This is a genomic window from Mesorhizobium sp. CA10, from assembly GCF_020165285.1.
Taxonomy (GTDB): domain Bacteria; phylum Pseudomonadota; class Alphaproteobacteria; order Rhizobiales; family Rhizobiaceae; genus Mesorhizobium.
The window spans coordinates 1-57,070 of the sequence record NZ_JAIUHV010000002.1; the positions used below are offsets into that span (position 1 = coordinate 1).

54 protein-coding genes (1 of these 54 cut by a window edge) are annotated in these 57,070 nt (G+C 63.8%); 27 read left to right on the forward strand and 27 right to left on the reverse strand.

All coding sequences use genetic code 11. From position 1 onward, the window contains the following. The first annotated feature begins 33 nt into the window (after positions 1-33). The 3 genes from LB535_RS03490 (at position 34) to LB535_RS03500 (ending at position 3,206) form a co-directional block, all read left to right on the forward strand. Positions 34-957 carry a sulfite exporter TauE/SafE family protein gene (locus tag LB535_RS03490; RefSeq protein ID WP_095765915.1) on the forward strand — a complete coding sequence of 308 codons (924 nt, stop codon included), beginning with the start codon at positions 34-36 and terminating at the stop codon, positions 955-957. Beyond that, positions 957-1,748 carry a TIGR02186 family protein gene (locus tag LB535_RS03495; protein WP_224631198.1) on the forward strand — a complete coding sequence of 264 codons (792 nt, stop codon included), beginning with the start codon at positions 957-959 and terminating at the stop codon, positions 1,746-1,748. The genes LB535_RS03490 and LB535_RS03495 overlap by 1 nt, the downstream gene beginning before the upstream one ends. Positions 1,749-1,949: 201 nt before the next feature. Beyond that, complete coding sequence (locus LB535_RS03500; protein WP_224631199.1) at positions 1,950-3,206, forward strand: Hsp70 family protein; 1,257 nt, start codon at positions 1,950-1,952, stop codon at positions 3,204-3,206. A gap of 287 nt (positions 3,207-3,493) precedes the next feature. Here LB535_RS03500 and LB535_RS03505 read toward each other — a convergent pair whose 3' ends face one another. Further along, entirely contained in the window at positions 3,494-4,381 is an 888-nt protein-coding gene (locus LB535_RS03505) for a LysR family transcriptional regulator (protein ID WP_224631200.1), read from the reverse strand. Here LB535_RS03505 and LB535_RS03510 point away from each other — a divergent pair. From LB535_RS03510 to LB535_RS03525, 4 genes are read left to right on the forward strand one after another with little or no spacing between them, the layout of a single operon-like run. Next, positions 4,331-4,663, forward strand: a complete 333-nt coding sequence (locus LB535_RS03510) for a hypothetical protein (RefSeq protein WP_181174893.1) — start codon at positions 4,331-4,333, stop codon at positions 4,661-4,663. The two genes, LB535_RS03505 and LB535_RS03510, sit on opposite strands and share 51 nt — an antisense overlap. After that, positions 4,660-7,590, forward strand: a complete 2,931-nt coding sequence (locus LB535_RS03515; protein WP_224631201.1) for a molybdopterin oxidoreductase family protein — start codon at positions 4,660-4,662, stop codon at positions 7,588-7,590. The genes LB535_RS03510 and LB535_RS03515 overlap by 4 nt, the downstream gene beginning before the upstream one ends. Further along, a complete protein-coding gene (locus LB535_RS03520; protein ID WP_224603006.1) occupies positions 7,587-8,321 on the forward strand; it encodes a 4Fe-4S dicluster domain-containing protein in 735 nt (244 codons plus the stop codon). Before LB535_RS03515 ends, LB535_RS03520 begins: the two co-directional genes overlap by 4 nt. 2 nt (positions 8,322-8,323) lie before the next feature. Next, complete coding sequence (locus LB535_RS03525) at positions 8,324-9,262, forward strand: dimethyl sulfoxide reductase anchor subunit family protein (protein ID WP_224603004.1); 939 nt, start codon at positions 8,324-8,326, stop codon at positions 9,260-9,262. A 3-nt stretch (positions 9,263-9,265) separates the two neighbouring features. Here the strand turns inward: LB535_RS03525 and pdeM are convergent, their stop codons facing one another. From pdeM to LB535_RS03550, 5 genes are all read right to left on the reverse strand, one after another. Beyond that, complete coding sequence (gene pdeM / locus LB535_RS03530; RefSeq protein ID WP_095765921.1) at positions 9,266-9,982, reverse strand: ligase-associated DNA damage response endonuclease PdeM; 717 nt, start codon at positions 9,980-9,982, stop codon at positions 9,266-9,268. An 18-nt stretch (positions 9,983-10,000) separates the two neighbouring features. After that, a complete protein-coding gene (locus LB535_RS03535) occupies positions 10,001-12,532 on the reverse strand; it encodes a ligase-associated DNA damage response DEXH box helicase (protein ID WP_224631653.1) in 2,532 nt (843 codons plus the stop codon). Between the two features lie 271 nt (positions 12,533-12,803). Next, a complete protein-coding gene (locus LB535_RS03540; RefSeq protein ID WP_224631202.1) occupies positions 12,804-13,664 on the reverse strand; it encodes an NlpC/P60 family protein in 861 nt (286 codons plus the stop codon). Between the two features lie 49 nt (positions 13,665-13,713). Beyond that, positions 13,714-14,064 (reverse strand): MarR family winged helix-turn-helix transcriptional regulator, encoded by a 351-nt coding sequence (locus LB535_RS03545; RefSeq protein WP_040985896.1) that lies wholly within the window; start codon positions 14,062-14,064, stop codon positions 13,714-13,716. Between the two features lie 68 nt (positions 14,065-14,132). Further along, positions 14,133-15,497: a leucyl aminopeptidase family protein gene (locus LB535_RS03550; RefSeq protein ID WP_224631203.1), complete on the reverse strand. Its 1,365-nt coding sequence runs from the start codon at positions 15,495-15,497 to the stop codon at positions 14,133-14,135. 125 nt (positions 15,498-15,622) lie between these two features. Between LB535_RS03550 and LB535_RS03555 the strand changes: the two genes are divergently transcribed. Further along, positions 15,623-16,450 carry a tetratricopeptide repeat protein gene (locus tag LB535_RS03555; RefSeq protein WP_224631204.1) on the forward strand — a complete coding sequence of 276 codons (828 nt, stop codon included), beginning with the start codon at positions 15,623-15,625 and terminating at the stop codon, positions 16,448-16,450. A 153-nt stretch (positions 16,451-16,603) separates the two neighbouring features. Here the strand turns inward: LB535_RS03555 and LB535_RS03560 are convergent, their stop codons facing one another. From LB535_RS03560 to LB535_RS03600, 9 genes are all read right to left on the reverse strand, one after another. Then, positions 16,604-17,620: a type II secretion system F family protein gene (locus LB535_RS03560; protein ID WP_224631205.1), complete on the reverse strand. Its 1,017-nt coding sequence runs from the start codon at positions 17,618-17,620 to the stop codon at positions 16,604-16,606. Positions 17,621-17,633: 13 nt separating this feature from the next. After that, complete coding sequence (locus LB535_RS03565) at positions 17,634-18,647, reverse strand: type II secretion system F family protein (protein WP_224631206.1); 1,014 nt, start codon at positions 18,645-18,647, stop codon at positions 17,634-17,636. 149 nt (positions 18,648-18,796) lie between these two features. Beyond that, positions 18,797-20,293 (reverse strand): CpaF family protein, encoded by a 1,497-nt coding sequence (locus LB535_RS03570; RefSeq protein ID WP_224631207.1) that lies wholly within the window; start codon positions 20,291-20,293, stop codon positions 18,797-18,799. Positions 20,294-20,323: 30 nt separating this feature from the next. Then, positions 20,324-21,607: a CpaE family protein gene (locus LB535_RS03575; RefSeq protein ID WP_224631208.1), complete on the reverse strand. Its 1,284-nt coding sequence runs from the start codon at positions 21,605-21,607 to the stop codon at positions 20,324-20,326. A gap of 45 nt (positions 21,608-21,652) precedes the next feature. Beyond that, on the reverse strand, positions 21,653-22,384 hold the full coding sequence (locus tag LB535_RS03580) for a CpaD family pilus assembly protein (RefSeq protein ID WP_224631209.1): 732 nt from the start codon (positions 22,382-22,384) through the stop codon (positions 21,653-21,655). Between the two features lie 14 nt (positions 22,385-22,398). Continuing rightward, positions 22,399-23,907: a type II and III secretion system protein family protein gene (locus LB535_RS03585; protein WP_224631210.1), complete on the reverse strand. Its 1,509-nt coding sequence runs from the start codon at positions 23,905-23,907 to the stop codon at positions 22,399-22,401. Beyond that, positions 23,904-24,716, reverse strand: coding sequence for a Flp pilus assembly protein CpaB (gene cpaB / locus LB535_RS03590; RefSeq protein WP_224631211.1), 813 nt, complete (start codon positions 24,714-24,716; stop codon positions 23,904-23,906). Before cpaB ends, LB535_RS03585 begins: the two co-directional genes overlap by 4 nt. A gap of 222 nt (positions 24,717-24,938) precedes the next feature. Next, positions 24,939-25,457: a prepilin peptidase gene (locus tag LB535_RS03595; RefSeq protein ID WP_224631212.1), complete on the reverse strand. Its 519-nt coding sequence runs from the start codon at positions 25,455-25,457 to the stop codon at positions 24,939-24,941. A 160-nt stretch (positions 25,458-25,617) separates the two neighbouring features. Further along, positions 25,618-25,797, reverse strand: a complete 180-nt coding sequence (locus LB535_RS03600; protein WP_224631213.1) for a Flp family type IVb pilin — start codon at positions 25,795-25,797, stop codon at positions 25,618-25,620. A gap of 344 nt (positions 25,798-26,141) precedes the next feature. On the opposite strand from LB535_RS03600, the gene LB535_RS03605 reads away from it, so the two are divergent. From LB535_RS03605 to LB535_RS03615, 3 genes are all read left to right on the forward strand, one after another. Continuing rightward, positions 26,142-26,564 carry a pilus assembly protein N-terminal domain-containing protein gene (locus LB535_RS03605; RefSeq protein WP_140687731.1) on the forward strand — a complete coding sequence of 141 codons (423 nt, stop codon included), beginning with the start codon at positions 26,142-26,144 and terminating at the stop codon, positions 26,562-26,564. A gap of 142 nt (positions 26,565-26,706) precedes the next feature. Then, positions 26,707-27,300: a TadE/TadG family type IV pilus assembly protein gene (locus LB535_RS03610; protein WP_411969521.1), complete on the forward strand. Its 594-nt coding sequence runs from the start codon at positions 26,707-26,709 to the stop codon at positions 27,298-27,300. 37 nt (positions 27,301-27,337) lie between these two features. Then, positions 27,338-27,955, forward strand: coding sequence for a TadE/TadG family type IV pilus assembly protein (locus LB535_RS03615; RefSeq protein WP_224523393.1), 618 nt, complete (start codon positions 27,338-27,340; stop codon positions 27,953-27,955). 3 nt (positions 27,956-27,958) lie between these two features. On the opposite strand, the gene LB535_RS03620 is transcribed toward LB535_RS03615, so the two are convergent. After that, a complete protein-coding gene (locus LB535_RS03620) occupies positions 27,959-28,897 on the reverse strand; it encodes a phosphate/phosphite/phosphonate ABC transporter substrate-binding protein (RefSeq protein WP_224631214.1) in 939 nt (312 codons plus the stop codon). A gap of 134 nt (positions 28,898-29,031) precedes the next feature. Between LB535_RS03620 and LB535_RS03625 the strand changes: the two genes are divergently transcribed. The 5 genes from LB535_RS03625 to dnaA all read left to right on the forward strand — a co-directional run bounded on the left by LB535_RS03625 (position 29,032) and on the right by dnaA (position 34,826). Then, complete coding sequence (locus tag LB535_RS03625) at positions 29,032-30,270, forward strand: phosphopentomutase (RefSeq protein ID WP_224631215.1); 1,239 nt, start codon at positions 29,032-29,034, stop codon at positions 30,268-30,270. Next, positions 30,263-31,153, forward strand: coding sequence for a bifunctional DNA-formamidopyrimidine glycosylase/DNA-(apurinic or apyrimidinic site) lyase (mutM, locus tag LB535_RS03630; protein ID WP_224631216.1), 891 nt, complete (start codon positions 30,263-30,265; stop codon positions 31,151-31,153). Before LB535_RS03625 ends, mutM begins: the two co-directional genes overlap by 8 nt. Positions 31,154-31,199: 46 nt before the next feature. Further along, positions 31,200-31,973 carry an enoyl-CoA hydratase gene (locus LB535_RS03635; protein WP_224631217.1) on the forward strand — a complete coding sequence of 258 codons (774 nt, stop codon included), beginning with the start codon at positions 31,200-31,202 and terminating at the stop codon, positions 31,971-31,973. A gap of 194 nt (positions 31,974-32,167) precedes the next feature. After that, the gene (gene rpsT, locus LB535_RS03640; RefSeq protein ID WP_095765940.1) at positions 32,168-32,434 is read left to right on the forward strand and encodes a 30S ribosomal protein S20; all 267 of its coding nucleotides are present in this window, start codon (positions 32,168-32,170) and stop codon (positions 32,432-32,434) included. An 844-nt stretch (positions 32,435-33,278) separates the two neighbouring features. Beyond that, positions 33,279-34,826, forward strand: coding sequence for a chromosomal replication initiator protein DnaA (dnaA, locus tag LB535_RS03645; protein WP_095765941.1), 1,548 nt, complete (start codon positions 33,279-33,281; stop codon positions 34,824-34,826). Here the strand turns inward: dnaA and LB535_RS03650 are convergent. Next, positions 34,810-35,028 carry a hypothetical protein gene (locus tag LB535_RS03650; RefSeq protein ID WP_224631218.1) on the reverse strand — a complete coding sequence of 73 codons (219 nt, stop codon included), beginning with the start codon at positions 35,026-35,028 and terminating at the stop codon, positions 34,810-34,812. The genes dnaA and LB535_RS03650 overlap by 17 nt on opposite strands. Here LB535_RS03650 and dnaN point away from each other — a divergent pair. The 6 genes from dnaN to LB535_RS03680 all read left to right on the forward strand — a co-directional run bounded on the left by dnaN (position 35,027) and on the right by LB535_RS03680 (position 40,389). Continuing rightward, complete coding sequence (dnaN, locus tag LB535_RS03655; RefSeq protein ID WP_095765942.1) at positions 35,027-36,145, forward strand: DNA polymerase III subunit beta; 1,119 nt, start codon at positions 35,027-35,029, stop codon at positions 36,143-36,145. The two genes, LB535_RS03650 and dnaN, sit on opposite strands and share 2 nt — an antisense overlap. 83 nt (positions 36,146-36,228) lie before the next feature. Beyond that, positions 36,229-37,389 carry a DNA replication/repair protein RecF gene (gene recF / locus LB535_RS03660; protein WP_224631219.1) on the forward strand — a complete coding sequence of 387 codons (1,161 nt, stop codon included), beginning with the start codon at positions 36,229-36,231 and terminating at the stop codon, positions 37,387-37,389. A gap of 91 nt (positions 37,390-37,480) precedes the next feature. Continuing rightward, a complete protein-coding gene (locus tag LB535_RS03665) occupies positions 37,481-38,236 on the forward strand; it encodes a molybdopterin-synthase adenylyltransferase MoeB (protein ID WP_224631220.1) in 756 nt (251 codons plus the stop codon). A gap of 4 nt (positions 38,237-38,240) precedes the next feature. Further along, on the forward strand, positions 38,241-38,729 hold the full coding sequence (locus LB535_RS03670; RefSeq protein WP_224631221.1) for a GNAT family N-acetyltransferase: 489 nt from the start codon (positions 38,241-38,243) through the stop codon (positions 38,727-38,729). Then, entirely contained in the window at positions 38,726-39,979 is a 1,254-nt protein-coding gene (locus LB535_RS03675) for an aconitase X (protein WP_224631222.1), read from the forward strand. Before LB535_RS03670 ends, LB535_RS03675 begins: the two co-directional genes overlap by 4 nt. Next, on the forward strand, positions 39,976-40,389 hold the full coding sequence (locus LB535_RS03680) for an aconitase X swivel domain-containing protein (RefSeq protein ID WP_224631223.1): 414 nt from the start codon (positions 39,976-39,978) through the stop codon (positions 40,387-40,389). Before LB535_RS03675 ends, LB535_RS03680 begins: the two co-directional genes overlap by 4 nt. A gap of 7 nt (positions 40,390-40,396) precedes the next feature. On the opposite strand, the gene LB535_RS03685 is transcribed toward LB535_RS03680, so the two are convergent. Beyond that, the gene (locus tag LB535_RS03685) at positions 40,397-41,398 is read right to left on the reverse strand and encodes a 2-hydroxyacid dehydrogenase (protein WP_095765949.1); all 1,002 of its coding nucleotides are present in this window, start codon (positions 41,396-41,398) and stop codon (positions 40,397-40,399) included. A 270-nt stretch (positions 41,399-41,668) separates the two neighbouring features. On the opposite strand from LB535_RS03685, the gene LB535_RS03690 reads away from it, so the two are divergent. Beyond that, positions 41,669-42,226: an SH3 domain-containing protein gene (locus LB535_RS03690; RefSeq protein WP_095765950.1), complete on the forward strand. Its 558-nt coding sequence runs from the start codon at positions 41,669-41,671 to the stop codon at positions 42,224-42,226. A 140-nt stretch (positions 42,227-42,366) separates the two neighbouring features. On the opposite strand, the gene LB535_RS03695 is transcribed toward LB535_RS03690, so the two are convergent. Together LB535_RS03695 and irrA are read right to left on the reverse strand one after the other, a co-directional pair. Continuing rightward, positions 42,367-42,747, reverse strand: a complete 381-nt coding sequence (locus LB535_RS03695; protein WP_224603051.1) for a DUF4260 domain-containing protein — start codon at positions 42,745-42,747, stop codon at positions 42,367-42,369. Positions 42,748-42,751: 4 nt separating this feature from the next. Beyond that, a complete protein-coding gene (gene irrA / locus LB535_RS03700) occupies positions 42,752-43,183 on the reverse strand; it encodes an iron response transcriptional regulator IrrA (RefSeq protein WP_095766194.1) in 432 nt (143 codons plus the stop codon). Between the two features lie 248 nt (positions 43,184-43,431). Between irrA and fabA the strand changes: the two genes are divergently transcribed. The 4 genes from fabA (at position 43,432) to LB535_RS03720 (ending at position 47,782) form a co-directional block, all read left to right on the forward strand. After that, positions 43,432-43,947, forward strand: a complete 516-nt coding sequence (gene fabA / locus LB535_RS03705; RefSeq protein ID WP_095765952.1) for a 3-hydroxyacyl-[acyl-carrier-protein] dehydratase FabA — start codon at positions 43,432-43,434, stop codon at positions 43,945-43,947. 115 nt (positions 43,948-44,062) lie between these two features. Next, a complete protein-coding gene (gene fabB, locus LB535_RS03710) occupies positions 44,063-45,283 on the forward strand; it encodes a beta-ketoacyl-ACP synthase I (protein WP_224630421.1) in 1,221 nt (406 codons plus the stop codon). Between the two features lie 30 nt (positions 45,284-45,313). Beyond that, positions 45,314-46,126: an enoyl-ACP reductase FabI gene (fabI, locus tag LB535_RS03715; RefSeq protein ID WP_224631224.1), complete on the forward strand. Its 813-nt coding sequence runs from the start codon at positions 45,314-45,316 to the stop codon at positions 46,124-46,126. Between the two features lie 102 nt (positions 46,127-46,228). Continuing rightward, positions 46,229-47,782 carry a putative bifunctional diguanylate cyclase/phosphodiesterase gene (locus LB535_RS03720; protein WP_140845654.1) on the forward strand — a complete coding sequence of 518 codons (1,554 nt, stop codon included), beginning with the start codon at positions 46,229-46,231 and terminating at the stop codon, positions 47,780-47,782. 88 nt (positions 47,783-47,870) lie between these two features. Here LB535_RS03720 and LB535_RS03725 read toward each other — a convergent pair whose 3' ends face one another. From LB535_RS03725 to infB, 7 genes are all read right to left on the reverse strand, one after another. Then, positions 47,871-48,881 carry a class I SAM-dependent methyltransferase gene (locus LB535_RS03725; protein ID WP_224631225.1) on the reverse strand — a complete coding sequence of 337 codons (1,011 nt, stop codon included), beginning with the start codon at positions 48,879-48,881 and terminating at the stop codon, positions 47,871-47,873. A 132-nt stretch (positions 48,882-49,013) separates the two neighbouring features. Further along, positions 49,014-51,164 carry a polyribonucleotide nucleotidyltransferase gene (gene pnp / locus LB535_RS03730; RefSeq protein WP_095765957.1) on the reverse strand — a complete coding sequence of 717 codons (2,151 nt, stop codon included), beginning with the start codon at positions 51,162-51,164 and terminating at the stop codon, positions 49,014-49,016. A 381-nt stretch (positions 51,165-51,545) separates the two neighbouring features. Continuing rightward, positions 51,546-51,815: a 30S ribosomal protein S15 gene (rpsO, locus tag LB535_RS03735; RefSeq protein ID WP_095765958.1), complete on the reverse strand. Its 270-nt coding sequence runs from the start codon at positions 51,813-51,815 to the stop codon at positions 51,546-51,548. 189 nt (positions 51,816-52,004) lie between these two features. Continuing rightward, positions 52,005-53,099 (reverse strand): magnesium/cobalt transporter CorA, encoded by a 1,095-nt coding sequence (gene corA, locus LB535_RS03740; RefSeq protein WP_224631226.1) that lies wholly within the window; start codon positions 53,097-53,099, stop codon positions 52,005-52,007. A 107-nt stretch (positions 53,100-53,206) separates the two neighbouring features. After that, positions 53,207-54,166: a tRNA pseudouridine(55) synthase TruB gene (gene truB / locus LB535_RS03745; protein WP_224631227.1), complete on the reverse strand. Its 960-nt coding sequence runs from the start codon at positions 54,164-54,166 to the stop codon at positions 53,207-53,209. Positions 54,167-54,169: 3 nt separating this feature from the next. Continuing rightward, entirely contained in the window at positions 54,170-54,586 is a 417-nt protein-coding gene (gene rbfA, locus LB535_RS03750) for a 30S ribosome-binding factor RbfA (RefSeq protein ID WP_224631228.1), read from the reverse strand. 123 nt (positions 54,587-54,709) lie between these two features. Continuing rightward, positions 54,710-57,070, reverse strand: the 3' portion of a protein-coding gene (gene infB, locus LB535_RS03755) for a translation initiation factor IF-2 (RefSeq protein WP_095765962.1). It continues 207 nt past the right edge of the window; 2,361 of the gene's 2,568 nt are visible here — the last part of the coding sequence; its start codon lies off the right edge, out of view; its stop codon occupies positions 54,710-54,712.

A 57,070-nucleotide genomic window follows, 5' to 3' on the forward strand; every position in this document is an offset into this window, starting at 1 on the left:
TGCGCCGGCAGACAAACTGATCGAGACAGACGGGTGGGCATCTATCTCCCGATCGCGGAAATTTCCGTCAACATCTTCGTGCTGCTCGCGATGGGCGCCGCGGTGGGTTTCCTGTCGGGCATGTTCGGGGTCGGCGGCGGCTTCCTGATCACGCCGCTTCTGATTTTCTACAACATCCCGCCGGCAATCGCCGTCGCCACCGGCGCAAACCAGGTCATCGCCTCCTCCTTCTCGGGCGCGCTTTCGCATTTCAAGCGCGGCACGCTCGACTTCAAGCTGGGCGGCGTGCTTTTGGCCGGCGGCATCGTCGGCTCGACGGCCGGTATCTTCGTCTTTGCGCTGTTGCGCCGGCTCGGCCAGCTGGACCTGTTCATCTCGCTGCTCTACGTCGTGCTGCTCGGCACGGTCGGCGGGCTGATGCTGTTCGAAAGCGTCAACGCGCTGCGAGCCAGCCGCAGCGGCGCCGCGCCCGTCCTCAAGAAATCCGGCCAGCACAACTGGATCCACCGGCTGCCGTTCAAGATGCGCTTCCGCGCCTCGAAGCTGTTCGTCAGCGTTATCCCTGTGCTCGGGCTCGGCGCCGGGATCGGCTTCCTGTCGTCGATCATGGGCGTCGGCGGCGGCTTCATCATGGTGCCGGCGCTGATCTATCTGCTCAAGGTGCCGACCAATGTCGTTATCGGCACCTCGCTGTTTCAGATCATCTTCACCTCAGCCTATACGACGCTGGTGCATGCCACGACCAACCAGACGGTCGACGTGATCCTGGCCTTCCTGCTGATGGCCGGCGGCGTCGCCGGCGCGCAATACGGCGCCAAGGCCGGCCAGAGGCTGCGCGGCGAACAGCTGCGCGCGCTTTTGGCGATGCTGGTGCTGGCCGTCGCCATCCGCCTTGCCGCCGATCTCTTCGTGACGCCGCCCAATCTCTATTCTCTGTCCGCCGCGGGGCTCAACTGATGGCGGCACGACGAGCATTTGCAGCCGCCGTCTCGTTGTCGATGATCCTTGCCCTTTCCCCGGCGACGGCACAGACGCCGCCCGCCGAAAGCATACAGATCGGCCTGTCGACCGACGCCATTTCCATCACGGCGGGTTTCTCGGGCGCCGACCTCACGATCTTCGGATCGCTGGAGAATCCCGACCCGCTGATCGCGCGCCAGGGGCGCTACGACGTGATCGTCGTGCTCGAAGGGCCGCCAAGGCCGGTCGTCGTCCGGCGCAAGGATCGCGTGCTCGGCGTCTGGATCAATCTGGATTCGGAGACGTTCGAGAACGTGCCGGTTTCCTATTCCGTCGCGACGACGCGACCGCTGCAGGACATCGCCGAGCCCGCCAAATACAAGCAGCTCTCGCTGGGCGCGCAGAACCTCTACATGAAGCCCGCCGACGAGACCGACAGCCCGGCGACGATCGAGGAATTCACCGCCGCGCTCCGCGACCGCAAGGCGGCGACGGGCCTCTACAGCGAGAATGTCGGCGGCGTGCAATTCCTGTCGCAGAACCTGTTTCGCGCTACCGTGCGGCTCGCGCCCAACGTGCCGGTCGGAACCCATAAGGCCCGCGCGTTTCTGTTCAAGAGCGGCATGTTCGTCAAGGAAAGCTCGGCCCAGCTCGAAATCCGCAAATCCGGCTTCGAGCAATCGGTCTTCCGCGTCGCGCATGACGATTCGTTCCTCTACGGCGTGTTTGCGATATCGCTGGCCATGCTGACCGGCTGGCTGGGCCGGCTCATCTTCCGCAAGGACTGATGCTTCGGGAAAAATCGGAAGACCCATCTTCCGGTGAAAAGAGGGTTTCCCTTTTCCCGGTTTTCCGATACATCGCCGCCTCCCAGCCCTAGGGACAGCACACACTTCTCGATTTTCGGCAGAGCGGTTCGGCTTTCCAGACGACGGCGAGTCTCGCGTCGTTGACAACCCCCTGCCCCAAGGCAACGACAGGAGGCTGCGATGCGATCGGCATTCGGCGGCATCGATTTCGGCACGTCCAATTCCACCGTGGGCGTGATCCGCGACGGCCGGGCGCGGCTGGTGGCGCTGGAGGGCGAGCAACCCACCTTGCCGAGCGCCGTGTTCTTCAATTTTGAGGACGGCTACACCTATTTCGGCCGCCGTGCGATCAGCGACTACACCGACAGCATCGAAGGCCGGCTGATGCGCTCGCTGAAGAGCGTGCTTGGCAGTTCTCTCGCCAACGAGAAGACGCGCATCAAGGCGCGCCAGATCGGCTTCATCGACATCGTCGGCCTGTTCATCGACCACCTCAAGAAGCGGCTGGAAGAAGATGCCGGTGGTCCGGTCAACAACGTCGTGCTGGGCAGGCCCGTGCAATTCGTCGACGACGACGCGGCTGCCGATGCGAAGGCGCAAGGCGAACTTGAAAAGGCCGCCCGCGCGCAGGGCTTCAAGCACATCGCCTTCCAGTTCGAGCCGATCGCGGCGGCGCTCGACTACGAGCAGAAGGTTTCCCGCGAGGAGCTGGCGCTGATCGTCGACATGGGCGGTGGCACCTCCGATTTCTCGATCGTACGAGTCTCACCGGAGCGCGCCCGCTCGACCGACCGCAAGGCCGACATATTAGCCAACCGGGGCATCCATATCGGCGGCACCGATTTCGACCGGCTGCTCAGCATCGTCCATGTCATGCCCGAGCTCGGCTATCTGACGCGGACCAAGGACCACAAGCGGAACCTGCCCGCGGCCTACTTTATCGACCTTGCGACCTGGCAGCGCATCAACCTCGTCTACACGGCCAAGGCCATGAACGACCTGCGACAGATCCGCTACGAGGCCGAGCGGGCCGACCTCGTCGACCGCTTCATCCACGTTGTCGAGCATCGCTATGGCCATGCGATGGCGGGCTTGGTCGAAAGGGCGAAGATCGCGCTCACGGACCAAGCCTCGGCCGAAGTGAAGGTGTCGCTACGCGGCGCGCGCTTCGCGGCCGAGATCACACGCGCCGGCCTGGAGGAAACGATCAGCGGCGACATCGAACGCGTGGCCGCGACGGTCAAACACACGATCGCCGACGCCGGCATCCCTGCTTCGGCCATCACCGCCGTGTTCCTCACCGGCGGTTCGACCGCCATCCCGCTGGCGAAACGGCAGATCCTGGCGCTGGTGCCGCAGGCATCGGTCATCGAAGGCGACATGTTCGGCTCGGTCGGCCTGGGACTCGCGCTCGACGCACAGCGAAAATATGCGTGAAGGCTGAAGGTTACTAGGACGCCAGTCACTTCGTCATCCACGGGGGGAGCAAGGAGCGAAGCGACGCGCGCAGACCCGAGGATCCATTCCGTGACTTTGAAGCGTTGCTCCGGTGCAGCATTCTGCTCCGCTGCATTCCACGTCGAAGGTCACGGAATGGATCCTCGGGTCTACGCTCCGCTTCGCGTCGCTCCGCCCGTGGATGACGAAGTTCGGAGGCTTTCGGCTAATCGCGAGCGTTCGCAATGATCAGCATCCAAATGACATAGTTCGGATGCCGCCTGGGCTCAACTGGCCTTTCCACCAAGATGCGCCTTCAGCGCCATCTGCGCGAGGCTCGCCTGGCGGTCGCGATGCGTGATCATGGCGAAATCGCGCTTCGGCAATTCGACCGGCACGGCCCTGAGGCTGCCCTCCGCCAAAGAGCGCGCGACCACCAGTTCCGAGATGATCGTCGCCCCTGCGCCGGCCTCGACCGCCTGACGCACGGCCTCATTGCTGGGCAGGACGAGGAAAATCTGCAACTCGGCCGGCGGGACTCCCTGGCTAAGCGCGAAATCCTCCAGCGCCTCGCGCGTGCCCGACCCGCCTTCCCTGATGATCCAGCGCAGCGCCCTGATGTCGAGGTTCCCCGCCCGCGTCATCGGGATTTCGGGATGCGCGCGCGCGACGACCAGCATCGGACGGTCTTCGTCGACCGTGGCGCGGCGCAGGACGTCGGACTCGGTGCGGCCCTCGACCAGTCCGAAATCGGCCCTGCCGTCCAGCACATTGGTCTCGACCTGCCTGGTGTTGCCGATTGTCACGCTGAGCTTCACGGCAGGATAGGCCTCGTGGAAGGACGCCAGGCGGCGCGGCAACCAGTAGCTGGCGATGGTCTGACTGGCCGCGATCGACAGGCTGCCGGCGACGGTCTGCGAGACATCCTCCAGCACGCCACGGGCCGCCACGGCGCGATCCAGAACCGCCTTCGCCTCCGGCAGGAAGCGGTGGCCGGTCTGGGCCAGCTCGATGTTGCGGCCGACCCGGTTGAACAGGCGCACGCCGTGCTGGCTTTCGAGCGCGCGAATGGCAGCCGACGCCGCCGACTGCGAGATGCCGAGCCGCTCGGCAGCCTTGGTCATATGGCCGTGCTCGGCGACAGCGACGAAGATGCGCAACTGATCGAGTGTCATGGGCTAACTAAGAAGCAAAATCGATCGGAATTACAAGAGCTGCTTGTTAGACGCATCAATAGCTTTGTTCTAAGTTTTTATCGGAAGTTGGAAAAATTAGCTGCATTTCCGTCAACGGTTGAAATGATCGAGCGCTTCAAATCCTTGTTCGCGCATTGGAACCGCCGGCTGAAGCGGCAGCTCGCCGGCGAGCGCTATCATCCCGAGCTCCACTATATGCGCGGCCCGGGTCCCAAGACGAAGGCCAAGATGGCGACCGGCAAGAGCGTTCGCGGATCATGAACCCCGGCGCGCCGCGCGGCGCCAATTCCGCCCCCTCGCAACGGCCGCTGGCGGACAGCCGAGCGCCGGAGGAGGGCGATGGCGTCGAGACCTCGCCAAGCGTCTCCGACCGCATCGCCAAGACCACCTGCTACATGTGCGCCTGCCGCTGCGGCATCGACGTCCACATCAAGGACGGCAAGGTACGCTACATCAACGGCAACAAGGACCATCCGGTGAACCGCGGCGTGATCTGCGGCAAGGGCAGCGCCGGCATCATGCAGCATTACAGCCCGGCGCGGCTGAAGAAGCCGTTGCTGCGCACAGGTCCGCGCGGCTCCGGCGAATTCCGCGAGATCGAGTGGGAGGAAGCGCTGACCATCGTCACCGAGAGGCTGTCGGCGATCCGGCGCACCGACCCGAGGAAGCTTGCCTTCTTCACCGGGCGCGACCAGTCGCAATCGCTGACCGGCTGGTGGGCGTCAAAATTCGGCACACCCAACTTCGCCGCCCATGGCGGCTTCTGTTCGGTCAACATGGCGGCCGGCGGCCTCTATACGATCGGCGGCTCGTTCTGGGAATTCGGCGAGCCCGACTGGGACAACACCAGATACTTCATGCTGTTCGGCGTCGCCGAAGACCACGATTCCAACCCGATCAAGATCGGCCTAGGCAAGCTCAAGGCACGCGGGGCCAAGGTGGTTTCGATCAATCCCTGCCGCACCGGCTACAATGCCATCGCCGACGACTGGATCGGCATTCGCCCCGGCACCGACGGCCTGTTCGTGCTGGCGCTCGTCCACGAACTGCTCAAGGCCGGACGCGTCGATCTCGACTATCTGCTGCGCTACACCAACGCGCCCGTGCTGGTCGTGCAGGAACCGGGGACCGCCGACGAGGGCCTGTTCGTGCGAGACGGCGACGGCAATCCGCTGGCTTGGGACAGAGTGGCGAAGCGCCCGGTCAATGCAGCCGACCCCGAAGCCAAGCCGGCGCTGACCGGCAGCTATGAGGCAGGCGGGCGGCGTTGCGTGCCTGTCTTCCAGCTCATCGCCGAACGCTATCTCGACGAGACCTATTCGCCGGACGCCGTGGCGGCGCGCTGCGGCGTCACCGCCGACACGATCCGGCGGATCGCGGCGGAGCTGGCGCATGTCGCCTTCGAGCAGCCGATCGAGCTGCCGATCGCCTGGACCGATTGGGCCGGCCGGCGACACGAGACGATCAAGGGACGACCCGTCTCGATGCATGCCATGCGCGGCATCTCGGCCCATTCCAACGGTTTTCACACCTGCCGCGCCATCCACCTCCTGCAGGTGCTGCTCGGCACGGTGGACGTTCCGGGCGGTTTCCGTTTCAAGCCGCCCTACCCGCGCCCGGCGCCGCCGGAGCCGAAGCCATGCGGAAAAAACGTTCGGCCGATGACGCCGCTCGACGGCATGCCGCTCGGCTTCGTCTGCGGCCCGGACGATCTTCTCGTCGACGAGGCCGGCCGGCCCACCCGCATAGACAAGGCCTATTCCTGGGAAGCACCAGTGGCCGCGCACGGGCTGATGCACTCGGTCATCCGCAATGCCTGGGCCGGCGATCCTTATCCGATCGACACACTGATGATGTACATGTCGAACATGGCGTGGAACTCGTCGATGAATACGGTCGAGACCGTTCGTATGCTGACCGACAAGGACGAGGCGGGCGCCTACAAGATCCCCTTCATCATCTATTCCGACGCCTATTATTCCGAAACGGTGGCTTTCGCCGACCTGGTGCTGCCCGACACCACCTATCTCGAGCGGCACGACTGCATCAGCCTGCTCGACCGGCCGATCAGCCATGCCGACGGTCCGGGCGACGCCATCCGCCATCCCGTGGTGCAACCGGACCGCGACGTGCGGCCGTTCCAGTCGGTGCTGATCGAGCTCGGCGCGCGGCTTGGTCTGCCGGGCTTTGTCGACGAGGACGGCTCAGCCAAATACCGCGACTATGCCGACTACATCGTCAACCACGAGCGCACGCCCGGCATCGGCCCTTTGGCCGGCTGGCGCGGCGAGAATGGCGGCTCGATCGGCAGGGGCGACGTCAACCCCAACCAGCTGCAGCGCTACATCGACAATGGCGGCTTCTGGCACCACGATTTTTCCGACGAGCAGCGCTATTACAAGATGGGCAACCGTGCCTATCTCGACTTCGCCGTAGAGATGGGTTTCATTTCCAAGGCCGAGCCTATCGTCTTCCAGCTCTACTCGGAGCCGATGCAGCGGTTCAGGCTTGCCGGGCGCGGCCATGGCGAGGTGCAGCCGCCGGACGCCGAGCGCGGCCGCATCGAGGCCTATATGGACCCGCTGCCCTTCTGGTACGCGCCCTTCGAGGACAGCACCGTCGACCTGCAAAAATATCCTCTGCATGCGCTGACGCAGCGGCCGATGCACATGTACCATTCCTGGGGATCGCAGAATGCGTGGCTGCGGCAGATCACCAGCCAGAACCGGCTGTTCGTGCATAGGCAGACCGCCACCGAGCTTGGCCTTTCCGACGACGACTGGGTGTGGATCGAAAGCGTCAACGGAAGGGTGAAAGGCCAGATCAAGCTGATCGACGGCGTGAACCCGGACACGGTGTGGACCTGGAACGCGATCGGCAAGCGGCGCGGCAGCTGGGGCCTGAAGGACGATGCGGCGGAGAGCAATCGCGGTTTCCTGCTCAACCATATCATCGGCGACCAGACGGCGGCCGATGCCAACGGCAAGCGCTATTCGAATTCCGATCCGGTCACCGGACAGGCCGCGTGGTTTGACGTGCGCGTGCGGATCGTCAAATGCGCGGCGGAGGAAGCCGGCTTCACCGAGCCGCATTTCGAGCGTTTTGCACAGCCACCGCATTTCGAGCCATCGCCTGACGTGCTTCGCTTCGGCACGGAATTCCGCATGAAGAGGGAAGCCGCCGAATGACCTGTCTTCCCGCTCGAACCGAGAAAAAACTCGGCCTCGTCATCGACCTCGACACCTGCGTCGGCTGCCAGGCCTGCGTCACCGCCTGCAAGGAGTGGAACACTGGCGGCCACATGGCGCCGCTGACGGACATCGATCCCTATGGCGGGCATGTCGACGGCGTCTGGTTCAACCGGGTGCATAGTTACGAGCACACGACCGAACAGGGCGACCGCACGGTGAACTTCCCGCGCTCCTGCCTGCATTGCGAGCAGCCGGCCTGCGTCACCGTCTGCCCGACCGGCGCCTCCTACAAGCGTGCCTCGGACGGCATCGTGCTGGTCGACGAGGACAAGTGCATCGGCTGCAAATTGTGCAGTTGGGCCTGTCCTTACGGCGCGCGTGAATTCGACACCGATGTCGGCGTGATGAAGAAATGCACGCTCTGCGTCGATCGGATCTACAACGACAATCTGGCTGAGGAGGACCGGGTGCCCGCCTGCGTCGCCGCCTGCCCGACCAGCGCCCGGCATTTCGGCGACCTCGGCGATCCGGCCTCGGCGATTTCGCAGCTTGTCGAGGAGCGTGGCGGCGTCGCGTTAATGCCGGAGCTCGGCTACAAGCCGACCAACAGATATTTGCCGCCGCGCGCCCGTAGCCAACGTGCGGCGAAGCTGGACGCGCCGGCGCTGGAGCCGATCCGGGCCGAGGGCGGCTTCCTCGGCTGGATCGACCGCATGCTTTCGAACTGATCATGCATCCCGCCTTCTCGGTCGTCTTCTTCACCACTGCCACCGGCGCCGGCTACGGCCTGCTGGCACTGCTCGGCCTGCTTGGCGGATTTGGCGTGATCCCGGCCGATTTCTGGCTTGGCCTTGTCGGCATGGGGCTGGCGCTCGGCCTGATCGCGGCCGGCCTGTTGTCCTCGACCGGCCATCTTGGCCGCCCTGAGCGAGCCTGGCGCGCTTTCTCGCAATGGCGCAGCTCGTGGCTGTCGCGCGAAGGCGTGGCCTCGGTCGCCACCTTCATTCCGGCCGGCCTGTTCGGCATCGGCTGGGTGTTGCTCGGCAGGAGCGGCGGCTGGGTAGCGATCGCCGGCCTGCTGGCGGCGGCAGGCGCGGTCGTGACAATCTGCACGACCGCCATGATCTATGCTTCGTTGAAGCCGATCGCGCAGTGGCACAGTCGCTATACTTTGCCGGCCTATCTCATCTTCGCGATGATGACCGGAAGCGTTCTCGCCAACGCCTTGCTCCAGGGGTTCAAGCTGGGTTCAACGGCGATGCCGATCTGGGCTCTGCTTGCCACGCTCGCCGGCTGGGGCTGGAAGCTTGCGACTTGGCGCTACAATGACCGGCTGGAAATCCCGACCACCGCCAACACAGCGACCGGCCTTGCCGGCGGCACGGTGCGTTCCATCGAGTGGCCGCACACGGAAGAGAACTATCTGCTGAAGGAAATGGGATTCCGCATCGCGCGCAAGCATAGCGCCAAGTTGCGGCTGATCACGCAGGCGCTGGCATTCGCAGTGCCAGCCATTCTGCTGGCGATCGCGTACTTCCTGCCAAGGCCCTTAAGCGCAATTGCGTCCATGCTTGCAGCCGTCGCGCAACTCGCCGGCATGCTGGTCGAGCGCTGGCTGTTCTTCGCCGAGGCGAAGCACACGGTCACCCTCTATTACGGCAGGGAGTAAGTTTCAGCCCGGCCTGAGCATCGAGCCGGAGATAGCAAAAATGCGTTCGGCGCCCAGCATATAGGCCATTAGCGTCTCCAGCCGGAACAGGCCGGCATAGGCGCGGTCGAGAACGTTGAGCGAGCCGGTATAGGCGCCGAAGGCCGGCATGATCATGCGGCCGCCATCGCCGGCAAAGCAGCGCCGCCTGACCGAGCGCCCGCGCTGAACGATGCGCGCGCACGGATGGAGGTGGCCTGATATCTCGCCCTCCACCCGGACCTTCGACGGCTCGTGACGGAAGAGCAGCGAGCCGATGGCGAGTTCCCGCACGGTCTCGCCCGGCAGGTCGGCTGGCGCATCCGGGTCGTGGTTGCCGGCGACCCAGAACCAGTCGCGGCCGGCCATCATCGCCTCCAGCCTTTCGCGGAAACTCAGATGCATGCGCTCGGCACCGCCGCCGTCATGGAAGGAATCGCCCAGGCTGACGACGATGCGCGGCTGATAGTCGGCGATCACCGCCTGAAGCCGCAGCAGGGTGGCCCCGGTGTCGTAAGGCGGGATCAGCGCGCCGCGCCTGGCGAAAGAAGAGCCTTTTTCGAGATGCAGATCGGAGACCGCGAGCAGCCGCAGATCGGGGAAATAGAGCACGCCGCGCCGGTCGCAGACCGCGCGCTCGCCGGCGATGCCGACAGGGTCGGCCTCGGCGATCAGCGTTGCGCGCGACAGCGAAAAATTCATCCCCTCTTAGGCCTTCTTTCAGTCCGCCATCTCCGGCCCCATGGCCTCTTCGACGAGCGTGGCGGCATCCATCAGCAGCGTCTCGTCTGCCTCGCCATTCACCGGCATCTTGCCGATTTCAAGCATGATCGGCACGGCCAACGGCGATATCTGCTCAAGGTTCTTATGCATGATTCGACCGCGGATGCGCGAGAGCATCTCGGCAAGTCTGCTGACATCGAGCAACCCGGTCGCGGCATCCGTACGGGTGGCCTGCAGCAGAATATGGTCGGGTTCATGGCTGCGCAACACGTCATAGATCAGGTCTGTCGACACGGTGACCTGGCGGCCGCTTTTTTCCTTGCCTGGGTGGCGCTTCTCGATCAATCCGGAAATCAGCGCGCAGTTGCGGAAGGTGCGCTTCAGCAGCCAGCTGTCGGCGAACCAGGCTTCGAGATCATCGCCCAGCATGTCCTGATCGAATAGCGTGGCCAGCGACGGTTTTCTGTTCTTGAACATCCAGCCCATGTCGGCCAGCGACCAGATGGCCAGCGCGTAATCGGTGGCCACGAAACCGACTGGCTTCGCGCCCGCCCGATCCAGCCGGCGGGTGAGCAGCATGCCCAGCGTCTGATGGGCAAGCCTGCCTTCGAAGGGATAGGCGACGAGGTAATAGCGGTTGCCGCGTGGAAAAGTCTCGATCAGCAGATCATCGCGTTTCGGCAAAACGGACTTGTCCGCCTGAAATCTTAACCAGTCAGCGACCTGCTCAGGCAGTTTCTTCCAGCGTTGCGGGTCGTCGAGCATGGCCCGCACCTGCTCGGCGAGATAGGTCGAAAGCGGGAATTTGCCGCCGCCATAATAGGGCACCTTCGCGTCACTGCCCGGTGCGTTCGAGACGAAGCACTCGTTCTCGCGAATGCCTTCGAAGCGCAGGATCTTGCCACCAAACATGAAGGTGTCGCCGTGGGTCAAAGTCTCCAGAAACGCTTCCTCGATCTTTCCCAGCACCCTGCCGCCGCGCGAGGCCGCCCCTCTGCTGCCGGCCTGGACGTAGCGCACATTGAGCGCCGGCACTTCGATGATGGTGCCGACATTCAGCCTGTATTGCTGGGCGACGGCCGGATTTGAAACCCGCCATAAGCCTTCCTTGGTCTGACGGATGCGGGCATAGCGCTCGTAATTTCTCAGCGCGTAGCCGCCGGTGGCGACGAAGTCGATGACCCGATCGAATGTCGGCCTGTCCAGGCTGACGTAAGGCGCGGCCGTCCGTATCTCCTCGAAGAGCACATCGGCATGGAACGGCGCGCCGCAGGCGCAGCCCAGCACATGCTGGGCCAGCACGTCGAGCCCGCCATTGACCAGCGGCGGCGTGTCCTGGGCGCCGAGATAATTGGCATCGAGCGCCGCCCGGCATTCCAGCACCTCGAAACGGTTGGCCGGGATGAGAATCGCCTTTGAGGGCTCGTCCATACGATGGTTGGCACGGCCGATGCGCTGCGCGAGCCGGCTGGCGCCTTTCGGCGCACCGACATGCACGACCAGGTCGACATCGCCCCAGTCGATGCCGAGATCCAATGTCGAGGTGGCGACGATGGCGCGCAAGGCGTTTTCGCCCATGGCCTTCTCGACGCGGCGGCGCTGGGCGACATCAAGCGATCCGTGATGAAGCGCGATCGGCAGCGTGTCTTCATTGACGCGCCATAGCTCCTGGAACAACAGCTCGGCCTGGCTGCGCGTGTTGACGAACAGCAGCGTGGTCTTGTGCCGCTTGATCTCGCGGTAGATCTCAGGCGTGGCGTAGCGGGCGGAGTGACCGGCCCAGGGCACCCGCTCTTCCGAGTCGAGGATCGATATCTCGGGCTTCGCGCCGCCGGTCACGACGATGAGCTCGGACATGGCGCCTGGAGAAGCCTGGCTTACCAGCCAGCGACGCAACTCGTCCGGCTCGGCCACGGTCGCCGACAGGCCTATGGTCTGCAACCCGGGCACAAAAGCGCGCAATCGTGCAAGGCCAAGCGCCAGCAGATGCCCGCGCTTCGAGGTGACAAGCGAATGCAATTCGTCGAGCACGACATAGCGCAGGTCCTCGAAGAAGCGCTTTGCGTCGTTTGAAGCGATCAGCAAGGCGAGTTGCTCGGGCGTGGTGAGCAATATGTCGGGCGGCGCCAGTTTCTGCCGCTGGCGTTTATGCGAAGGCGTGTCGCCGGTGCGCGTCTCGATGGTGACAGGCAGGCCGATCTCCTCGACCGGCTTGCCGAGATTGCGCTCGATGTCGACGGCCAGCGCTTTCAGCGGCGAAATGTAGAGTGTGTGGATGCCGCGGCGGGCTTCGCCCGGCTTTCGCTTGGGACGGCTGGCCAGCTCGGTCAGCGACGGCAGGAAGCCGGCCAGCGTCTTGCCGGCGCCGGTCGGCGCGATCAGCAGCACCGACTGGCCGCTTTGAGCCTTCGCCAACAGCTCGAGCTGATGGACGCGCGGCGACCAGCCCTTTTCGCCGAACCATTTGACGAATGGCTCAGGCAGCAGGACGGCGGCATTCTGCTCGGCAAGGCGCGGCTGCTCGGTCACGCGCAAGAGGTAGCGCGGCAGCAAGCAATCGCCAAGGAAAATCGGAACAAAAGGGGATCAGCGCGATTCTTCCTTCCCCCTTGTGGGGAAAGGTGGATTGCCGCGTAGCGGCAAGACGGATGAGGGGTGCTGGAAGAAACGAGACCTGACTAGATAAAGGTGCTAAAGACGCTTAGCTCTTCAACGTAGCGATCCGTCCAGCACCCCTCATCCGTCTCGGCGCTGCGCGCCGATCCACCTTCTCCCACAAGGGGAGAAGGGGAGGCTGGCGCTACGGCCTCCGAAACCCAGTCGGACCGCCATAAAGATAGCCGATGCGGTCGACAGCCTCTTTAAGGCCCTCGCGCGAGACCAGCATGGTGTGGCCGTTGGCGTGGATCATGTCTCTTTCGTCGGTCATGATCGCGACGTGGCCTTTCCAGAAGACGAGATCGCCGCGCCGGAGACCTGAATAGTCCGGACCCGGCTCCAACGGCGTGCCGATCGACGCCGCCTGCATATCGGAGTCGCGCAGCACATCCTTGCCCGTCATGCGCATTGCCAACTGCACGAGGCCGGAGCAGTCGATGCCGAAGCCCGAGACCCCGCCCCAGAGATAAGGCGTGCCGAGGAAGCTTTCGGCGACCGTGACGTAATCCTCGGCCAGCTCGGCGATCGGCCGCAGATGGCGGGCGACGATCGCCTGGCCGGAGGGCAGCAGCGCATAATGCGTGCCGCGCGTTTCGGCGGAGCCGGTCACCGTCACGGTCGACCCCATCGACAGCTGCCCGCTGATCGGAAAGCGGAGATCCGGTCCGGGATAGAGGAAGGTGCGCGGCACGGAGACGACGTGCGTGGGCGCATGTTCGCGTGCCCCAATCAGATTGTCGGCCACATAGCCGACATAACCGTCGCGCTCGGCCTGCACCCAGGCCCAGCCTTCCGCGTCCTCGAAAACGAGCACGTCGTCGCCGAACAGCGCCTGCGTGTTGACGCCCGCGTCGGGGCGCGGCGCCTTGCGCAGGTCGGCGACCGACGCCGTGATCCGCGCCGGGCGGCCGTTGACGAAGCGGTCGGCAGCGACCTCGCCCTTCAGCCTCGCATCGGCAAGGTCGGAGCGGAAGGCATGAAGGCGGGCATCTCTGGCGGTCAAATCGATAATCCAGTCAAATCAGCAATGAACTCAGATGGGGGCAATGAGGTCAGATGGGCAGCTCGTGCGCCCTGGCGACGATACCATCGCCGAAGCGCTCGACAAAGAGCGCGCCTTCCACCGTGCGCCGGATCAGCACGTTGCGCTTGTCGAGCTCGTCGCGGTGGCGCGAGACCAGCTTCAGCGCGCCCATCGTGTCCAGCGCCCGGGTGATGACCGGCTTGGTGACGTTGAGCTTGGCGGCCAGCCCGCGCACGGTATGGGGCGGCGGATCGAGATAGATGGTGAACAGGATAGCCGTCTGGCGCATGGTGAGATCGGGCTCGCCGTCGCGCACCTGGGCCAGCATCACCTGCTGCCACAGTCGCAAGGCCTGGCTCGGGCGCATCGAGATCGACATCGCCCAAGCATGCCGGCAAATTGTTTCGGTTCCGTTTCAGTGACGATCTGCCACCTTGGTCTTCCGGCTCAGGCAAATCGCTGCGTAATTATCCGCTCCAGCGCACGAATGCCTTGCGCTTCGCCGCCGGTCAGGCCGTAGGGTCGGTCGGCCGGGTTCCAGGCGAAGATGTCGAAATGCGCCCAGCTGTGGGTCTTCTCGACGAAGCGCTTGAGGAAAAGCGCGGCGGTGATCGATCCGGCAAAGCCGTCCGTCGTCACATTGTTGATGTCGGCGATCTTCGAGGAAAGCTTTGCATCGTAGGGTCGCCACAAAGGCATGCGCCACAGTGGATCCTCGACCGCGACCGACGCCGCGGCCAGGTCGGCGGCAAGCGTCTCGTCGTTGGTGTAGAAAGGCGGCAGATCGGGCCCCAGCGCGACGCGGGCGGCTCCGGTCAGCGTCGCCATGTCGACCAGCAAAGCGGGCTGCTCCTCGTCGGCCAGCGCCAGCGCATCGGCCAGGATCAACCTGCCTTCGGCGTCCGTGTTGCCGATCTCGACCGTGATGCCCTTGCGGCTCCTGAGCACGTCGCCTGGCCGGAAGGCATTGCCGGCGATCGAATTCTCGACAGCGGGGATCAGCACGCGCAGCCGGACATTCAGCCTCGCCGCCATGATCATGGCGGCGAGGCCCAGCACGTTGGCGGCGCCGCCCATGTCCTTCTTCATCAAAAGCATGCCCGACGACGGCTTGATGTCGAGGCCGCCGGTGTCGAAGCAGACGCCCTTGCCGACCAGCGTCACCTTCGGCGCGTCGCCACGTCCCCAGCTCATGTCGATCAGCCGCGGCGCGCCGGTCGAGGCCCGGCCGACGGCGTGGATCATCGGGAAATTCCGCATCAGCAGATCGTCGCCATGGATCACCGAGATATCGGCGCCGTGGGCGGTCGCCAGTTTTCGGGCGGCTTCTTCCAGTTCGACCGGACCGAGGTCGCTGGTCGGCGTGTTGACGAGGTCGCGCGTCAGGAACACGCTGTCGGCGACACTGCGGACATGCGCCACGTCGGCGCCCTCCGGAAGTGCAAAGCGCAAAGCCTTGCCGGGCTTCTTGCCGTAGCGAGTAAAGACATAGCCGCCGAGGACAAGCGCGAGCGCCGCGAGATCGGGTTGCGCCGGGCGCGACGCGAAATGCCAGTCGCCCTCCGGCAACGCCCTTGCGAGCGCGCCGAGAGCAAGAACGCTTTCGCCATCGCCTGTCCCGAACAGCGCGCCGGCAAGCCCGCCACGCTCGCCCGGCAGGACCAGCGTGCGCCCTGCCTCGCCGGAAAAACCGTTGGCTCTTGCCCAGGCGACGGCGGAGGGCGGCAGCGCCGCGGCTTCAACGGCGTCCTTCGCCACCAGATAGACAGGCAAGGCGGCTTCCGGCTTCTGCTCAACGAGTTCGACAGGCATGCGATGATCTCCGGCCGAACAGTTCGAGTCGGCGCTTCTTAACGGTCCGTTAGGGTTAACAGAATATTTCTGCCGGAGGGAAGACGGCCAGCCAATGGCCGCACAGGAATGGAGACCGGGCGCCGATGCCGACCGAAGCGTTGAACCTTGCAGCCAAGCGTCTGATCACCACGGCTTTCATGGCGGCGCTGGCGGCCAGTGTGGCCGGTTGCGGCAGCACCAGCAAGTTCACCACGGGCTCCATCTCCCGCTCCGACAGCAGGCCGCTGGAAACGATGTCGTCCGGCGAATTGCGTACCGCCACGTCCAGGCTCGGCCAGTCTTATGCCCGCAATCCGGGCGACAAGCGCATCGCGATGAATTTCGCGGCGGCGCTGCAGATGGACGGCGATGCCGACCAGTCACTGGCGGTGATGCGCAAGCTGGCGATCGCCTATCCCAAGGATCGCGAGGTGCTTGCGGCCTATGGCAAGGCGCTTGCCGCCAACGGCCAGTTCGAACCGGCGCTCGATGCCGTGCGGCGCGCGCAGACGCCCGAATATCCGGACTGGAAGCTGGTGTCGGCGGAAGCGGCCATTCTCGACCAGATGGGGCAGAAAGACGAAGCGCGGCAAGACTATCGCAAGGCGCTGGAACTGAAGCCGAACGAGCCTTCGGTGCTCTCCAATCTCGGCATGTCCTATGTGCTCGAAGGCGACCTGCGCACGGCAGAAACCTATATGCGCTCCGCCGCGCAGCAGCCCGGCGCCGACAGCAGAGTGCGGCAGAACCTCGCGCTGGTCGTCGGCCTGCAGGGCCGCTTCGACGAAGCCGAGAAGATCGCCTCGCAGGAACTGTCGCCCGAACAGGCGCAGGCCAACGTCGCCTATCTGCGCCAGATGCTTGCCCAGCAGAACGCCTGGAGCCAATTGAAGGATCAGGACAAGGACAAGGCGAAGGTCGCCACGAACTGACCGCGGACGGCATTGCCAAATCGACCACCGTTGAAACCAAAAAAAGCCGCGCGGATCCCGCGCGGCTTTTTGATTTGAAGCGAACGGCCCTATCTCTTTGTTTTTGTGCAATTCCGGAACGGAAAACCGCTCAACGCTTTTCCTGGAATTGCTTTACTGGCTCGAGGAGCTGTGCTGGTCGCCGAAGATGCCGCGCTGGCTGACCTGGATGCCGGCCGGTCCCAGAATGATGGCGAATAGAACCGGCAGGAAGAACAGGATCATCGGCACGGTAAGCTTCGGCGGAAGTGCTGCGGCCTTCTTCTCGGCGGCGTTCATGCGCATGTCGCGGCTTTCCGAGGCGAGCACGCGTAGCGCGTGCGCCACCGGCGTGCCGTAGCGTTCGGCCTGGACCAGGGCCTGGGACACCGACTTCACCGATTCCAGGCCGGTGCGGCTTGCCAGGTTCTCATAGGCGACCTTGCGGTCCTGGAGATAGGACAGCTCCGCATTGGTGAGCACGAATTCCTCGGCAAGCGCCACCGACTGCGCGCCGATCTCGTCGGCAACCCTGCGCAGGGCAGCTTCCACCGACATGCCGGATTCCACGCAGATCAGCATCAGGTCGAGCGCGTCCGGCCACGCCAGCTGGATCGACTGCTTGCGCTTGGTCGCGCGGTTGTTGACGTAAAGGATCGGCGCATAGAAGCCGCCATAGGCGACAACGACACAGACGAACAGCTTGATGAAGGCCGGCTGCTGCGGCAGGCCGCCGAGCACGAACAGATAGACGGCCGCCAAGGCAAAACCGACGAATGGCAGGACCAGGCGGAAAAAGAGGAAGCGCGTCAGCGGGTTCTGGCCGCGGAAGCCCGCGACCTTGAGCTTCTGGATCGTGCTTTCATCGGCAAGCGCGCGCCTGAGATCCAGGCGGTCGACGATGTTGCGCATGCCGATGGACTGTTCCTCCCGCAGGCCCTTGCGGCGGCGGTCGGCCTCGTTGGCCAGCCGCGCACGCTGCTCGGCGCGCATTTTGTCGCGTTCGAGCGCCACGCTTTTCATGCGCGACTTGAGCGACGTGCCGCCGAACGCCGGCATGAGCGTGAAGACGGTCGCGAACACGGCGATGCCGACCAGCATCGCGATCAGGAAAGAAGGGTCGGTGAGTGTTTTGACGACCTGCTCTGTCACCGGATCCGCGCCTCTACACTTCGAAGTTCATCATCTTGCGCATCACCAGGATGCCGATCGACATCCACACACCCGAGCAGCCGAGGATCAGGTTGCCGACGTTGGTGGTGAACAGCGGCATGATGTAGTTCGGGCTCGACAGATAGACGAGGAAGGCGACGACGAACGGCAAGGCGCCGATGATGACGGCCGATGCCTTGGCTTCCATCGACAGCGCCTGGACCTTGGCCTTCATCTTCTTGCGGTCGCGCAGGACGCGCGAAAGGTTGCCCAGCGCCTCGGACAGGTTGCCGCCGGCCTGCGACTGGATCTGGATGACGATGCCGAAGAAGCCGGCCTCGCTGCACGGCATCGTCTCGGACATGCGCATGGCGGCGTCGGGCACCGACATGCCCATCTGCTGGGAATCGACGATGCGGCGGAATTCGGACCGGACCGGTTCGGGCGATTCGTTGGCGATCAGGCGGATCGAATCGTTGAGCGGCAGACCGGACTTGACCGCGCGCACGATGATGTCGAGCGCATTCGGAAATTCTTCCAGGAAGGCCTTGACGCGGCGTGTGCGGCGAAACGACACGAACCAGCGCGGCAGGCCGAGGCCACCCACCAGCAGGGCTCCGGGCAGAGCCCATAGAGGCGCGCCGAGGAAAAAGAGAACGGCCGTCAGGATGATCCCGCAGACAGCGGAATAGATATAGAAACGCTCGATCGGGACTTGCATGCCGGCCTGGCGGATCTGAACCTTCAGCGGCGGTTTTTTGACGTTGCGATCGTTGGCCTTCTGCTTCTCGTCGAGCTGCTTCAGCGTGTCCTGGACGTTTTTTCGCCGCTTGACCGCTTCCGCGGCGCGGTCGCGCGTCGCTTTCACCACCGACCGGTCCGTTTCGGCTGTCTTGATGGTCTGAAGCCGCTTGCCGGCCTGCTTCTCGTTGTCGATGCGCGTGAACAGGAAAGCATAGGCCACCGCGCCGGCGCTGAAGCCGGCAAGCACGATGAAAGCCAGTACGGTGGTGTCAATTCCGAACATCGACCGGGGTCCCTAGGGCATTTCGCGGTTCCAAGGAAACGGCGAACCGCCCTGTCTCTTTGTCTTGACGCAATTGCGGACGGAAAGTTACGGCGCCGAACCCGACCGCATCACACTTTTCCTGGAATTGCTTCCAACCTCCAGATGCATCAGTCAGCGCGTTTCTCCATCGCCTCGAGCGCACTGGCGAGGCGCTGCTCCTCGCCATAATAGCGGGCGCGGTCCCAAAAATGCGGACGGCCGATGCCTGTCGACACATGCTCGCCAACCAGCCGGCCGCCGGCGTCTTCACCCTTGATGTTATAGAGCACAAGATCCTGGGTGATGATGACATCGCCTTCCATGCCGACCACCTCGGTAATGTGGGTGATGCGGCGTGAGCCATCGCGCAGGCGAGCCGCCTGGATGATCACGTCGATCGAGCCGACGACGATCTCGCGCACCGTCCGCTGCGGCAGGGAATAGCCGCCCATGGCGATCATCGATTCGATACGATTGAGGCATTCGCGCGGGCTGTTCGAGTGGATCGTGCCCATCGAGCCGTCGTGACCGGTATTCATCGCCTGCAGCAGGTCGAACACCTCCGGTCCGCGCACTTCGCCGACGATGATCCGCTCCGGCCGCATGCGCAGGCAGTTCTTGACCAGGTCGCGCATGGTCACCTCGCCTTCGCCCTCCAGATTGGGCGGCCGGGTTTCGAGACGGACCACATGCGGCTGCTGCAGCTGCAGTTCCGCCGAATCTTCACAGGTGATGACGCGCTCCTCGCGGTCGATATAGTTGGTCAGACAGTTGAGCAGCGTCGTCTTGCCGGAGCCCGTGCCGCCCGAGATGACGACGTTGCAGCGGACGCGGCCTATGATCTTGAGGATTTCCGCGCCTTGCGGCGAGATGGCGCCGAACTTGACCAGCTGGTCCAGCGTCAGCTTGTCCTTCTTGAACTTGCGGATGGTGAGCGCGGTGCCGTCGATCGACAGCGGCGGCGCGATGACGTTGACGCGCGAGCCGTCAGGCAGGCGCGCGTCGCAGATCGGGCTCGATTCGTCGACGCGGCGGCCGACCTGGCTGACGATGCGCTGGCAGATGTTGAGCAGCTGCTGGTTGTCGCGGAAACGGACGCCGGTCTGTTCGACCCTGCCATTGACTTCGATGTAGACGTTCCTGGAGCCGTTGACCATGATGTCGGCTATATCGTCGCGGGCAAGCAACGGCTCCAGCGGTCCATAACCCAGAACGTCGTTGCAGATGTCCTCGAGCAGTTCTTCCTGCTCGGAGATCGACATCGCGAAGTTCTTGATCGCGATGATGTCGTTGACGATGTCGCGGATTTCCTCGCGCGCGCTCTCGGGATCGAGCTTGGCGAGCTGCGACAGGTCGATCGTGTCGATGAGCGCCGAAAAAACTTGGCTCTTGGTGTCGTAATAGGTCTCGGAGCGCTCGCGCTGGACCCTTCTTGGCGGCTCCGGCGCCATGGGCGGTGCCTCGACGGGCCGGCGCGCCGGCGGCGTGGCCGGCGTGCTGGACGGCGGCGCGACCGGTCGTTCAGCCGTCATCGTTCCGGTTGGAGCGGCGGCGGGAGCGGATGCCGGCGGACGGAATTCGGGCGTTGCCCGGCTGCCGTCGTCTTTGCCTCTTTTACCAAACATGATCGACTACCCGATGCCGCTCAATCAGCGTCACTTCTTGTTGCGCGAGAGCTTGCCGAGGATCGAGCCCAGGCCTGCTTTCTTCCTTGTCTTGATTTCGCTGCGTCCGGTCAGCACATGCGCTATTTCATTGATGGTGGTCACGACCGGGCTCTTGGCGTCCATCTCGGAGAGCATGCGGCCGTTGTTGGCGGCATTGCCGAACAGCAGCGGTTCGAAGTTGATCACCGCCATCGGCGTGATGCCGAGCGGTTCGGCGAAATCGGACGCCGCGATCTCGGGCCGTTTCGGCACGCCCGCCTGGTTGATGATCAGCTTCGGCGGCGGATCGTTCGGACGCAGCCGCTTCAGCATGTCCACCATGTTCTTGGTGTTGCGAAGATTTGCGAGCTCTGGCGTGGCCGTGATGACGATCTCGTCCGCCTTGATCAGCGTGCTCTTGGTCCACCCGCTCCAGACGTGCGGGACATCGAGGACAAGCAGAGGCGCGCTGCGCTGCGCTGTCTCTATGATCTGCGCGAAGGCCTCGGACTCGAAATCGTAGACGCGCTCTAGCGTGGAGGGAGCCGCGAGCAACGACAGATGCTCGGCGCATTGCGCAAGCAGACGGTCGAGATAGACCTCGTCGACCCGCTCCGGTGAAAACACCGCCTCGGCGATGCCTTGCGCCGGATCCTGATCGAAATTGATGTTGGCGGTGCCGAAGGCGAGATCGAGATCGGCGATGACGACCTCGGACTTGAACAGGGAAGACATCGCCCAGGCGACATTGTGAGCGATGGTGGAGGAGCCGACGCCGCCCTTGGCGCCGATGAACGCGATCGAGCGGCCGATCGGCTCTGAATCCGGATCGACGAAGATCGATGACACGACGCTGACGATGTCTGTCATCGAAACCGGCGCGATGACATATTCGGAAATGCCCGAACGGATCAGCTCGCGATAGAGCCCGACATCGTTGTAGTGGCCGATAACCACCACCTTGGAGGACGGATCACAATATTCCGAGAGTTGGCCGAGCTGTTCGAGCAGCTGCTGCGGTTCGCTGCGCGATTCCAGCAGGATCAGGTTCGGTGTCGGCGCGGACTGGTAGAACTCGATCGCGGTCGGGATGCCGCCCATATGGACCTTGAGATGGGCCTTGGCCATCCGACGATCCTCGCCGGCGCGCTCGACGGGGTTAGCGACCCCCTCGGTCTCGCAGAAGGCCTGGATCGAAATGCGCGGCACGGGGCGCAGCGCCTGCATGGCGGCGATGTCCTGCTGCGAAAGGTCGCCGGTTTCCGCGGGCGTGTCGTAGGCAAGATTGCTCATCGTCATGCTCTTTCCGTGACTGCTTTCTTCGTCGTCCGGCGCAGCTTAGTAGGTCACTTCCGAATTGCCGAGGAACTCGTCCGAGATGCCCCTCTCGCGGTACTGGTCGATCACCGCGCCGCGATTTTCGGCGTCGATGTCGGACTGTTTGCGCGGCCCGATCAGATCGTTAGGATTTGCCAGCTGTGCTGCGAGGTTGTTCTGATAGGAGCAGCCGAAGTCGGCGTAGTGCTTGTTCTGCGACGTTTCCAGGATGTCCTCGGGCCAACGCCCGCATTTGTCGGTCTGGGCCCTCACCGCGACGAAGGCGACGCGCACCGGCGCTGACGCCTCCGGCACCGCCGACTGATAGGATGTCATGACGATACGGTTGCGCTTGACGCCTGCCGCAATGGCGAGCCTGGCAAAATCGCGACCGGCGGCCCGGGCGGCAAGCTCATTGGCGGACCCGGCTGGCATCGCGATCGTCAGCGCCGGCGCGGCGCTCTTGTCGTAGCCGTCAAGAAAACCGAGCAGCGTATCGCGCTGTGCACCGGTCATGCCGCGATCACCGGCGCCGACCGGCAGGTCGATCTTCTGGTTCTTCTCGGCAATGACGATCGGATGGGTCGTGCGGTAGTCGTCCGGTATCGACCCGACGGTCACGCTGTCGCGGTTGGCGCAACCTGCGAGCGACGCGGCAAGCATGACCGCCAATGCCGGGACTACCTGCCGACGGATCCTTGCGATACCGGATGCTGTCCGGACCGTCATGACCTTCGATGCTGACTTGGACATATCCGCATTCCCACTCATTTGTAGATGAAGCCCACGACGCCGTGGTAGCGGCCGGCTGGCCTGTCGGTCTGCATGGTGCCGTAGACCCGGTTGACGCGGCCGAGGAACATGCCGGCGCCGTCGCTCGCAGGATTGAAATTGTCATCCGGCTTCGCCAGCTCGTTGCGTGCAACAGGCTTGACTAGGTAAGGCGTGATGATGATGACGAGCTCGCTTTCGTTGCGCACGAAGTCACGGCTACGAAATAGGGCGCCGAGGACCGGTATCTTTGTCAGGCCAGGCATGCCGTTGAGGGCCTGGCGCACATCGTCACGAACAAGTCCGGCGATCATCATCGATCCCCCGGAGGGCAGCTCCACGGTCGTATCCGCCAAGCGCTTGCGCAGCGATATGATGTTGGTATCGCCAAATGCAACGGAGCCTTCCGTCGTCGGCTCTGACACCGCGGTTCTCACTTTCAGGCTGATACGGCCAGCCGACAGGACCACCGGTTGGAATTCCAGCCCGATGCCATAGTCGACCTTTGACGACGTCCAGGTTCTGTCGGCATTCTGATTGTCTGCCGATTTGTTGCTGGTGACGGCGGTCACTATGTTGTATTCGCCGCCGACCTTGAACGTCGCCTTCTCACCGGAGACCGCCGTTAACGTTGGCTCCGCCAGTGTCTTCATGGCACCAGACTGCTCCATGGCGTTGATGGTGCCTTGCAGGGATGAAGTGGCGAAGCTCAAGCCTGAGGAGGACAGTGGCTTGCCCAAACCCGGGAAAGTATCGCTGGTCGCACCATAGCTGATGCCATTGCTGCCACCGCGGCCAACCATGTTAACGCCGAGCTGCTTCATCACCGAGCGGCTGACTTCGGCGACGGTCACCTTAAGCGTCACCTGGTCGTCGCCGATGATCTGCAAGAGGTTGACGATCTTGGAGGTCCGGCGCTCCTGGTCGGGATTGTTGATGTCGACGCCGCCATTGACCGAGCCGCCGGCGGCGGTCTGCGAATATTGACCCGTCGTCGCTTCACCGCCAGACACGAAGATGGTTGCCAGGTCGACGGCCCGCTTGGAATCGAGCGGTGTGTCGACCATGCCCGTCAGGACGACGTTGTCGTTGAGAAGCTCGACCTTGATCTGCGAGGACGGAATGAAGCGCTTGAGATAGTCTTCCAGCCCTGCGACGTCGCGCTCGACGGCCAGATCCAGGCTGACGATCTGCTCGCCGTTGGGGCCGAAGACGAAGATGTTCGTCTCGCCGACCGTCTTGCCGAACAGGTAGATGCGCCGCGCGGTGCGCGTCACGGCATCGGCAACGGCCGGATTGGCGACGAGGATATCATAGGCGTCGCTCGGCAAGTCGATGACCACGGATTTGTTGAGGCCGAGCTTGACGCGCTGCGTGGCGACGGAAGCCGATACGCCGGCTCCCGCGGCTTTGGCTTCGACCAGTCCCGGGGCGCCGGTGCCGAGCACGAAAAAAGCGATCGCCGCGGCGGCCAGGAAGGGCAGCAGTTTACCGTTCAGCCTCATTTCCTTGCTCCCACCTCGGAAACCTCGCCGGACTTAATCAGCCGCACGGTTCCGCGTCGGCCGTTGCCGTTGACCAGATAGTCGGCTTCGTCCGTCGTCTTTTCATGGATGTCGGTGATCGGGCGCAGCGCCAGCGTCAGGCGGTCGGCCATCTGCTGCGCCACTGTGATGATCTCCGCCTGCTGCGGCGTCAGCTCCAGTGTCGCGGTCTGGCCGACCCTGGTCTTCTTGCCTTCCTCGTCTTCCTGGATGGTCTGGTCGATGGCCAGCACGCGGATGTTCTTGAGGATCGTCTCGGTGTTGAAGCCGCTGCCGCCGTTGCCGGTGTCGGCGCGGCGGGTCATGATGACGTCGACGAAGTCGTTGGGCAGGATGAAGCCGCCGGCGGACGTGTCGGCCGATATCGCGGTCGCGACGGCGCGCATGCCGGAGGGCAGGATTGAGGACATGAAGCTCTGCCCCTCGCCGACCAGCTTGGAGCGCCGCAACGGCTCGCCGGTATACATGGCGACGCGGGCGACCGACCCCTTGAGCTTTTCGATCGCGTCAGGCTCGGCGGCGCGCGTGATGAAATTGGCGTTGACGCCATCGGCCGGCCATGCTTCCCAGCCGATGTTGGTGCCGAGCTGGCTGCCCATCGACACGTCACCGGAAAGCACCAGCACATCCTGCACTGCGATCGCCGGTTGCTTGGGCGCATCGACAATGACCTGAGGCGGCGGCGCTACGACCATGTTCTTCGCCACGTAGCCCGCGCCACCCGCCGCGACCGCAGCCACGCCCAGAATAATCAATCGGGATGCTGGCATTCGTCCGAAACCCTTCGCCTCATGGCAAAACCACCTCGCCAGGCCGGACTTTGCAGCTGCAATCGTCAAAACAAGGTTAATGCAATGCTTACGATCGTGATTAATTTAAGGTTTACTCAAATTGGATTGAATGGCCCGCCGGTAACAGAAAAAGCGGCCGGGGCCGCTTCCGATCTGATAAAAGGCGGCCGCTTGGGATCGCCCACGTTGAGATCGCCGGGCCTATGTCGTGAGCCTCTGCAGCGCCCAGACCATCAGCGGCGAATCCGGGAAAGTGATCAGTCCACCGGCGCCAAGCGCGATGCCATATGGGATGCCAACGCTCTCGTCCGCGAAATGGCGCAGAAATCGGCTGTGGCCGGTGTACGTGACGAGCGGCGATTTTCGGTAGGCAAGGATTGCGAGGGTAAGCAGGCCGCCGATGAAAGCCGACGTCACCAGATATCCGATCAGGTTGATGTTGAGACCCATCCACAGAGCGGTCGCGGCCAGAAGCTTGGCGTCGCCGCCGCCCATGCCGCCGAGCGCAAAAAGGCCGAAGGTCGTGGCAAGCACTAGGGCGCCGGCGGCGAAGTGCCAGCCATAGGTTGACCAGTCCATGCCGGCGAGCGGCGCAACAAGCGCGAATGTAGCCACCAACAACACGGGAACGCGGTTGGCGATCGTCATCGACAGGGTGTCCGAGATCGCAGCGAACAGCATGCAGAAAGGAAATACGACGAAGATCACGGCTTCAAGCATGGATGCGGCGTGCCTGTGGCATGTTTTCAGCGGCATCCTAGGCGCGCTGGATTAACGATCGATGAGGCCGGACGATCAAAATCGGCCGGCTGCATGAAAAAAGGGCCACCAGCTGGCGGCCCTTTTCCTTCCTGCCGAAAAGGCGCGATACCGCAGCCTGTCACGGATTGCCGGCGCCGTTGAGGGTGGTGGCGATGTTGGCGAACTTGGCGTTCAGCGCGCTGCCGAGCTGGGTGGCGCCAACCATGATGGCAAGCGCGATGAGAGCGGCGATCAGACCGTATTCGATGGCGGTCGCGCCGGATTCGTCCTTCACGAAACGTGCGATGAGATTAGACATTCGAGAGCTCCTACTCCACGTGTTACAGCACTTCCGTCAACGTCTCTTCCGGGTTGATCGGATGGTGCAAATCTAGGGAGAAGCCGTTTCGATCGGCTTAATAAACAGCCTTACCGATTCCTTTCCGGTGGCGAACGCACTGCGTGGTTAACCGCGGCCTAAACATTGCCAGCCGGCCTGGACCCCCGGAAATCGGCGCTTGTGCAATATTCCTAAAACAGTAAGCGCCATGGACGCATGGCGCACCATGCAGGCGATCCTTAATCATGCGGGCCCGACTTAACCGTTGGTTCACCAATCTCGTTCATGTTCCGTTGAAGAATCTGCCTGCCGGGAGCGCTTCAATGACATTGTCGAGATCGCTGTTTCCAGTCGCCGCGCTGCTGGCAACTGCTGCCTTGGTCATGCCGGCCAGGGCCGGCGCCGGTATCGAAGTCACCATGAACCAGGCCAAGATCGTCAAATTGTCACGCGGGGCCGACACGGTCGTCATCGGCAACCCGGCAATCGCCGACGCCTCCGTGCAGGACGCCTCGACCATCGTTCTCACCGGCAAGGGCTTCGGTGTCACCAATCTGGTCGTGCTCGACTCGGAAGGCAGCCCGATCATCGACGAACAGGTGACCGTCGTGCGACAAGCCGCCTCCTCGGTGCGCATCTACCGACGCGCCGAAGTCCAGACCATGTCCTGCACGCCCTATTGCGAGAGCGCGTTCAAGAGCGAGGCCGAGAAAACTTCCGAAGCCGAAATGAGCGCCGGGCACTGAGCTCTGCGAGGGCGCGAACCCACGGGCATTAAAGACGGCTTAAAGCTTGCCCGACGAATTTAACGATCATCAAAACCGGAACTCAATGGGTTATCGCTAACCTTACCGCCGGTACCGCCAAGGGGATCGGCAGGAACGCAATATGAGCAAGGATGCCACATCCGGCAGCGGCCTGGACAACAAGGCGCGGGTCAAAGTCCGCCCCGGCTTCTTCAGCGACAGGCGCGGCAGCACGGCGATGGAATTCGCGATGCTCGCCATCCCGTTCGCGCTTCTCGTCTTCGCCATCCTCGAGAGCTGCATTTCGTTCGCCGGCCAGGAGGTGATGGCCAACGTCGCCGACGATGTCGCCCGCCAGCTGCGGACCGGGCAGTTGCAGAAGACGAACGTCACCGAAGCCTCCATCAAGCAGCTGATCTGCAGCAGGCTTGAGATCATGGTGGCCAAGGACTGCCCGGGATTGCTGGTGGATCTGCGCGAATATCCGAGTTTCGCCGACGCCGCCACGGCGGGCTTCAAGATCGTCAATGGCGATATCGTGCTGGTGCAAGGCACCAACTCAATGAATTTCACGGTGTCGCCCGGACTGGCGGAGTCCATCAACATGTTGCGGGTGTTTTACAAATGGCCGGTGATGACCGATTTCCTGGCCAAGTCGATGGCCAATCTGAAAGACGGCAACACACTGCATTTCGCTTCGGTGACCTGGCAGAACGAGCCGTTCGACGACAATTGAGACTGCTCGACGGCTAAGCCGCGGCGTGGAGGACGATATGCATAGTGCGGGGGCACTCCGGGGCATTTCGGCGAAGGTGAAGCAGTTTTGCCGCGATCGCCGCGGCATCGCGGCGATCGAGTTCGCGTTCATCGTGCCGGTGCTCCTGATCATGTATTTCATCACGATGGAGGCCTCGCAGGCCATCGAGACCGGCAAGAAGGTCAGCCGCATCGGCAGCATGGTCGCGGACCTCGTCACGCAGCAGCAGGCCGTCGTGAAGGCTAACCTCGATGCAATGATGAAGATCGGCATATCGACGCTTCGGCCCTACAATCGCTCGGATCCGACGATCATCATCACCGGCATACAGATATCCGACGAGGCATCGCCGACAGTGAAGGTGGCGTGGTCGCGCAAGCTGGTGGGCAACACCTACAGCGTCGATGCCAGTCCCGGCGACACCACGACCGTCCCTTCGACGCTGAAAATCCGCAACACTTTCCTGGTCCGCGTGGAAAGCGACCTCGGCTATGTGCCCGTCATCGCCTGGAGCGAGAACAACAACCAGCAGAAGGCGCTTGGACTGTTGTCGACCTTCAGCCACATAAACATGAGCGAGACCTACTATCTCCGGCCTCGCCGGAGCCCAACGATCCCCTGCAGCGATTGCTGACGGTCAGTCTCGGCCGTCGGATGCGTGCCGCACAATGGCCGTGGCCATAGCGTAATCCTTGGACGCCGCCGGCACGAAGCCACCGGAATGCGCCGCCTCCAGCAGATCGTATATGTCGGGCGTCTGGAACTTGAGATTGGTTAGGAAGACCGTCAGCCGGCGCTTTGCCTCGGGATCGAGATCGTTGCGGACGGCGTGCGGGCCGTAGCGCAAGAGGCCCGAGGTCCACAACACCCGAAGCGACGCCTGGGGGATGCCGGCAGCCTCCAGCCGCGCGACGGTGCCCTCGGAACGGGTGGACCGGCCATCGGTATCGGCCGGTTCCCAGCCGAATAGGGCGTCCGCTTCGCCGCCGGCGAGCATTGTCTCGGCCGTTGTGGCCGAAGCGGCGCGCTGCAGGAAGGGCGAGTCCCGCGCGATCTTGACGCCTTCGGCCCGCAGCGCCGCCAGCGGCAGCAGCGCGCCGCCGACGTTTTCGGCTGGCGCTATCGCGATCCGGTGCGAAGCCATGGCGGCAAGGTCCGCAAGCCGGCCGTCGCGCGTCACCAGGACGGAACGGATGCCGACGGCGCCGTCGGTATCGACCGGCGCCACCAGCGGCTCGACGCAGCCGCAGCGCTCCGAGGCCGTGGCATAGGCGAGAGCGGAATAGATCGCATATTGCACGCGCCCGCTCGCCTGCGCCTCGATCAGCGCCGCGTAGTCGCGCGCAACGACGAACTCGACCGTCATGCCGAGCGCATTGGCATAGGCGTCGGTCAGGCGCGCGAGCCCCGGGACGGTGTTGCCGCCGCCTGGTTCGGCAACGATGCCGATGCGGAACGTGCCGATGTCGCCACGCCAGTCGGCGCGTGCCGGCGAGGAGGCGGCACCTAAGGCCGCGAGAGCGGCCGCGCACATCTTCACGGCTTGCCTTGTCGCGGTTTTGCCGCGCCTTGCCATACCTGCCACGCTCCCGCCCCGCATCCGCGCCTCGCCGCAACTATGGCGCCAAGCCGTTGCGGTTTGGTTTCCGATTTGCCAACGCCGCCGGGGAACCTTATGTCTGGCGATCAAGGCTCACAATAAAGATACCCATGGCGCGCGCGTTCCTGTTCGTTCTCGATTCTTTCGGCATCGGCGGCGCGGCCGACGCCGAACGCTATGGCGATACCGGCGCCGACACGTTCAGGCATATTTTTCAGGCTTGCGCCGATGGTCGTGCCGATCGGCAAGGTTTGCGCAAAGGGCCGCTCGCCGTGCCCAACATGATGTCGCTCGGACTTGGCCGGGCGGCGCAAACCGCGACGGGACTGAAAACCGGTATCGACGCGCCGCCGGTCGCCTCGGTCTTTCATGGAGCCGCACAGGAAGTGTCGAGCGGCAAGGACACGCCCTCCGGCCACTGGGAGATCGCCGGCCTGCCGGTACGTTTCGATTGGGGCTATTTCCCCGATACGGTGCCCGCCTTTCCGGCCGACCTGACCGACGCCATCATCCGCGAGGGCAAGCTGCCGGGTATCCTAGGCAACTGCCATGCACCCGGAACCGAGATCATCGAGCGGCTCGGCGAAGAGCATATCCGCACCGGCAAGCCGATCTGCTACACGTCGGTCGATTCCGTGCTGCAGATCGCCGCGCATGAGACGCATTTCGGCCTGGAGCGGCTTTATGAGCTTTGCCTCACGGTGCGTCGGCTGGTCGAGCCGCTCAAGATCGGGCGGGTGATCGCTCGGCCATTCGTGGGCGAGACGCCGGCCACGTTCCAGCGCACCCACAATCGCCGCGATTATGCGGTGCCGCCGCCGGAGCCGACCCTGCTCGACCGGCTGACCGGGCGCGGCAACAAGGTCATCGCCGTCGGCAAGATCGGCGATATCTTCGCTCATCGCGGCATTTCGGAAGTGCGCAAGGCCGGCGGCAACATGGCAATGTTCGACAAGGCGCTCAGCGCGATGGACGATGCCGGCGACGGCGACCTGGTTTTTGCCAATTTTGTCGATTTCGATACCGAGTTCGGTCACCGGCGCGACGTCGCCGGCTATGCCGGAGCGCTCGAAGCGTTCGACCGCCGACTGCCGGAGGCGCTGTCGCGGATTAGGCCTGGCGACCTGCTTATCCTCACGGCCGATCATGGCAACGATCCGACCTGGCGCGGCACCGACCATACGCGCGAACGCATTCCGGTGATCGGTATCGGGCCGGGACTGACGGGCGGCGACATCGGGCTCAGGCCGACCTTCGCCGATATCGGCGAGACCGTCGCGGACCACCTCGGCCTGGCTGCCGGTCGCCACGGAACATCGTTCCTTGCGATGATAGGCGGCCATGCCTGAGCTGCCCGAAGTCGAGACCGTCCGGCGCGGGCTGCAGCCGGTCCTGGAAGGGGCGCGGCTCGTCGAGGTCAAGGCGCGCAGGGCCGACCTTCGCTTTCCTTTCCCCGAACGCTTTTCGGAACGGCTTGCCGGCAAGACCGTGACGGCGCTTGGCCGGCGCGCCAAATACCTGACGATGCATATCGAAAACGGTCCGGTTCTCATCTGCCATCTCGGCATGTCGGGGTCGTTCCGGATCGAAGCCGCGGAAAGCAGCGACGTCCCCGGCGCCTTCCACCACGACCGCTCGAAAAGCGTGGCGCACGACCATGTCGTGTTCGACGTCATCTCTCCGAGGGACGAGCGCTCCCGCGTCATCTTCAACGACCCGCGCCGCTTCGGCTTCATGCTGTTTGCCGAAGGAGCGCCGGACACGCATCCGATGCTGGCGGGGCTCGGCATCGAGCCAACTGGCAACGCGCTCGACGGTCCCCTGCTCGCCTCGCTGTTGAAGGGTCGCAGATCGCCCCTCAAGGCAGCGCTGCTCGACCAGCGGCTGATCGCCGGACTCGGCAACATATACGTGGCTGAGGCCTTGTGGCGCGCCGGCCTCTCGCCGCTGCGCGAAGCCGGCACCATCGCCGGGTCGGCCAAGAAGGCGAAAGAGCAAAGCGCGCGCCTTGCCGAAGCGATCCGCTCGGTCATCGCCGATGCGATCGCCGCCGGCGGCTCCTCGCTGCGCGACTATGTCCAGGCCGACGGATCGCTCGGCTATTTCCAGCATTCCTTCGCAGTCTACGATCGCGAGGGGGAACCATGCCCCAAGCCGGGCTGCCGCGGCCACATCGAGCGCATCGTGCAAAGCGGCCGCTCGACCTTCTATTGCCGGACCTGTCAGCGGTAAGCTAGGAACGTATCGATCGTCCCACTGCCGCGGAAGGAAGCGAATCATGGCCTATGAAACCGTTATCGTGGAAACACGCGGCAAGGTTGGGCTGATCACGCTGAACCGGCCCAAGGCGCTCAATGCGCTGAATTCGCAGGTCCTTGCGGAGGTCGTGGCGGCGGCGCGCGCGTTCGATGCCGATCCCGAGATCGGCGCGATGGTGCTTACAGGGTCGGAGAAGGCGTTTGCCGCCGGCGCCGATATCAAGGAAATGCAGGCGATGTCCTTCGCCGACGCCTACACGCAGGACTTCTTCGTCGGCTGGGAGGAATTCACGCGCACGCGCAAGCCCATCATCGCGGCGGTCGCGGGCTATGCGCTCGGCGGCGGCTGCGAATTGGCCATGATGTGCGATTTCATCATCGCCGGCGACAACGCCAAGTTCGGCCAGCCCGAAATCACGCTCGGCGTCATGCCGGGCATGGGCGGCTCGCAGCGGCTGACCCGATTCGTCGGCAAGTCGAAAGCGATGGACATGTGCCTGACCGGGCGGATGATGGACGCTGCCGAAGCCGAGCGCAGCGGACTTGTCTCGCGGGTGGTGCCGGTCGCCGAGCTTGCCGAGGAGGCGCTGAAGGCGGCGGCCAAGATCGCCGAGTTCTCGCTGCCGTCGGTCATGATGACCAAGGAGGCCGTCAACCGCGCCTACGAGACGACGCTCGCCGAAGGGCTGCGCTTCGAGCGCCGCCTGTTCCATTCGCTGTTCGCGCTCGACGATCAGAAGGAAGGCATGGCCGCGTTTGTGGAGAAGCGGAAGCCGAATTTCACCAACCGCTAGAGCATGATGCCGAATGACTGAAGGCGGGTCACGACGTGACGCGCTTCCAGTCTCCAAAAAGACCGCCAAGTGGCGTTGACGCGCCGGAAAAGCTGAACTATAAGCCGCACCAACCGAGGCGGCCTGTGGCTGCCCGTTTGTTTTTTGCGCCCTGCGGCACCCGCTGGCGCCCACCAGATCGGAAGAGAGGCATCATGGCCAACACGTCTTCGGCCAAAAAGGCAACGCGCAAGATCGCCCGCCGCGCGGCGATCAACAAGAACCGTCGCTCGCGTGTCCGCACCTATGTGCGCCAGGTCGAAGAGGCGCTGGCCGCCGGCGACAAGGCCGCGGCGGTGGCAGCCTTCAAGGCGGCGGAGCCTGAATTGATGCGCGCCGCCACCAAGGGCGTCGTTCACAAGAACACGGCTTCCCGCAAGGTTTCGCGGCTGGCCCAGCGGGTCAAGACGCTGTCGGCCTGACCGACTTAATCCTTACTCGCTCGATGTTGAACCCGGTCGCATAGACCGGGTTTTTTTCGTTTGCCGGCAAGTACTTAAAAAAATTGCTCGTGAGCAACGCTCGCGACGTGATTCCAACACCAGTAATGTTTTGCCGGCATATTCAACGCCGCTGACAGCGGAACGCCCTCCCCGCGGCAACTGCCTAAATTTGCCTGGCAAAAAATCCGCAGTCTTTTCATAGGCTTACAGCCGGTCGTCCACAGCTTGTTCAGCTCAAGGTCGAGCGGCGGGGGAGAAGTAGCTGTCAAGACAATTATTTCAGAATATTTCGTTTCGGGCGGCCTTTTTCATATTCGCCGGAAAAGGGTTTGAATCACAATGGCTTTGTCAAAACGTGCCGGCGCAGCTCCCGATTTTGAGCCCCGTCCGGTAACCAGATTCGTTAAAAAACCGTTAGATGTGGCCTTGCCCTATCCACAGCGATTTCGGTAATGTCCATCCATCGAAGGGACGGGCTCTAGCCCCTGACCCAGCCTGAATCGGCCAGCACAAAATGGCGGAATTCATGACGTGGAGCAATTCCGCGTACGGCTTGGTTTGTCTCTTCGGTGCGGGTAGGGGACTGGCGTAATTGTACATGGCAGTCGATGTCTCGCCGGCGTTTTCGCCGGAGGGTGAGGTATTGACTTGTCTTTGTCGGTGGCCGGCGTGCGGAGCCGGCAGCTGGTCCCTTGCGCGAGTTGCGACGATTGTTGCCGGCGGCGGCAATGGCATCGCGGCTGAATGAGGGTCGCCGGACCAAGGATGCAGGAGGCGCATCCCCGGCGGAAAAAGGGTACGAGAAGACAAAGGGACTTTGATCATGCAGAGCGGCATTGAAAGGGAGATAGCGGGCGAGCTCCCATTTCCAGCAACTTTTGTCGGAGGGGGCGACGTGGCGGTATCCAGCGACGCGGAACAGAAGTTCGAACGGGTCAAGGCCCAGCTGAAGGCGCGTCTTGGAGCCGAGGTCTATTCGAGCTGGTTCGGTCGCATGAAGGTCGCCGAGGCTTCCCGCGGCGTCGTTCGCATCTCCGTGCCTACAGCCTTCCTGCGGTCCTGGATCAACGGCCATTACCTCGAGCTTATCGCGGAGCTGTGGCGGCATGAGGATGCGGACGTCCTCAAGATCGAGATCGTCGTGCGCACCGCAACGCGCCAGGGGCGCAATCCTGTCGAGCCCGAGATCGCGCCGGCGCGCAAGATGACCAAGCAGACGCATACCGCGCTTGCCAACGGCACCGCGAGCGCCGGGCGTGTGGAGCAACGGGCGCCGGCGCCCCGCCAGGGTGTGTCAGCGGAACCGGAGTTCCGCCACAATGTGTTGGGGTCGCCGCTTGACCCGCGTTACACATTCTCCTCCTTCATCGAAGGGCCGTCGAACAGGGTGGCCTTCGCAGCGGCCAGGGCGGTGGCGGAATCGCAGTCCAGCGCGGTACGTTTCAACCCGCTTTTCCTGCACGCGACCGTCGGGCTCGGGAAGACGCATCTCCTGCAAGCGATCGCCGCGGAATCGCTGCGGCAAAACCCGAAGTCGCGCGTCGTCTACCTGACGGCGGAATATTTCATGTGGCGCTTCGCCACCGCGATCCGCGACAACAACGCGCTGACGCTGAAGGAGCAGCTGCGCGATATCGATCTCTTGATCATCGACGACATGCAGTTCCTGCAGGGCAAGTCGATCCAGCACGAATTCTGCCATCTCATCAACATGCTGCTCGACAGCGCCAAGCAGGTGGTGGTCGCGGCCGACCGGCCGCCCTCGGAACTGGAATCGCTGGAGCCGCGCGTGCGTTCGCGCCTCAATGGCGGCGTGGCGCTGGAGATGTCGGCGCCGGATTTCGCCATGCGGCTCGGCATGCTGAAACTGCGCCGCGCCAGCACCAAGACCGATGACACCTCGCTCGACATCTCGGACGAGATCCTGGAGCATGTCGCGCGCACGGTGACCGGCAGCGGGCGCGAGCTCGAAGGCGCCTTCAACCAGCTTCTGTTCCGCCAGTCCTTCGAGCCGCAGATCACTATCGACCGCATCGACGAGATCCTCGGCCACATCTACCGCTCCGGCGAGCCGAAGCGGGTGCGCATCGAGGACATCCAGCGCATCGTGGCGCGCCACTACAACGTGTCGAAGACCGAGCTTCTGTCCAATCGGCGCACGCGCACGATCGTCAAGCCGCGGCAAGTTGCGATGTATCTGTCGAAAGTGATGACACCGCGCTCATTGCCGGAGATCGGGCGGCGGTTCGGCGGCCGCGACCACACGACCGTGCTGCATGCCGTGCGCAAGATCGAGGACCTTTCGGGCGGGGACAACACGCTGGCGCAGGAACTGGAACTGCTCAGAAGGCTGATCAACGACCAGGCCTGAAGGAGCGCACAAACAGCCGGCGGCACGCTTCGCCGGCTTTATCCCCAGAAAGCCCGCGCCGCCGGTCGGAACCGGCGCCGCGGGCTTGCGTTTGCAGGCTTTTTACTGTCAGCTTACACAGATTCTGAAAGCCTTTTAGAGCTTTCACGGGATGCCGCCTGCCGGTGACCTGTTCATTCTTGAAGCGAGCCTGTTTCGTCATGCGTGTTATCCTGGAACGGTCAAATCTCTTGAAGTCGCTCAACCACGTCCACCGCGTGGTCGAGCGGCGCAACACCATACCGATCCTGTCCAACGTGCTGCTCAGCGCCGAGGGCGCCAGCCTCGAGATGAAGGCGACCGACCTCGACCTCGAAGTGACGGAGGCAACGCCCGCCAAAGTCGAGCGCGGCGGCGCGACGACAGTGCCGGCGCATCTGCTCTATGACATCGTGCGCAAGCTTTCCGACGGCGCGGAGGTGATGCTGAAGACGGACGAGGACGGCAATGCGATGACCGTCACCTCCGGCCGTTCGAGCTTCCGCCTGCAGTGCTTGCCGCAATCCGACTTCCCGGAGCTTTCGGCCGGTTCGTTCTCGCATATCTTCCGGCTGGAATCGGCGGCGCTCAAAGGGCTGATCGACAAGACGCAGTTCGCCATCTCCACCGAAGAGACGCGCTATTATCTCAATGGCATCTTCCTGCACACGCATGAGGTCGGCGGCAAATTGAAACTGCGCTCGGTGGCGACCGACGGGCATCGCCTGGCGCGGGCCGAGATCGACGCGCCGGCAGGCTCCGAAGGCATGCCCGGCATCATCATTCCGCGCAAGACGGTGAGCGAGCTGCAGAAGCTGGTCGACGATCCCGATGTGGCGGTGACCACGGAGCTGTCGGACACCAAGATCCGCTTCACGATCGGCAGTGTGGTTTTGACCTCGAAGCTGATCGACGGCACTTTCCCCGATTATCAGCGTGTCATCCCGACCGGCAACGACAAGAAGCTGATCATCGACCGCCAGAGCTTCGCCGCGGCGGTGGACCGCGTTTCGACCATTTCCTCCGAGCGCGGCCGGGCGGTGAAGCTTTCGATCAATGACGGCCAGGTCACCTTAGCCGTCAACAACCCCGACTCGGGCAGCGCCACCGAGGAACTGGCGGCCGACTATTCTTCGGACCCGATCGAGATCGGCTTCAACGCCAAATATCTGCTCGACGTCGCGGCCCAGCTCACCGGCACGGAGGCGAAATTCATGCTGGCCGATGCCGGCTCGCCGACGCTGATCCACGACATGGCCGACGAGACCGCGCTCTACGTGCTGATGCCGATGCGGGTCTAGGCTCAGTCACCTTGACGCAATTCCGGACGGAAAACCGCTGTGCACTTTTCCTGGAATTGCTCTGACGGACCTGATGTGTCGCCGTGAACTCGGATGCGAAACAGCTTCGGCAGCAAAGCTATATAAGTAAGCTTATACTTACGAATTTTCGCAATTACGCGACGCTGTCGCTCGAGCTCGCGCCCGGCGCGGTGGTGCTGTCAGGCGACAATGGCGCCGGCAAGACCAATCTCTTGGAAGCGATCTCGTTCCTGACGCCCGGCCGCGGCCTGCGCCGCGCGCCCTATGGCGATGTGGCGCGCGAAGGCGGCGATGGCGGCTTCGCCTTGCATGCGCGCATTGAGGGGCCGGGAGGCCAGGTCGAGATCGGCACCGGAATTTCCGGCGGAGACGCCGCCGGCGAAGGCGGCAGGAAGGTACGGATCAACGGCGCGCCGGCGCGATCGACCGAGGATATGCTGGAATGGCTGCGGGTCGTGTGGCTGACGCCGGCGATGGACGGGCTGTTTCCAGGGCCGGCGGCGGACCGCCGCCGCTTCCTCGACCGGCTGGTGCTGGCGATCGATCCCGGGCATGGCCAGCGCGCGCTCGATTATGAGAAAGCCATGCGCGGCCGTAACCGCCTGCTTACCGAAGGCTCCCGCGACGGCGCCTGGTTCGACGCGATCGAGACGCAGATGGCCGAGACCGGGGTGGCGATCGCCGCGGCGCGGGCCGAGCTGATAAGGCTGCTTGCCGCCATGATCGACAGATTGCCGGGCAGCGGACCGTTTCCGCAGGCTGACATCAGCCTTGCCGGCGACCTGGAGAGCGAGGTCGCCGTCGCGCCGGCCGTCGATGTCGAGGAGCGCTTCCGCCGCGCGCTTGCCAATGGCCGCGAGCGCGATCGCGCCGCCGGCCGCACGCTGGACGGCCCGCATCGTTCCGATCTCGTGGTGCGGCACCGGCCGAAGTCGATGCCGGCCGAGCTTTGCTCGACCGGCGAGCAGAAGGCGCTGCTGGTCGGCATCGTGCTATCGCATGCCAGGCTGACCGGCGAGATGTCGGGACTGACGCCGATCCTTCTGCTGGACGAGATCGCCGCGCATCTCGACGCGGGCCGGCGCGCGGCGCTGTTCTCCATCCTGGAAGAGCTGAACTGCCAGGCCTTCATGACTGGCACCGATGCCGCCCTATTCTCCAGCCTTGCCGGCCGCGCGCAGTTCCTGACCGTCGAGCACGGCAACGTCGAGCCGACCGGCTGACCTTTGAAGCGAGTTCTGCACCTGCGTATATGCGACAAGGCCGCGCCTTGCGCTTACTGACAAGGCCTCGCCACGGCGATATGGTCCAGCCATGACCGACGCCGCCCTCACCGACGAAGAGCTCGAACGCTACGCCCGCCATATCGTGCTGCCGGAGATCGGCGGGCCGGGCCAACAGAAGCTGAAACGGGCACGGGTGCTGGTGATCGGTGCCGGCGGGCTCGGCGCGCCGGTGCTCGAATATCTTGCCGCCGCCGGCGTCGGCACGCTCGGCGTCGTCGATGACGACACCGTCTCCTTGTCCAACCTGCAACGGCAGGTGATCCATGGCAGCGACAGGGTCGGCATGGCCAAGACCGACAGCGCACGGGAAGCGATCATGCGCATCAATCCCAACGTCACGGTGGAATCGCACCGCCTGAGGTTGACGGAGGAGAATGCCCCTGCCCTCGTCGCCGGCTACGATATCGTCGTCGACGGCTCCGATAATTTCGAAACGCGCTACGCCGTCGCCGATGCCTGCGCGGGCGAGAAGAAACCCCTCGTCACGGCGGCCGTCGGGCGCTTCGACGGCTCGGTGACGGTGCTGAAGCCGTTCGAGGCTGGCGCCGACGGCAAGCGCAATCCAAGCTATCGCGACCTGTTTCCGGAAGCCCCGCCCGAAGGGCTGGTGCCGTCCTGCGCCGTCGCCGGCATCGTCGGCGCGCTGACGGGCGTCATCGGCACGCTGGAGGCGATGGAGGCGATCAAGCTGATCGCTGGCATAGGCGAGCCGCTGATCGGCCGGCTGCTGCTCTATGACGGGCTGACGGCCCGCTTCGACACTATCCGCTACAAGGCCGTCTGAACGCATGGACCAGAACGTCGGCATCTCCATAACCGGCCTTCCAGCGGATTTCGATCGGTGGGACGACCTCCTCGCGCTGATCCGGCGCGCCTTCGCCTACATGGACGGCGTCATCGACCCGCCCTCCTCGGCGCATCTTTTGACCGCCGAGGCGCTTGCCGCGAAGGCGAAGCGGGAGACGGGGTTTCTGGCCGTCGAGAACGGCCGCATCGTCGGCTGTGTCTTCGCCCTGGAACGGTCGCGGGATTTCTATGTCGGCAAGCTGGCGGTCGAGCCACGGCTGCAGGGCCAAGGCATCGGAACCCGGCTGATGCGGGCGGTGGAGAATCTTGCCCGCAAGCGCGGCATGGACGCCATCGAGCTTCAGACCCGTATCGAACTGACCGCAAACCATGCAGCCTTCACCCAGCTCGGCTTCCGTGAGACCGAGCGCACGGCGCATGCGGGCTATGACAGGCCGACCTCCATCACCATGCGCAAGGTGCTGTCTTGAGCCTGGTCCTCAGCCCGGAAGAACGGGCGATCGCCGCCGGCCGGGACGGCGTGGGCATGGCGATGCGCATCGTCGCCGAAAGCGCTCGCCTGCTCGGCGCGCCGCGACTGATCCCGATCGTCTCCACGCATATCGATGGCGCTCTGTATCACGGCGATTCCGGCACGCTGTTCGCTGAAAAACTGGTCGAAGGTGGTGCGAAGGTCGCGGTGCGCTCGACGCTCAATGTCGGGGCGCTCGACCTGATGGGTTGCTCGCGCATCCGCCTCGAGGAGCCGCAGCGTGGCATGGCGCGGCGGATGATGGAGGCCTATCGCAAGCTGGGCTGCGAGCAGAGCTGGACCTGCGCCCCGTACCAGGCCGGACACAGGCCCGCGCTCGGCAGCGACGTCGCCTGGGGGGAGTCCAACGCGGTCGTCTTCTGCAATTCGGTGCTGGGCGCGCGCACCAACCGCTATGGCGATTTCCTGGACATTGCCTGCGCCATCACTGCCAGAGCGCCTGACTACGGCCTGCATCGGACGGAGAACCGCCGAGCGCGGCTCATTTTCGATGTCTCGGGCCTGTCGCCGTCCTTCCTTGCCTCGGAGATCGCCTGGCCGGTGCTGGGCAGCCTCTATGGCCGCGAGGTGGGCAACGCCATCGCCATCGTTACCGGCGTGACGGATAATCCCGGCGAAGACGCGCTGAAAGCCTTCGGCGCGGCGGCCGCATCGTCCGGTGCGGTCGGCCTGTTCCACATTGCCGGCGTGACGCCCGAGGCTCCCGACGCCGAAGCCATTCTGGCCGGGCCGGAGCCGGAAACGGTGATCCGCGTGACGCCCGCCATGGTGGCGACGGCCCGTGCCGGCCTGTCGACCACGGCCGCGACCAAGACCATCGATGCGGTGGCGATCGGCAGCCCGCATCTGTCGCACGCGGAGTTCGACTACCTGGAGCGGCTGATCGCCGGACGGCGGCTCGCGGTGCCGATCTACGCCTGCACCGGTCGCCATGCGCTTGCCCTGCTGGAGCAGAACGGCCGGCGGAAGCGGCTTGAAGCCAGCGGCGTCGTTGTCGTCGCCGACACCTGCGTGGTGGTGACGCCGATCATGCCGGACCTTGCCGGCGGCGTTTTGATGACCAATTCGGGCAAGTTCGCGCATTACGCGCCGGGCAACACCGGCTATGCGGTGCTCTACGCCTCGCTCGCCGACTGCGTCGAAAGCGCGGTCCTCGGCAAGCCGGTCTTCACGGATATCGCGGCATGAGCGCGAGGGCCGAAATCCTGGTGCCGGGCAAGGCGGGCGAAGGCGACGCGCTGGTGCTGACGGCGCCGATCAGCTTCTGGGGCGGCGTCGACCCCAGGACCGGGCGTATCGCCGACGTTCGCCACCCGCAGCATGGCGAAGTCATCGCCGGCCGGGTTCTGTTCCTGCCGGGCACGATCGGCTCGTCATCCGCTTCGGCGGTGCTGATGGAGCTTGTCCACAACGGCCGCGCACCGGCCGCCCTGGTGCTGCACGAGCCGGACGCCATCCTGCTGCTCGGCCTGATCGTAGCCCGGGAAATGGGCTGGGAAACGCCGATGGCGGTGAGGCTCGAACGCGGCGCGTTCGACAGCTACCGCGGAGCCGCCGTCACGGTCGCTTCGGACGGCGCAGTGACCGCCGCCGTCTAAAGCTTTCTTAGGTCCTGAGCGGCAGGACACGATCCGGCGGACGGTGGCCATCGAAGAAGGCGCGGATGTTGATGATCACCTTCTCGCCCATGTCGATGCGGCCCTCGAGCGTGGCCGAGCCCATATGCGGCAACAGCACCACCTTGCCCTTGGCGGCGAGCTTCAACAGCTTGCTATTCAGCGCCGGCTCATGCTCGTAGACGTCGAGGCCGGCGCCGGCGATCTTGCCGTCATGGATGAGCTTGATCAGCGATTCCTCGTCGATGATATCGCCGCGCGCGGTGTTGACGAGGTAGGCCGAAGGCTGCATCAGCGCGAGCCGACGGCCGGACAAAAGGTGGAACGTCGCCGGCGTCGAGGGGCAGTTGACCGAGATGATGTCCATGCGGGCCAGCATCTGGTCGAGGCTTTCCCAGTAGGTCGCCTCCAGTTCTTCCTCGACCGCCGGCAGCACGCGGTGCCGGTTGTGATAGTGAATCGATAGGCCGAAGGCCTTGGCCCGCCTGGCGACCGCCGTGCCGATGCGGCCCATGCCGACGATGCCGAGACGTTTGCCCCAGATGCGCCGGCCGAGCATCCAGGTCGGCGACCAGCCGGCCCATTTCTTCTCGCCCGTCAGCACATTGGCGCCTTCGGCGAGCCTGCGCGGCACGGCGAGCATCAGCGCCATGGTCATGTCGGCGGTGTCTTCGGTGAGCACGTTCGGCGTGTTGGTGACGGTGATGCCTTTCTTGGCGGCCGCCGCGACGTCGATCTTGTCGACACCGTTGCCGAAATTCGCGATCAGCTTGAGGTTCTCGCCGGCCTGGGCGATCAGCGCGGCATCGATATGGTCGGTGATGGTGGGAACCAGCACATCGGCTTCCTTGACCGCTGCGACCAGCTCCGGCTGCGTCATCGGCCGGTCCTCGACATTCAGCCTTGCGTCGAACAGCTCGCGCATGCGCGTTTCGACCGGATCGGGCAGCTTGCGCGTGATGACGACGAGGGGCCGTTTTTTGCCTGCCATTTTATCCCCGAAGCTTCTTCGATCAGGATGACGTTTCGTCGAATCGTCATCCTGATCCTACTCTTTGTAGGAGCATGATCTTTTCCGAAAACCGGTTCCCACTTTTCGGGATCATGCTCTCGAAACCGATCTCGTTGAGACCTCTTTAACCAAGACCGGCGAAACTTGCAGCCAGTCGCGGCATCAGTCTACTCCTGTAACAAGCGGTGCCGCCGAAGACAAAGAAAAAGGGGCGCTCATCCGCACGGACCGGCGCCGAAAGGAACGAAAGTGTCTGGTTTCGCGTCGCTTCGCCTGGCCTTCAGTGCAGCCATTCTTGGCGCCCTGCTTTGCGCGCCGCAGGCATTCGCGCAAAGCGCGGCCGCGCCGGCGCAAACCATAACGCTTGGCCCGAGCGGGCTGCCGCTGCCGCGTTTCGTCAGCCTCAAGCCGGCCCGGGTCAACTCGCGCGTCGGCCCCGGCGCCAATTATTCCGTCAACTGGATGTATCTGAAGGCCGGCCTGCCGATGGAAGTCATCCAGGAATTCGACACATGGCGCCGCGTGCGCGATGCCGACGGCTCGGAAGGCTGGATCAACCAGTCGCTGCTCTCCGGCCGCCGCACCGCGATCGTTGCGCCCTGGCAGCGCGGCAAGGGCGGGCGAATCAACCTTCTCGACGAGCCCGACAAGGATGCGGGTGTCATCGCCATCATCGAGCCGGGCGTGATCGGCTCGATCAAGAAATGCGATGGTCAATGGTGCGAGATGACCTTCGACGGCCATACCGGCTGGATGGCGCAGTCGCAGGTGTGGGGCGCCTATCCCGGCGAGAAGGTCAAGAACTAGGCTGTGTCGATATTCAGGTGAGGCCGGTCTGCGAATGCCGGCTTTCTGCGCTTCCGGTGCTCACGTACTTTAAGTACGCTCCGCTCCGGTTCTCGAAAACCGCCATTCTCGACTTGGCCTGACCTGAATCTCAACACAGCCTAACTGGACACACCGTCCTGCTGGCGGCCGATGCGGCCGAGATGCGTATCCTGAAAACCGGTGGGCAGCTTGAGGCCGTAGCCGAGGGCACGGTCGATGGCGATGTGCGCGATCCAGATGAGCGCCACGGCGGTCGTGATCGGGCCGGCGAGCAACGCGCCCGCAAGCAGAAGCACGAGCGGGGCAATCAGGATATGCAAGGCGTTGTAGGTGACGGCGCCGACGCTTGGCCCGGCGAGATAGCCCAGCATCGACAGGTCCGGCGCAAGGATGAGCAGCGCAAACAGCCACCAGGAAAAACCGGAGATCGCATAGCAAACGATAGCCAACGCGGCGACGGTGGCCCATTCAAACCGGACAATCAAATCGACGGGCCGCACGGGGTCAGTTGCCGCGCTTCGGGCGAAGCCTCACGACGATGTCCACATTGGCGATCTCCATGCCTTCCGGAGGCGCCGGCAGGTTGGAGACGGTCACCGGTCCGCTTTCGATATCGAAAATCCGGTTCTCGCCCTCGACGTAGAAGTGATGGTGGTCGGAGGTGTTGGTGTCGAAATAGGTTTTCGAACCTTCGACCGCCAGGATGCGCAGCAGTCCGGCCTGGGTGAACTGGTGGAGCGCGTTATAGACCGTCGCCAGCGAAACCGGCACGCCGGCGGCGATCGCCTCTTCGTGCAGTTCCTCGGCCGAAAGGTGGCGGTCGCCCTTGGCGAAAAGCAGGTCGGCCAGCGCAATGCGCTGGCGCGTCGGCCTCAGGCCGGCTTCGCGAACCCGCTTGTCCACAGCGACATTTTCCTTCCTGTAGCCCGAATCCATCTCTTCGCGTCGAAGCTTTGCTGCCCAGCCACCAACAGGTCCAGAATGGCAAAAAAACGTCAAAAGCCAAAACCGGACATCAGCCGACATATATTCTGTAGTCCGAATGCGATCAATAGCGCGCATTGACCCGGGCAGGCGCACGGGTTAAGCGCAAACGCCGGTTTCCGGCCGCAAACAGAGTGTGTTAGGAAACCAACGAGAAGGGCGCCCTGCCGCCCGCGAAGGAACACGGGGACAGAAATTTGATGGCGGGTCAAAAGTCCAGCTACGATTACGAGGAACTGCTTGCCTGCGCCCGCGGTGACCTGTTCGGGCCAGGCAATGCCCAACTGCCCTACCCACCGATGCTGATGTTCGACCGCATAACCGAGATCAGCGAGACCGGCGGCGCTTTCGACAAGGGCTTCATCCGGGCCGAGTTCGACATCAAGCCGGACCTGTGGTTCTTCGCCTGCCATTTCATCGGCAACCCGATCATGCCGGGCTGCCTCGGCCTCGACGCCATGTGGCAGTTGACCGGCTTCTATCTCGGCTGGCTGGGCGAACCGGGCAAGGGCATGGCGCTTTCGACGGGCGAGGTGAAGTTCAAGGGCATGGTGACGCCGTCGGTGAAGAAGGTCGAATATGGCATCGACTTCAAGCGCGTGATGCGCGGCCGCCTGGTGCTCGGCATCGCCGATGGGTGGCTCAAGGCGGATGGCGAACCCATATATGCGGCTACGGATCTGAAGGTCGGCCTGTCCAAGCAGCCGGCCGCCTGACCGTTTTCCGCCACGGCGCCCGCGTAGCCAACGGATGCCACGTCAGTTTGTTTGCGTATGATCAAGGGCGAAGTCGGCTAGGTCTTTCGCCCGAATACGCGGGAAGGAGTTGCGAATGAGACGGGTCGTAGTGACAGGGCTCGGCATTGTGTCGTCGATCGGCAACAATGCCAATGAGGTGCAGAGCTCGCTTTACGATGCCAAATCAGGCATCAGCTTTTCCAATTCCTTCGCCGAACACGGCTTCCGCTGCCAGGTCTGGGGCGCGCCGACGCTCGATCCCACCCCGATGATCGACCGCCGCGCCATGCGCTTCCTGAGCCAGGGCGCCGCCTGGAATCACGTCGCCATGGACCAGGCGATCGCCGATGCCGGCTTAAGCGAAGGCGACATCACCAATGAGCGGACCGGCATCGTGATGGGTTCCGGCGGGCCCTCGACCCGCACCATCGTCGAAGCGGCCGAAACCACGATCAAGAACAACAGCCCCAAGCGTATCGGCCCGTTCGCCGTGCCGAAAGCCATGTCATCGACGGCGTCGGCCACCTTGGCCACATGGTTCAAGATCCACGGCGTCAATTATTCGATCTCGTCGGCCTGCTCGACCTCCGCGCATTGCATAGGCAATGCCTATGAGCTCATCCAGTGGGGCAAGCAGGACGTGATGTTTGCCGGCGGCCACGAGGACCTTGACTGGACCATGTCTGACCTGTTCGACGCCATGGGCGCCATGTCGTCGAAGTTCAACGACAACGCATCGGCCGCTTCGCGCGCCTATGACGCCAACCGCGACGGTTTCGTCATCGCCGGCGGCGCCGGCGTGCTGGTGCTGGAGGAACTGGAGCACGCCAAGGCGCGCGGCGCCAAGATCTACGCCGAGGTCGTCGGGTACGGCGCGACTTCCGACGGCTACGACATGGTCGCACCTTCGGGGGAAGGCGCGATCCGCTGCATGCGCCAGGCGCTTGCCACGGTGTCTTCGCCGGTTGACTACATCAACACCCACGGCACATCGACGCCGGTCGGCGATTCCAAGGAAATGGGCGCCATCCGCGAGGTGTTCGGCGACAAGATGCCTTATATCACCTCGACCAAGTCGCTCACCGGCCATTCGCTGGGTGCGGCCGGCGTGCAGGAATCGATCTATTCGATTCTGATGATGCAGGGCGGCTTCATCGGCGAGAGCGCCCATATCGAGGAGCTCGATCCGGAATTCGAGGGCATGCCGATCGTGCGCAAGCGTATCGACGACGCCAGGATCGACACCGTCCTGTCCAACTCCTTCGGTTTCGGCGGCACCAACGCAACGCTGATTTTCCAGCGCTATTCCGCATAAGACCAGCGTTTTTCATAAGGATTGCCAGGCATGGAAGGGTTGATGAAGGGCAAGCGCGGGCTTGTCATGGGTGTTGCCAACGACCATTCGATTGCCTGGGGCATCGCCAAGAAGCTGTCGGAACACGGGGCCGAGCTCGCTTTCACCTATCAGGGCGACGCCTTCGGGCGGCGGGTCAAGCCGCTGGCCGAGAAAGTGGGAGCCTCGCTGATCGTGCCTTGCGATGTCGAGGACAGCGCCTCGGTCAGCGCGACCTTCGAGACCCTCGGCAAGGCCTGGGGCGGGCTGGATTTCGTGGTGCACGCCATCGGCTTTTCCGACAAGAACGAGCTGAAGGGCCTTTATGCCGACACCAGCCGCGACAACTTCGTGCGCACCATGGTGATCTCCTGCTATTCCTTCACCGAGATCGCCCGCAACGCCGCCGCGTTGATGGGCAATGGCGGCTCGATGATCACGCTCACCTATGCCGGCTCGGTCAGGGTGATGCCGAACTACAACGTCATGGGCGTCGCCAAGGCCGGGCTGGAAGCCAGCGTGCGCTACCTGGCCAACGACTACGGCCCGCGCGGCATCAGGGTGAACGGCATCTCGGCCGGGCCTGTTCGGACGCTGGCCGGCTCCGGCGTGTCCGATGCCCGCCACATGTTCTCCTACCAGCAGCGCAATTCGCCTTTGCGGCGCACCGTGACCATCGACGAAGTCGGCGGCTCGGCGCTTTACCTGCTTTCCGATCTGTCGTCGGGCGTCACCGGTGAAATCCACTATGTCGATTCCGGCTATCACATCGTCTCGATGCCGGCACTGGAGGAATTGAAGCAGAACGACGGCACGCGGGAATAGTTCGCGGCGGCGACAGTTGCGCTCCAGTAAAATTGGATGCATCGGCGGAAACTCATTTTAAGGAGATATCCGCTATAAGGCCCCGTAATCTGGGGACAATGCATGCCTGCAGTCAGCAATCCCAAACGGACTCCGCTGTTCCGGCTGATCACCATCGCCAGCTCGGGCATGGGCAGTTTCATCCTTGGACTGTGGGGGCTGAGGTTCGGCTTCGGCGACGGCATGGCCGGCATGCCGGCCGAAACGATGGCGGGCGTCATTGCCGCTCTCTGCGCACTTGCCGCCGGCGGAGCAGCACTCTCGTTCTTTGCCGGGGTCGACGAATCGGCGGCCTATGTCTTCAAGGAAACCCATTTCGACAAGCTGACCGGCCTTTTGTCGCGCCAGGCCATGGTCGGCAAGATAGCCGAGGCCGCCTCTGGGACGATCCGAACCGGCGAGCCGGTATTCCTGATCGACATCGATATCGACCGCTTCAAGCAGATCAACGACGCCATCGGCTACAGCCAGGGCGACGAACTGATCTGCGCCTTCACCAGCAGGCTGACGGAGAATATGCCGGAGGATGCGGTGATCGGCCGTATCGGCGCCGGCGAATTTGCGGTGCTTTTGCCGGACCGCCAGATCAGGGGCTCGATCGAGCGGCTGATCGAGAAGCTCATCAACGAGATGATGGAGCCCTATCAGCTGCAGACGCATCTGCAGTCGGTCAGCCTGTCGGTCGGCATCGTGGCGATGCCAAAGGACGGCGTCGACCCGGTCCTGGTCCTGCGCCGCTCGAACCTGGCGCTGCAGAACGCGCGCGCCAGCGGCATCGGCAACTGGTCTGTCTTCAACGCCGACATGGGCCGCGTTGCGGACTATCGGCAATGGATCGAGTCGGAGCTGAAGACCGCTTTCGACCGAGGCGACTTCAGTCTTCACTACCAGCCGCAGCTCGACCTGCCGAGCGGCCGCATCGTCGGTTATGAGGCGCTGATCCGCTGGAAGCACCCGGAGCGCGGCATGATCCCGCCGATGGAATTCATTCCGATCGCCGAGGAAACCGGCATGATCAATCCGATCGGCGAGTGGGTGCTGCGCAAGGCCTGCAGCGACGCCCGGTACCTGCCGGAGGAATGCTTCGTCGCCGTCAACATCTCGCCTGTCCAGTTTATGACCAGGGATTTCGTCGGCATCGTGCGGGAGGTGATGGAATCGACCGGCATCAAGCCCTCGCGGCTGGAACTCGAGGTCACCGAGACGGCGATGATGCAGGACCGCGACCGCGCCGCAGCCATCCTGGAACAGCTTGCCGAGATGGGTATCTCTGTGGCCGTCGACGATTTCGGAACGGGCTATTCCAATTTGAGCTACCTGATCGATTTCTCCTTCGGCAAGCTGAAGATCGACCGTTCCTTCGTCAGCCGCATCGACACCGATTCCAGCTCCGGCGCGATCGTGTCGACCATTGTCGGCCTGTCACGGGCGCTGGGCGTGGGCATCATCGCCGAAGGCGTCGAGACCGAGAATCAGGCCACCCTGCTCCGAGCGGCCGGCTGCGAGGTGGTGCAGGGCTATCTGTTCGGCCGGCCGGCGCCGCTCAAGGTCGAGCTTGGCGAAGCGCGGTCCGCCTTCGGCACGCACGAGCCGGCCCGCATCGTCAGCCTGCAATAGAACAAGCATTCTTCCCGCCGCAATTGTGGATCCAAGGCTACGGCGAAGGCGCCGAATCCACCCCGCTGCACGCTTTTCCTTGATTGCTTCAGCGGCGCGCCGAAAACACCTTGAACATGCCGTCGCGGGCGATCTCGGTATGGCTGGCGAAGGCCGCCGAGAGCGCCTGTTCGTAAGGAAGCTGGCGGTTGGCGACCATGAACAGGCGGCCGCCCGATTTCAACGCCTTCGACGCGGCGCGGATCATGCCGGCGCCGATCTCCGGCTCGGACGCGCGGCCGCGGTGAAAGGGTGGGTTCATGACGATCGCGTCGTAGCGCCGTTCGACCGCCTCGGTGAGCAGATCGGTCCAGAAGAAACGCGGCTCGATGGCGCCGCCCTGGACGTTCAACCTGGCTGCTTCCAGGGCCTCAAAATCAGCTTCGTAGAGATCGAGTGCGGTGAGGCCTTGCGGGCGCTGCAGGACTTCCACCGCCAGATAACCCCAGCCGGCGCAGAAATCAGCGACATTGCCTTTGAGATCGTCAGGCAGGCTCGCGGCCAGCAGTTTCGAACCGGCATCGATCCGATCGAAGGAGAACATGCCGGGCCTGGTCTTGAAACCGCCTTCGATGATCAAATCGGGGTTGCCGGCGCGCAGCGTCGCGGCTGTCTCCGCGCCGGCTCGCTTGAACCAGAAGGCAACGCCGTGATGCTTCGGCAAATGGCCTTCGAGCGGCACCAGGGCGTTGATCCGTTTGCGCAGGCTGTCGATGCCGTCCTCCTTGCCGCCGGCAACGACGACCAGCCCGCCCGGCTGGACGCGCTCTATCGCTTCGGCGACTCGCTGCTCGTTCTGGCCGCGATGGCGGCCCGCAACCATCAACGCCAGGTCGAAGCCGGTATCCTCAGCGCGCGGCGTGACCGCGTAGCTGGACGCCTGCAGCGTTCGAAAATGTGGCCGAAAGCCTTGCACGAGATGCAGCGCCGCCTCGAAGCCGGCAGGCAAGCGGAAGCCGGGCTCGGCGCCGAGAAACAGGACACGGGCATCCTTTCGCGGCAAAGGCAGCGCCTCGGCCTCGAACGGGTAGAACAGCGTCTTCAGCGGCTCCGCGGCCATTCACCTGCTCCGTAGGACCCTTTGTCCGACGCAATTCCGGACGAAAACGGTTGCCGCTTTCCTGGAACTGCCCTGAAACAAAACGGGCGCGACCTCGCGGCGCGCCCGTCTTAAATTATCCGGTCAAACCGATCAGGCGGCGTCTTCCTCGCCGTCCGACTTCTTCTTGTCCTGGACGATTTCCTTGCCGGTCGCCTGGTCGACGACCTTCATCGACAGGCGGACCTTGCCGCGCTCGTCGAAGCCCATCAACTTGACCCAAACCTTGTCGCCTTCCTTGACGACGTCCGAGGTCTTGGCGACGCGCTCATTGGCGAGCTGCGAGATATGGACGAGACCGTCGCGCGGGCCGAAGAAATTGACGAACGCGCCGAAGTCGGCCGTCTTGACGACGGTGCCTTCATAGATCTCGCCGACTTCCGGCTCGGCGACGATGGTGTGGATCCACTTTTTCGCCGCTTCGATCTCCTTGGCATTCGCCGAAGCGATCTTGACCGTGCCGTCGTCCTCGATGTTGATCTTGGCGCCGGTCTTCTCGACGATCTCGCGAATCACCTTGCCGCCGGAACCGATGACGTCGCGGATCTTGTCTGTCGGGATATGCATGACCTCGATGCGCGGCGCGAATTCGCCGAGCTCGGCGCGGGCGCCGGACAGCGCATGCGCCATCTCGCCGAGGATATGCAGGCGGCCGTCCTTGGCCTGGGCCAGGGCAATGCCCATGATCTCCTCGGTGATGCCATCGATCTTGATGTCCATCTGCAGCGAGGTGACGCCGTTGGCGGTGCCGGCGACCTTGAAGTCCATGTCGCCGAGGTGGTCCTCGTCACCGAGGATGTCAGAGAGCACCGCGAAGCGCTCGCCTTCCTTGATCAGGCCCATGGCAATGCCGGCGACCGGCTTTGCCAGCGGCACGCCGGCATCCATCAGCGCCAGCGAGGTGCCGCAGACGGTCGCCATCGAGGACGAGCCGTTGGACTCGGTGATCTCCGAAACGACGCGCAGCGTGTAGGGGAACTGGTCCGCGCTCGGCAGCATCGGCCGGATGGCGCGCCAGGCGAGCTTGCCGTGGCCGATCTCGCGGCGGCCCGGCGAACCCATGCGGCCGGTCTCGCCGACGGAATAGGGCGGGAAGTTGTAGTGAAGGAGGAACTTCTCCTTGTACATGCCGGTCAGCGAATCGACATACTGCTCGTCCTCGCCGGTGCCGAGCGTGGCAACGACCAGAGCCTGGGTTTCGCCGCGTGTGAACAGCGCCGAACCATGGGTGCGCGCCAGGACGCCGACTTCGGAGACGATCTTGCGGACCGTCTTCAGGTCGCGGCCGTCAATGCGCGAGCCGGTGTCGAGGATGTTCCAGCGCACGACCTTGGCCTGGAGTTCCTTGAACACCGAGCCGATCTGCTCGGAGGTGTATTTGGCCTCTTCGCCTTCGGCCGGCGCAAACGCGGCCTTGACCTTCGACTTGACGGCGTCGACGGCGGCATAGCGCTTCTGCTTGTCGGTGATCTTGTAGGCCTCGCGAAGCTCGTCGCCGACGATCTTCAGCATCTCGGCTTCAAGCGCTGAGTAATCCGGCGCGGTGAAGTCGCGCGGCTCCTTGGCGGCGACCTCGGCCAGCTTGATGATCGCGTCGATCACAGGCTGGAAGCTCTTGTGGCCGAACACGACGGCACCGAGCATCAGTTCCTCGGAGAGTTCCTTGGCCTCGGATTCGACCATAAGCACGGCGTCGCCGGTGCCGGCGACGACGAGGTCGAGCTTGGATTCCTGCATTTCGTCGATATGCGGGTTGAGCACATACTCGCCGTTGATGTAGCCGACGCGGGCGCCGCCGATCGGGCCCATGAAGGGCACGCCGGAAAGCGTGAGCGCAGCGGAGGTGGCCACGATCGACAGGATATCCGGATCGTTCTCGAGGTCATGCTGGACGACGGTGACGACGATCTGGGTGTCGTTCTTGTAGCCGTCGGCGAAAAGCGGGCGGATCGGGCGGTCGATCAGGCGGGAAACCAGCGTTTCCTTTTCGCTCGGGCGGCCTTCACGCTTGAAGTAGCCGCCCGGGATCTTGCCGGCGGCGTAGGTCTTTTCCTGGTAGTTGACGGTAAGCGGGAAGAAATCGAGGCCGGGCTTCGGCTCCTTCATCGAAACGACGGTGGCGAGAACGACGGTCTCGCCATAGGTGGCGAGCACCGCGCCGTCAGCCTGGCGCGCGATCTTGCCGGTTTCCAGGATGAGCGGACGGCCGCCCCATTCGATTTCCACTTTGTGTTGATTGAACATGTCTTGTCCTTCATATGCGGAAAGGGCCGCGCCGTCCTAACGGTCACGGGTTCTCCCTTTCCTGGCTTCCTTCGGGCAGCCACGGGCAAGACAACGGGAGGCTCGTAGGTCCGGCTCATAAGCCGAGCGAGCATCCTGCAATCCTGCCCCATGACCGTCCATGGGGCGGTTCCGAATGGCCCTCTGCGCGTCCGGAACCGTGTTTGGCCGACCGATCGGCCGGCTTTTGCGCATGACGCCGGAAACCGCTGTTTCCGGAACGCGCCCTGCGCGAATGCGAATTTCTGGAGCGCGCCGCGCTCCGGCATTATCGCACCGGATCGACCGATGCGCCAATGCGCGACCGGCGGGCCCTCCGAGGAAGACCCGCCGGTCAATTCGTCAGCGACGCAGACCGAGCTTGTCGATCAGCGTCTGATAGCGCCCGTCATCCTTGCGCTTGAGGTAGTCAAGCAGGCTGCGGCGCTGGGAGACCAGAGCAAGCAGGCCACGGCGGGAATGGTTATCCTTCTTGTGGTCCTTGAAGTGCTCGGTCAGGTTCTTGATGCGCTCGGAAAGAATGGCAACCTGGACTTCCGGAGATCCGGTGTCGCCCTTGGCGGTTGCGAATTCGGTCATCAATTCCTTCTTGCGGTCGGCAGTAATCGACATCGTGCTTTTCCTTATCTGTTGGAGGAAACGGGACGCCCACAGCCGGGATGTCGTCCAGCAGGGGCCAGTGCAAGCGACGCGTCAGGGCGCGAAGCTGCGGCGCATATAGTCCAATTCCGGAATAAACACCAGCCCAAATGTCAAGCCGGCTTGTCGCAGGTCTTGCCGCGAAAACAAAGGGTTCAGCGGCTATAGCCACTTCTTCCATTTGAAGAAGAAGATCAGTCCGGCGGCGACAAGCGCCATGAACACAATTGCCACCGGATAACCGTAATAGGCTTTCAGCTCCGGCATGTTCCAGGGCGAGCTTTGCGGATCGAAATTCATCCCCCAGACGCCGACCAGGAAGGTCAGCGGCATGAAGATCACCGAGACGATCGTCAAATAGGAAATGACGTCATTGGTGCGGGCCTGGGTCAGCGAGACATGCATCTCGATCAGGCCGGTGAGCATGTCGCGCTGGTTCTCGACCAGCTCGATCAGACGCAGCGAATGGTCGAGCGTGTCATTGAAGAAGATCTTGGTCTCCGCCTTCACGAAGGCCACGTCGTTGCGGATCAGCGTCGCCAGCGTGTCGCGCATCGGCCACAGCACGCCTTTGAGCACGTTGGCGTCACGCCGCAATTCATGCAGTTGCCGCATCTGGTGCTTGTGCGGCTTATTCAGCATCTCGTCCTCGATGCCGTCGACCAATTCGCTCGCCGCCTCGATCGGTGGGAAATAGCTGTCGACGATGGCATCGATCAGCGCATAGGCAAGATAGTCGGCCCCGCGCGAGCGCAGGCGGTTGGGCATCGCGGCCGCAATGCGCTTGCGCACCGGATCGAACGGATCGCCTTCGCGCTCCTGGAACGTGACGACGAAATTGCCGCCGAAGAACAACGCGATCTGCTCGTAGCGATGCGAGGTGACATCGTCGATCATGCGCATGACGACGAAGGCATGATCCTCGAAGAAATCCACCTTGGGCCGCTGTCCAGTGTTGACGACGTCCTCCAGCGCCAGCGGATGCAGGCTGAAGATGCGGCCGATCTCCTCGATCAGCGGGATATTGGCAAGTCCGGTGCAATCCAGCCAGACGACAGGCCATTTCTCGCAATGCGCGTTGAGATCGTCGATCGAGGCATTGTCGATTGTTTTGTATTTCTCGGGCGAGATCAGCGTCAGCCGCAGCTCGCTGCGGCGCGCCGCCGGATCGGCGATAAGCGTGCCTGGCGACGCCCCAACCGGCGGCCGGCGGGTTTTCAGCGGTTCCCGCTTCTTGCCTGCATCAGCCTTGGCCATGAGATATCCTCGGGACTCAGCATTCGGCCTAGATTAGAGCAATTCCAGCAAAAGTGCGCAGCGGTTTCCCGTCCGGAATTGCGTAATAACAAACAGTTAGGCCGGATTCACCCGACAAAGACCCGCTTGGGCTTGAACATGCCCTGCTCGATGGCGCCGATAGCGACGAGCTTGCCGCGCGAGGTGGCGCAGGCCTCTTCGGCCTCGACCGGCGCGTCGCGACCGCGAATGATGACGGGATTGCCGAGGCGGATCTTCGTCGCCGCGTCGTCGCTGACCGCGACCTGCGGCAGGCAGTCGAGCGCCGCCGCCGTTTCGACAAGCAGGGCATCGATGGCGCTGAAGTCGACCGGGGCGTCTATTTTATCGGATTTGTCGTCATCCTTTTCGCCAAAGCGAGCCGCTTCCAGTTCGGCGACAGTGACGAAATCCTCCGGCGTGAACGGCTCGACCTCGACGCGGCGCAATTCGGCGATGTGGCCGAAGCAGCCGAGATCGCGGCCCAGGTCGCGGGCCAGCGAGCGCACATAGGTGCCCTTGCCGCATTCGACCTCGAAGACAGTCTTGTCGGCACCATGTTCGACAATATCCAAACGGCCGATTTCAATTTCCCGCGCGGGTATCTCGACCGTCTCGCCTTCACGGGCAAGGTCATAGGCGCGTTCGCCGGCGATCTTGATGGCCGAGAATTGCGGCGGCGTCTGCATGATGACGCCGGTGTATTTCGGCAGCAGCGCCCTCACCTCCGCCTCGTCCGGCCGACGGTCGGAATTGTTAGTCACCGGGCCTTCGAGGTCGTCGGTAGAGCGCTCTTCGCCCCACGCGACGGTGAAGCGGTAGACCTTGGCGCCGTCCTGCACATAGGGAACAGTCTTGGTCGCCTCGCCGAGCGCGATCGGCAACATGCCGGAAGCCAGCGGATCGAGCGTGCCGGCATGGCCGGCCTTCTCAGCTTGAAACAGCCATTTGACCTTGGAAACCGCCTCGGTCGAGCCCATGCCGACCGGCTTGTCCAGCACCACCCAACCGGAGACCGGCCGCCCCTTCTTCTTACCGCGACGCGCCACCACCTATTCCTCGTCCTTGTCGTTGTTCTTGCCGTCACCGAGATCGCGTGCGACTTCCGGCGATTTCAGCAGTTCATTGATCTTCGCGAAATTGTCGAAGGAAGTGTCGAGCCTAAAGCGAAACTCCGGCATGTACTTCATCTGCCTGAGCGCGCCGGAGACGCGGCCGCGGATGAATTTCGCGTGCCTGTTGAGCGCCTCGATCACGGCGCTCTCGTCGCCTGCGCCAAGCGGCGAGACGAAGGCGGTGGCAATCTTGAGGTCGGGCGACATGCGCACCTCGGACACAGAGACGACGCTGTTCTCGATAACCGGATCGATAATCTCGCCGCGCTGCAAGGTCTCGGAAAGGGCATGGCGCACCTGCTCGCCGACGCGCAGCATGCGCTGGGAGGGGCCTGACGGTGTCGAACGGGGCATTTTCTCTGGTCCTGAAATCGTGAAGCGCGGGATGGGACCGCGCCACATGTCTCAACATGCATGAGGGATCTGGGCGGCAGCCTTTCGGCCGCCGCCTTTTATTATTCGTCAAGTATACCCGAATTAGAGCGTTCTGGTTACCATCTCGACGCGGAAGCACTCGATGATGTCGCCGACACGCATGTCCTCGTAGTTCTGGAAGGCCATGCCGCATTCCTGGCCGCCCGGCACTTCCGCAACCTCGTCTTTGAAGCGCTTCAGCGTCTTCAGCGTGCCTTCGTGGATCACGACGTTGTCGCGGATCAGGCGAACACCCGCGCCACGCTCGACCTTGCCTTCGGTGACACGGCAGCCGGCGATCTTGCCGACCTTGGAGATGTCGAAGATCTCGAGGATCTCGGCATTGCCGATGAAGGTCTCGCGCCGCTCCGGCGAAAGCATGCCGGAAAGCGCCGCCTTCACGTCATCGACGAGGTTGTAGATGATCGAGTAGTAGCGGATCTCGATGCCGGCCGCGGCCGCGGCCGCACGCGCCTGCGCATTGGCGCGGACGTTGAAGCCGATGATCGCCGCTCCGGACGTCTCGGCGAGCGAGACATCGCTTTCGGTGATGCCGCCGGCGCCGGCATGGACGATGCGCGCGCGCACCTCGTCATTGCCGAGCTTTTCAAGGGCGGCATTGATCGCCTCGATCGAACCCTGCACGTCGCCCTTGATGACCAGCGGGAATTCCTTCAATCCGCTCGTCTGCAGCTGCGACATCATCTGCTCGAGCGAGCCGCGCTGGCCGGCATGCTTGGCCACTGCCTTGTCGCGCGCCAGGCGCTGGCGGTATTCGGTGATCTCACGGGCGCGCGCCTCGTTGTTGACGACGGCGAAGCGGTCGCCCGCCTGCGGCGTGCCCTGGAGGCCAAGCACCTCGACCGGCATTGCCGGCGGCGCTTCCGGCACATGCTCGCCGCGATCGTTGACGAGCGCGCGCACACGGCCCCACTCGTTGCCGGCGACGATGATGTCGCCCGGCATCAGCGTGCCGGTCTGCACCAGCACCGTGGCGACGGGACCGCGTCCCTTGTCCAGCTGCGCCTCGATGACCGCGCCTTCGGCGGTGCGGTCCGGATTGGCCTTGAGGTCGAGGACTTCGGACTGCAGCAGGATCGCTTCCAAGAGCTTGTCGAGATTGATGCCCTTGGTCGCCGAAACCTCGACGTCCAACACCTCACCGCCCATCGATTCCACGAACACTTCGTGGCGCAGCAGTTCGGTCCGCACCTTCTGCGGGTCGGCATCTCGCTTGTCGATCTTGTTGATGGCCACGATGATCGGCACGCCGGCCGCCTTGGCGTGATTGATCGATTCGATCGTCTGCGGCATCACGCTGTCGTCGGCCGCCACCACCAGCACCGCGATGTCGGTAACCTGGGCGCCACGGGCGCGCATGGCCGTGAAGGCCGCGTGGCCGGGCGTGTCGATGAAGGTGATCTTCTGACCGTTCTTCTCGATCTGGTAGGCACCGATATGCTGGGTGATGCCGCCGGCCTCGCCGGAGACGACATTGGCGTTGCGGATCGCGTCGAGCAGCGAGGTCTTGCCGTGGTCGACATGGCCCATGATCGTCACGACCGGCGGACGCGACACAAGGTCTTCCGGGCGGTCGGCGATGTTGAACAGGCCTTCCTCGATGTCGGATTCGGCGACGCGGCGGACCGTGTGGCCGAATTCGGAGGCGACCAGTTCGGCCGTGTCGGCGTCGATGACGTCGCCCGGCTTCAGGATCTGGCCCTGCTTCATGAAGAACTTGACCACGTCCACGGCGCGCTCGGACATGCGTTGCGCCAGTTCCTGGATGGTGATGGTTTCGGGCAGGATCACTTCGCGCATGACTTTCTCGCGCGGCTCATTGTGAAGCGCGCGTTTGAATTTTTCCTGGCGGCGACGCATCGACGATAGCGAACGGGCGCGTGCGTCGTCATCCGACAGCGCCGAGTTCAGCGTCAGCTTGCCGCGGCGGCGATCTTCCTCGCCCTTTGTCGGCTTGGCAGGCCTTGCCACTTCCGGAGTCGCAAGACGGCGCGGTGGCGCACTCGCGGCACCGGCACCGGTACGCCTCGGCTTGGCCTCCTCCTCGTCGTCAGCGGTGGCGACATCCGCAGCCAGCGGCGCGCGGCGGCGAGCCTCTTCCTCGGCGCGCCGGCGGGCCTCGGCCTCAGTCTGCAGGCGTGCCTCCTCCTCGGCCTGACGGCGCGCGGATTCGTCGCGCTCGCGCTTGCGGCGTTCCTCTTCCTCGGCGCGGCGCTTGGCATCTTCCTGAGCGCGCAAGCGATCCTCGGCCTCGCGGGCCTTGGAGCCTTCCAGCGCCTTGCGGCGCGCTTCCATCTCGCCGCGCGAGAGCTCGTTCAGGACCATGCCGGAACGCTCCGGCGGCGGAGGCGGCGCCTTCGGCGCTTCCTGCACGACAGGCGCGGCGGCAACGGCGGGCTTCGG

Coding starts and splice junctions, on each gene's coding strand:
- LB535_RS03495 (WP_224631198.1), top strand. CDS start 957: ATGGCGGCACGACGAGCATTTGCAGCCGCCGTCTCGTTGTCGATGATC.
- LB535_RS03500 (WP_224631199.1), top strand. CDS start 1,950: ATGCGATCGGCATTCGGCGGCATCGATTTCGGCACGTCCAATTCCACC.
- LB535_RS03510 (WP_181174893.1), top strand. CDS start 4,331: ATGGCCGTGCTCGGCGACAGCGACGAAGATGCGCAACTGATCGAGTGT.
- LB535_RS03505 (WP_224631200.1), bottom strand. CDS start 4,381: ATGACACTCGATCAGTTGCGCATCTTCGTCGCTGTCGCCGAGCACGGC.
- LB535_RS03515 (WP_224631201.1), top strand. CDS start 4,660: ATGAACCCCGGCGCGCCGCGCGGCGCCAATTCCGCCCCCTCGCAACGG.
- LB535_RS03520 (WP_224603006.1), top strand. CDS start 7,587: ATGACCTGTCTTCCCGCTCGAACCGAGAAAAAACTCGGCCTCGTCATC.
- LB535_RS03525 (WP_224603004.1), top strand. CDS start 8,324: ATGCATCCCGCCTTCTCGGTCGTCTTCTTCACCACTGCCACCGGCGCC.
- pdeM (WP_095765921.1), bottom strand. CDS start 9,982: ATGAATTTTTCGCTGTCGCGCGCAACGCTGATCGCCGAGGCCGACCCT.
- LB535_RS03545 (WP_040985896.1), bottom strand. CDS start 14,064: ATGTCGATCTCGATGCGCCCGAGCCAGGCCTTGCGACTGTGGCAGCAG.
- LB535_RS03550 (WP_224631203.1), bottom strand. CDS start 15,497: ATGCCTGTCGAACTCGTTGAGCAGAAGCCGGAAGCCGCCTTGCCTGTC.
- LB535_RS03555 (WP_224631204.1), top strand. CDS start 15,623: ATGCCGACCGAAGCGTTGAACCTTGCAGCCAAGCGTCTGATCACCACG.
- LB535_RS03565 (WP_224631206.1), bottom strand. CDS start 18,647: ATGTTCGGAATTGACACCACCGTACTGGCTTTCATCGTGCTTGCCGGC.
- LB535_RS03570 (WP_224631207.1), bottom strand. CDS start 20,293: ATGTTTGGTAAAAGAGGCAAAGACGACGGCAGCCGGGCAACGCCCGAA.
- LB535_RS03575 (WP_224631208.1), bottom strand. CDS start 21,607: ATGAGCAATCTTGCCTACGACACGCCCGCGGAAACCGGCGACCTTTCG.
- LB535_RS03580 (WP_224631209.1), bottom strand. CDS start 22,384: ATGTCCAAGTCAGCATCGAAGGTCATGACGGTCCGGACAGCATCCGGT.
- LB535_RS03585 (WP_224631210.1), bottom strand. CDS start 23,907: ATGAGGCTGAACGGTAAACTGCTGCCCTTCCTGGCCGCCGCGGCGATC.
- cpaB (WP_224631211.1), bottom strand. CDS start 24,716: ATGCCAGCATCCCGATTGATTATTCTGGGCGTGGCTGCGGTCGCGGCG.
- LB535_RS03595 (WP_224631212.1), bottom strand. CDS start 25,457: ATGCTTGAAGCCGTGATCTTCGTCGTATTTCCTTTCTGCATGCTGTTC.
- LB535_RS03600 (WP_224631213.1), bottom strand. CDS start 25,797: ATGTCTAATCTCATCGCACGTTTCGTGAAGGACGAATCCGGCGCGACC.
- LB535_RS03605 (WP_140687731.1), top strand. CDS start 26,142: ATGACATTGTCGAGATCGCTGTTTCCAGTCGCCGCGCTGCTGGCAACT.
- LB535_RS03610 (WP_411969521.1), top strand. CDS start 26,707: ATGAGCAAGGATGCCACATCCGGCAGCGGCCTGGACAACAAGGCGCGG.
- LB535_RS03615 (WP_224523393.1), top strand. CDS start 27,338: ATGCATAGTGCGGGGGCACTCCGGGGCATTTCGGCGAAGGTGAAGCAG.
- LB535_RS03620 (WP_224631214.1), bottom strand. CDS start 28,897: ATGGCAAGGCGCGGCAAAACCGCGACAAGGCAAGCCGTGAAGATGTGC.
- LB535_RS03625 (WP_224631215.1), top strand. CDS start 29,032: ATGGCGCGCGCGTTCCTGTTCGTTCTCGATTCTTTCGGCATCGGCGGC.
- mutM (WP_224631216.1), top strand. CDS start 30,263: ATGCCTGAGCTGCCCGAAGTCGAGACCGTCCGGCGCGGGCTGCAGCCG.
- LB535_RS03635 (WP_224631217.1), top strand. CDS start 31,200: ATGGCCTATGAAACCGTTATCGTGGAAACACGCGGCAAGGTTGGGCTG.
- rpsT (WP_095765940.1), top strand. CDS start 32,168: ATGGCCAACACGTCTTCGGCCAAAAAGGCAACGCGCAAGATCGCCCGC.
- dnaA (WP_095765941.1), top strand. CDS start 33,279: ATGCAGAGCGGCATTGAAAGGGAGATAGCGGGCGAGCTCCCATTTCCA.
- dnaN (WP_095765942.1), top strand. CDS start 35,027: ATGCGTGTTATCCTGGAACGGTCAAATCTCTTGAAGTCGCTCAACCAC.
- LB535_RS03650 (WP_224631218.1), bottom strand. CDS start 35,028: ATGACGAAACAGGCTCGCTTCAAGAATGAACAGGTCACCGGCAGGCGG.
- LB535_RS03665 (WP_224631220.1), top strand. CDS start 37,481: ATGACCGACGCCGCCCTCACCGACGAAGAGCTCGAACGCTACGCCCGC.
- LB535_RS03670 (WP_224631221.1), top strand. CDS start 38,241: ATGGACCAGAACGTCGGCATCTCCATAACCGGCCTTCCAGCGGATTTC.
- LB535_RS03680 (WP_224631223.1), top strand. CDS start 39,976: ATGAGCGCGAGGGCCGAAATCCTGGTGCCGGGCAAGGCGGGCGAAGGC.
- LB535_RS03685 (WP_095765949.1), bottom strand. CDS start 41,398: ATGGCAGGCAAAAAACGGCCCCTCGTCGTCATCACGCGCAAGCTGCCC.
- irrA (WP_095766194.1), bottom strand. CDS start 43,183: ATGGATTCGGGCTACAGGAAGGAAAATGTCGCTGTGGACAAGCGGGTT.
- fabA (WP_095765952.1), top strand. CDS start 43,432: ATGGCGGGTCAAAAGTCCAGCTACGATTACGAGGAACTGCTTGCCTGC.
- fabB (WP_224630421.1), top strand. CDS start 44,063: ATGAGACGGGTCGTAGTGACAGGGCTCGGCATTGTGTCGTCGATCGGC.
- fabI (WP_224631224.1), top strand. CDS start 45,314: ATGGAAGGGTTGATGAAGGGCAAGCGCGGGCTTGTCATGGGTGTTGCC.
- LB535_RS03720 (WP_140845654.1), top strand. CDS start 46,229: ATGCCTGCAGTCAGCAATCCCAAACGGACTCCGCTGTTCCGGCTGATC.
- LB535_RS03725 (WP_224631225.1), bottom strand. CDS start 48,881: ATGGCCGCGGAGCCGCTGAAGACGCTGTTCTACCCGTTCGAGGCCGAG.
- pnp (WP_095765957.1), bottom strand. CDS start 51,164: ATGTTCAATCAACACAAAGTGGAAATCGAATGGGGCGGCCGTCCGCTC.
- rpsO (WP_095765958.1), bottom strand. CDS start 51,815: ATGTCGATTACTGCCGACCGCAAGAAGGAATTGATGACCGAATTCGCA.
- corA (WP_224631226.1), bottom strand. CDS start 53,099: ATGGCCAAGGCTGATGCAGGCAAGAAGCGGGAACCGCTGAAAACCCGC.
- rbfA (WP_224631228.1), bottom strand. CDS start 54,586: ATGCCCCGTTCGACACCGTCAGGCCCCTCCCAGCGCATGCTGCGCGTC.